We start from the raw sequence: 40748 nt of genomic DNA, 5'->3' as shown, positions 1-40748 counted from the left end.
CCCGGCCAGCACCAGGCTGTCCGGGCCGCTCTTTATCAGGATGCCGTCCCGCTTCAGGGAGTCCCAGTCAAAATCCGGGACCTGTTTTTTGGTCCATTCCGTCTGCCCCACGTAGATGTTGGCCAGAGCCTCCGAGGGCTCCCCCACTATCTCCAGCCGGGCGCCGGATATCTGCTCTATGTAGGACTGCAGCTCCAGAGCCGCGTTTTTCTCCGGCTCGGCGGCGTCGGCGCCCAGAACTATAACGGCGGCGGGCCGGCCGTCTTTCACCAGCACGCAGGCCCCGCAGGGCAGGGCAAACAGGGCGAACGCCGCAAGCAGGACAAACAGCAGAGTCTTTCTCATGATCTTCTCACTTCTCGAATATCATATACACCTTGTCCACCCAGACGCCCCCTTCCACGGCCTTGTTTTCCAGAGGCACGATGCACAGGTTCACGTCCCGGGCGTCCCACAGGTCCATATAGCCGCAGTCCACGTCGGTGTATTTGTCCCCCGAAAGCAGGTCCGCGGAAACGGCGCGTATGTATTTGGCTCCCAGATTGAAGTCCCAGAAATACAGCTGAAAGGCGTCGGCGCCGGGCTTCTTTTCTCCCCCGGCCCGGGCGGAAACGAACATATGGGCCTTTTTGTAGCCGGCCTTATACGCCCCTCTGATCACCCGGCTCACCTTCCGCTGCAGGCCCCATTCGGAGGTATCGGTGTATTGCACGCCCGCCTTGCCCTCCACGGAAAGGGGGTCCTCCGCCATTGCGCAGGCGACTCCGTCCAAATACAGGGTAAAGTCGGCTCCGGGCATACAGAAATACTCCCCGGGATCCATGTCCTTCAGCGCCTCCGGCAGGACCGACGGCTGCAGGTGCTCCCCTTCCAGGACAGCATCGCTGCCGGTGTAGGCCGCCCCCTCCCGGGAACAGCCGTTGCCGGTCCCGGTCTGGAACGCCAGCAGAAACTTTTCGAACCGGGACACGTCCTTGTAGGGCGAGTGGTCGCAGGCAAGCCATTCCTGCTGCTCCGTCTCGTCCAGCCTGACCGCGGCATATTCAAAGCACAGCAGCTGCTCAAGCACCCTTTCCCGCTTTACCGCATCCCCGCCGACGAAGCTCAGGGCCTCGGCAAAAAGCTTCAGACACTCGTCATAGCGTTCCCGGGTGAGCCAGAAGCAGGAACGGCCGAAGCAGCGCAGAGGCTTGTCTTCCAGGCTTTGCCACTCTTCGTTTTTGCGTATTATCTCATACAGCAGAGGCCCGGCTTCCTCGCCGTAATAGCCGTCGAGAAACTCCTTCATGAGGGCGTCGTCGTCCTCCTCGGGGTCCCACATGAGCCGGGCCGCCATGTAGGCCTTCAGCAGGGTAAAGGCGCAGTCCGAGTTGTAGGCGTCCCCCTGCTCAAACACAGCCTTTGCCCCCTTGTCCCGAAAGGTCTGAAGGTCCGGCTTCAGGCAGAAGAAATTGGGGTGCATCAGGTAGGAGGCGCTGAAATTCACCGTATAATTCCACACGAACAGGTTGTCCGTCAGACTGTGCCAGTCCCCGATGGCCTTCAGGTAGTTCAGATTGTTTTTGACCCGGTCGGGCCGGGGGCTCGAGGGACAGTCCGCAAGGGGAGTGCCGAAATCGTCGTCTATGTTGCACAGCCGTATAAGGACGTTGGGCTCCGGCTTTATCCCCCGGGGGGCGTCCACGGAATACTGATAGGCAAAGGTCTCCACCTGCACGTCCGGGAATTCTTTTGCCACGGCCCGGGCCACACGGTTCACCGCCTGGAGTATGACTCCCGACTGGGCGCCGTATTTTTCCGCCAGGGCGGAGCACTTTTCACACCGGCAGTAGTTTTGGTTGTCGTTCTGGGTCACGCTGATCATGCGGGGCTCGGGATACTTGCGCAATTCGGCCAGCACCTTTTGAGTCAGCATCTCCACGCACTCGTCGTTGCTGAGGCACAGCTGTCCGTAGCCGGAAAACCGCTTGCCGTTGATCAGGGGATACCATTCCGGATGGTCGGCGAAATACTCGTCGGGGTTCATGAACAGCCAGAAGGTATGGCCGCCCCCTATGAGGTCGTAGCAGCCGCCCCATTCGGGGCTGATAGGGGTGGTGGCCAGATTGGTGCGGCCGTTGAGCTTGCGCTTGGCCTTGAACTGCTCGTCGTGCATATACAGCTTGAAGAAATCCTCTCTCAGATAAAAGGGAGGAACGTACACCCTGTCGGCCGACGCTGTGATATCCTTCTTCGAGGGCACGTATTCTTCTCCCGGGGCCCAGAAGCGGACCCCCAGCTCCTTTTCCAGAAAGTCATACACGGCGTAGAGGGTCCCCGCCGGCCGGTCGCCGGCCAGGATCAGAGTCTTTTTGCCGCTCCTCGTGAGGATGCCGTCCCGCTTCAGGGAGTCCCAGTCAAAGCCGGGGACCTGTTTTTTGGTCCATTCCGTCTGCCCCACGTAGATGTTGGCCAGAGCCTCCGAGGGCTCAGCCACTATCTCCAGCCGGGCGCCGGATATCTGTTCTATGTAGGACTGCAGCTCCAGAGCCGCGTTTTTCTCCGGCTCCGTGGCATCGCTGCCGAGAACTATGGCCGCAGCCGGCCGGCCGCCCTTCACCAGGACGCAGGCAAAGGCCCCCGCCGAGCAGAAAGCCAGAATGATACAGAAGAGCAACAGTCTCATTTATTCCTCCGGTTCAAATTCTCCGAAGAGGGGATACACTCCCCCTTCGCCGCTGACCCACACGCACTGCTCGCCGTAATACCGGACCCCGTAATGCTTGTGATAGATGAACTCCCCCTTTTCGGTCATCAGGGGAGCAAAGCGGACTGTGATCTCCTCGCCCTTCTTCGCGCCGACAAGGGCGTAATTCTGCACCGCGGTATATTTTCTTTCGCCCTCCGGGCCGTATATCCTGAAGGAGCCCTGACGGATGTTTTCGGGGATGCGCACCAGCAGGCTGTCCGTCAGCTTCGGGTATATCTTTATCTGCCCCTTGACGGGCAGGCTGCTCTCCACCCGGGCGTATTCGCAGTCCCGGTCAAAGAGCAGGTTCACCCTGACGCCCAGGTCGTCCCGGGTGACGATGCGCCGGGCAAATTCGCATATAGCCTGCACGGCCCCTTCGGTGATATCTATGGTGTTGATGGCGCTCCACTCCTGCTGCAGGTGGGCCCGGGGAGTGGCAAAGCCGAAGCCCCCTATGATCCGCCGGGGCATATCCCTCTGGTAGTCCCCCTTTGGCTCCGGGTTGTCCCGGACAAAGCTGTTGTCTATGACCTGCTGAGGGAGCAGCGCCGAGCGCATATACCTTTCCGCCTCTGCGTAAAAGGCGGGGTCCTTGTGCGCAGCAAAGAGCAGCAGCATCTCGATCACGTCCCCCACCTGGTTGGATTCCCCCTGGTCCGTCTCCAGCCAGGCCTGCTCCTTGACCCAGCCGTAGGAGGACATAAACTCCCGGAGGCCGTTCTTATACACCCGCAGCGCCTTGTCCGCCATGGCGGTGTCGCCGGTCATATAGGCATAATCCAGAATGCCGGACAGAGAAGAAGTGATGGAGTGTATGTGGTTGGAGGCGTCGTCCGTCAGGCGCCCGTCCTCCGTAAAGCTATGCTCCATGACCCCCCGGGCATAGCCTCCCGCCAGCCGCAGGGCCAGAGGGTTTTTGGTCACTCTGTAATAGGCGACCAGAGCCCCCACCAGCCTGCCGGAGGTGGTGGTCTGCATGGTGTCGGAAATGCCCAGGAAGACCCCCTCCCTGCCCATGCTCTTTATCCTGTCATAGGAAAACATGCCTTCGGGGCCGTTCATCCTGTCCAGAGTGAGCAGCATGCCGTCCGCCAGGCGGCGGGCCTTTTCGCTGCTGCGGTTCTGGACCAGACGGGTGAGCCCGAAGAGGGCCTCCCGCAGGTTGTGGCACTCCACCTTTTGCTTGTCGCCGTCGCCTGTGTCCGTGTAGTAGGGCATATGGTCCGGGTTGTCCATACAGGAAAACAGATACCGGGTGTAGGCCTGCTCCGCTTCCTTCGGAGCAGGCTTTCCCGTGAGCATCTCCGTCTGAAACAGGGCCTCCAGGGCTCTGCCCGTCACGTGGGGGATGCCTATGGACACGGCGTGGTTGGCAAAGGCTGTCCCGGAGTCCGGATCCCTGTGTATGGAGAAAAAGGGCTCCAGGTCCTTGTCCCTGTCCAGCATGCCGGACAGATAGTCGTTGGTCAGGGCCAGCCTGGCCTCTATATCGGCAGAATACCATTTCATAGGCGCTGTTTCCTCCCCGCCTGCGCACCATGCCCCCCGGCACAGCGCAAGCAATACTATCGCTGCGGCGATCCCGATGGTCTTCAGGTCACACATTTCTAATACACGCGCTTGCCCAGGACGGGGATGCCTTGCTCGTCCTCGCTGATCTCGTATATCCGGGCCCTTTCCTGTCCGCCGGGGCTGTTGGGACAGTGGAACACGCACAGCAGCCTGCCTTTGAGGTCGCGGAATATCATGGAGTGTCCTCCGTGTTCGGTGAACAGAGGCTTGGACAGCTGGCGCCAGGGGCCCTGCACCTTGTCGGAGACCGCCAGGCCGATATTGTATTTGCCTTCGGAGTCGAAGGAGGACCACAGCATCACCAGAAAGCCCTTGGAGGATTCGTAAATGAAGGGGCCGTCCGTCACCAGCCCTCCGGAGCTGCCGAAGCCGGCGGCCCAGGGGGCCTCCGAAGCCCTGAACAGCAATATGGGCTCGCCCGCGGGCCTCGCCAGATCCTCCGTCAGACGGACCGCGCACACCTCGCCGTCCCGGACCTGCACCCATTCGTGGCAGAACACCATCCAGGGGGCGCCGTCCTTATCCACGTACAGGGTGCCGTCCAGACTCATCCATTCCCCGGGAGTCTGAGGCTTGCTCCCCAACGGGATAAAGGGGCCCAGAGGGCTCCTGGCCACGAATATCTGGGTACCCCTGTTTACCCCCTCGGCAAAAGCGCTGCCGAACAAATACCAGTGGTGCCGGTATTCGTGCAGCTCCGGAGCCCAGAAATTGGTGGTCCCCCAAAAGCCCTTGCGGGCCGCGAAGACCGTATGGGGCTCCGACCAGTGCTCCAGATCCGGGCTTTCCCACACCGAAAAGGCGTCGCCCCGGTGGGTCCCCGACATATAATATTTGCCGCCGCTTACGGCGATAAAGGGATCCCTGATGCGGATATCCTTTGTGTTCAGGGGATAGTTGTCATCGGCCATAGCGGCGCCTCCCATAAGCAATATGACAAACAGAGCAAATAACGTCTTATTCATTGCAAGCCTCCAGAAAAGCCCGTATATTTTCCATAGGCACGTCGGGCTCCAGCACGTGCGTCGGCGACAGTATCAGCGCCCCGTCGGGGCACAGGCTTCTCAGGCGCCGGACCTCCTTTTTGATATCCTCCGGAGTCCCAAAGGGCATCAGGCTCTGGGTGCCTATGCAGCCGTCCGGCACCAGGTCCCGGCCGAACTCCCTGATGATCTCGTCCACGTCGAGACATTCCGGCTGAATGGGGTTCAGCACGTCCACGCCTATCTCTATAAGCTCGGGGATGATATCCTTTATATTTCCGTCGGAATGATACCATATGCGTATATCCGGCTTGAGTTTGCGGACCTCGGATATAAAGAGGCTCCAGCGGGGCTTCATAAAGCGGCGCCACATTCCGGGGCTGAACATCATGCTCCGCTGGTTGGCCACGTCGTCGCCGATCTTCAGCATATCCGCGCCGGCCCGGGCGGCAGCCCTGCCCGCAACAAGGTCGTTGGCCAAAATGCGGTCCAAAAGCCATTCGCATATCTCCGGATGCTCGGTCATATCCGTGAGAAACTGCGCGTAGCCTCTGATCTGCCAGGCCTCCTCATACATATGTCCCACCCAGCAGACAGCCGCTTTGCCCTTTCCGTGAGCCTGCCGGACAGCCTCCGCCATATGGGCGGCGTCTCCGGAGGAAAAATCGGCTATAGGGATATCCCTGATCTCTTCCAGAGTCGTCATATGGCGCCCGGGACTGATATACCGGGTGAAGTGGTAGGTGTCGCAGGGGACCTCCATGACCCCCCAGCAGTTGATCCAGGCCCCCGCGGGACGGGGGATATCGGCAAAGAAGGGCTCAAACAGGGCCGGCTCCGGATATCCGACGCCGGAAAGGCCGACATACACGGGACAAAAGGCGCGGTATTTTTGGCCGACGCCCTCGGCGTCACAGCCTTCGTATTTGCAAAAGCGCTCCAGCACGGAGGGGACAAACTCGGCGTACCAGAGGCCCTGCCCTCCTCCGCGGCTCATGGCGCGGCGAAAAGCCTGCAGCTCTGTCAATCCTCTCTCCTGGTGATCACCCGTCCGGCGTCAAAAGCCTCCAGCCTGAGGGCGTCTCTCACGATGGCGGCGCTGATGTCCTCGGACACCACTCCGATCAGCTCGGAATTTCTGACTCCCGAGCCCAGCTCTTCCGCCCTTTGCCTGATGTAGTCATACACGGGAAACACCCCGGTTTTGTCGGGACGGGTGATGTTGGTGGACACCTGTACCACCCCGGCGCTGCGCAGATACAGCCCCAGCGCCTTGACCCCCTCCATGCGCCGGTCCTTCTTTTTGCGGAGAGCCCTGATCTCCCGGGCTATGACTTCGGCTATGGTCTTGTCCTCGGTCTCCAGATTCACGTTGAAGGCGATGAGGGGGCCTCTGGCACCTACGGCGCAGGCTCCCGCCGTGGGGTGCAGCCTGTCCCCCAGATCGGGAGGCCTCTCGTCCGTGTGCTCCCTCAGCCACTCGTAGCCGCCCCGGCGGATCTCCTCCAGAAAACGGTAGCCCTTGCTGCGGGCGGATTCCTCATAAAAATACACGGGGATGCCCAGGGCGCTGATGGCTTCGCCTATGTTGTAGCTCAGCTCCACGGCGCTGTCCATGGAGGTGTCAAAGAGAGGCACCACCGGCACCACGTCCAGAGCCCCTATCCGCGGGTGGGCGCCCCTGTGCTCGTTGATGTCTATGTGCTCCAGCGCCATCCGGGCCAGCTGCACCATGGCGGGCAGCAGCTCCTCGGAGGAGCCGGTCATGGTGATCACGCTCCTGTTGTGGTCAGTGTCGCAGGAATAGTCCATGACTCTGACGTATTCGCCGACGGCGTCCACCATGTCCTCCAGCACGGCCCGGGACGAAATGCTGATATTGGGCACGCATTGAAAAACGTCCATCACAGGGCTTCCTTCATCTCAAAGATCGCTTCGTATTCGGAGCGGTGCAGCTTGGGCACGTCGATGATGTCTATCAGACACAGGGCGGCCCAGTCGCTGCAGATGGTCCCCACCAGCGCTTCCGCCGCAGCCAGAGACCCGCCCGTGGCCACGATGTCGTCCACTATCAGCACCTTGTCTCCGGGAACAAGGGCCCCCTTTTGCAGCTCGATGGCGGCCACGCTGTATTCGGTGGCGTATTCGCCCCTGATGCACTCTCCGGGCAGCTTGCCGGCCTTGCGGGCCATCACAAAGCCGCAGCCCAGGCGCAGCGCCAGAGGCGCGCTGAAAACAAAGCCCCGGGCCTCAAGGCCTACGATCTTGGTGTAGCCCTTGTCCTTCACCCTGTCGGCCATCAGCTCTATGACGGCTCCGAAGGCTTCCCTGTCCGCCAGCAAAGGGCATATATCCAGAAAGCCTATCCCCTTTTTGGGAAAGTCGGGGATAATGCGGATCTTCTTTAAGATCAAATCCTTTTTGTTCAAGAAAACATCTCCTTTTGTTTTTTCAGGTGTGAGGCAAAAGAGGCGTATTCGGCGGCGCCGAGAGTCTTTTTTGCCCCTATCAGCAAATGGCCCATGATCTGGGGCCCCCGGTTTTCGGCTATGCGGAAGCCCGGAAGAGCCCTGTTCAGCTCTTCTTCAAAGGCCTTTCTTACCAGAGGCGAATGGATCACCGAGCCCGTGCACACCACGGGCAAAGGTTCCTCCCAGGGCGCAACGTTTACCGCCAGACACCGCAGGGTCTCGCACAGCAGGCAGCCGGCCTCTCTCAGAATAGCGGCGCTGACGGCGTCGCCCTCTGCGGCGCACCGGGCAACCAGAGCCGCCGCCGAAGCGATGACCGACCTGTCGGGCATTTCCAGCAAAAAGGGCACAAAGGCCTTGCCCAGAGGATTGTCGTCCTGCCCCAGAAAATGCCTGCTCAGATGCAGGGCAAGAGAGGTGCGGTAGGCGGGATCCCAGTCCGAACGGGCCGCCGCCTCTATGGCCCTTTTGCCTATCCAGAAGCCCCCGCCGAAGTCGCCCAGGTGGGGCCCAAGGCCGTCCAGCAGCACCGGCTCTCTGCCGGGGCGGAAGGCCATGGAGCCGGCCCCGGTGCCGGCCAGGCACACGTAGCCGTATTCCAGTCCGGCGGCGGCCAGCGCCGCCGCGTATTCGCTGTTGCGGAGCATTTCCGCCGGTCCTCCCGTGATAGAGGAGACAAAGTTCTCCTCCCCCTCGCAGCGGGAGGTCGTGCAGCAAACGGTGTTGGTCCCCGGCGCCGGCGCCAGGGCCTCCCGGACCGCCTGCCTGAAGGACTCTTCGCTGCGCCCTGCTCCGAAACGGCAGGCGTTGGCAGAACTCTGACACTGACCCCTGCCGATGATATTGCCACTGCTGTCCGCAAGGACGGCGCGGCAGCGGCTGCCTCCCGCATCCACCGCCAGAAACTGATATTCCAAAACGACCTCCACGCCCTGCTTATTCGTATTTATTATAGCATATCGGAGCCCCCGGGCTGCAACTCTCGTACAAAATATTTTGCCGATACCGTCTTCCCGGCGGCAAAATGACGTGTGATCGAACGGGACAAAAGGGTGTGTGTCGGCAGGGCAAGGTCCTGCCGACACACATTATTTAATTATGCCTTTGGCGGCAACCGCCGCCAAAGGCCACTTTCCAACGGGAGAATGCATCCTCGCCGGAGAACGGAGCCTGCACCATGAGGAGAAGGACCCGGCGGTCAAAGGGCTTTATACACCTACGACGCTGGCCGGATGTCGGCGGACACTTTTTGCCGGGGGCGGGGCCCCGGTTTTGTGATTCCTGCCGTCTCATGTTATAATATAATCGGAAGTTGTAATACGGAGGAGCCCCCGTGAAAAGCGACATTGTCGTAAACGTGCAAAACAGAGAGACCAGAGTGGCCATAGTTGAGGACAACAGGCTGGCAGAGGTGTATGTGGAACGCTCCGGCGGAGTGGTGGGCAATATATACAAATGCAAGGTGAAAAACGTCCTCAGCGGCATGGACGCCGCCTTTGTGGATATAGGGATGGAAAAGAACGCGTTTCTGTATTCGGGGGACATCCTGCCCTATCTGGCCGGCTCCAAGCCCCGCAAGCCCCTCCGGGCCCATTCCATCACGGGTATGATCCGGGAAGGCCAGGAGTTCCTGGTCCAGGTGGTCAAGGCTCCCAGAGCAGCCAAGGGCGCGAGAGTATCCACCAAGATCACCCTGCCCGGCAGATATATAGTCCTGATGCCCGAATCCGACTCCATCGGCATCAGCAAACGGATAGGCCCCGCCGAGCACGACCGGCTGAAGGCCCTGCTGGAAGCCATACGCCCCCCCGGGTTCGGCATCATCGCCAGGACAGAGGCGGAGGGCAGGACCGAGGAAGAGATCAGCCATGACATAGACACCATGGTCAGGATATGGAGCTCCATCAGCGAGAACGCCCGGGCAGTCCAGGCGCCGGCGGTGGTGTATCAGGAGCTGTCGCTGATCTACAAGGTCATACGGGACAACCTGACTCAGGACGTGAGCTGCATGTATATAGACTCGGAAGCCAAGTACAAAAAGGCAAAGGAGCTGGCCGGCGCCCTGGCGCCCCAGCTCACGGGCAGGATCAGGCATTACAACGACAAGCTGCCCATATTCGAACGCTTTGGCCTGGAGAGGGACTATCAGCAGATGTTCAAACGCAAGATATGGCTCCAGAACGGAGGCTATATCTGCATAGACATAGCGGAAGCCCTGACGGTGATCGACGTCAACACAGGCAAATTCGTGGGCAACAAGTCCCTCACGGAGACGGTGCTGACCACCAATCTGCAGGCCGCCGCCGAGATAGCCCGCCAGATACGCCTGAGGGATCTGGGAGGCATCATCGTCGTGGACTTTATAGATATGGTGAGCCAGAGCGACAGAGACAAGCTCATCAGGGCTCTCGCCGCCGCTCTCAGCAAGGAGCGCACCAAGACCAGCATATCCCGCATATCGGACCTGGGGCTCATAGAGCTGAACCGCAAAAGGGTGTCCGAGACCGTGGGCGAAGCCATGACCGAGGTGTGCCCCTACTGCAACGGCAGAGGCAGGGTGGAAAGCAGCGAGACGGTGAGCCTGAGGATCGAAAGAGACATACGCAGCTTTCTCCACAAGACCGAACGGGACTACGGGCTGTATATCAAGGCCAACCCGCGGACGGCGCTCTTTCTCATAGGAGACGGCGGCGCCAACATCCGGGAGCTGGAGGAGCTGTACGGGCTGCCCATATACGTCAGAGGCGACAGCCTGATGCACATAGAGGACTACTCGCTGGCCAATTGCTCCCGGGCCAAGGCCGAAGAGCTGCAAAAGCAGCTGACCCCGGGCGACGTGTTCAGCGTGCGCCTGGAAAGGAACCTGTGCGCGCGGGAAGACAAGGCTGTCTGCTGGATCGGCAGACATCTGGTCGAGATACCGCACGGCAGCAAATATATAGGCAAGACAGTCAATATCAAGATAAAGGAAGTGTTCGGAAGTCACGCTGCGGCGCGAATAAGAACCGGAAGAGGCACATATGTTTAAGAAGCTACACCACATCATTATCGCGGCGCTGCTGCTGGGGCTGCTGCTTCAATGCGGCTGCGGCGCCGGAGACGCCGCCCTGACAGTGCTGTTTACCAACGACGTCCACGGCATGCTGCTCCCTCATGAGAGCTACACGGAGCCCGACGCCGCCGCCCTGGGCGTCACCGAAGACGTGGGGGGCGTATGCAGAAGAGCCTCCTATATCAAATCGGTGCGCAAATACACGCAGCACACGGTGCTGCTGCTGGACGCCGGCGACATCTTTACCCGGGGCCCCGCCCGCAGACTGGAGGGCAAGCCCGACATAGAGCTGATGAACCTGATGAAATACGATGCGGCGGCCATAGGCAACAACGAATTCAAGGGGGACGAATACAAGGGCAAGCCGACTCCCGCGTCCATGGACATACTGGCCGAGAGGCAAAAGGAAGCCCGTTTTCCTTTTTTGTGCGCCAACGTCTATAAGGACGGCAAGAGAGCCTTTACCCCCTATATCATCAAGGAAGCGGAGGGGCTGCGGATAGGCATATTCTCAGTGACAGCGCCCTCCAGCGCGTCTTACAAGTCCACGGAGGGCTACGAGTTCACTGACGCCGTGGACGAAGCGGCAAAGGTGGTGGAAGAGCTGAAGAGCCGGACCGACCTGATCATCTGCCTGTCCCACGCCGGCATCATAGACGATATGGTCATGGCCAACCGCTGCAAGGACATCGACCTGATCGTGGGCGGACACACCCACACTTGGCTGCCGACGCCTCTCTTTTCCGCCGCGGGCAGGCCTGTCCGGGACAAGAACGTGAACGGAGTAATAGTCTGCTCGGCAGGCGAATACGGAGTGGCCACAGGCCGCATAGACCTGAAGATATGCAAGCAGCAGGACGGCTCCTGGGCCGTGGGCAAATACACGGCAAAGCTGGTGCCCATGACCTCCGAATACCCGGACGACCCGGAAGCAAAGGCCATTCTCGAAAAATACTGGAAGCCCCTGGGGCTCATCAAATAACAAAACGCGGGAAACAGAGTGTGTCCGCAGGCGCTTTGCGCCTGCGGACACACATTTTTTTGCCATTCGTAGGCGCGTAAGCGCCCGCGAAGGGCGTTTCTTGTCCCGCTCTGGCTTGTCCGTGGCCGAAGGCCGACGGCTCTGTTGAAGGGGATCCCGTCCCCGGGGTGTCGTCCTCGCTGATCCGGCGGTCGGGGACCCCGTCATTTCGGCGCCTGTGCCGCAGGGCACAGGCGGTAAGAAATCTCGATCAAACTGTCGGCGAACCCCGGGAACGACACAGGCCCACCGCCGGGGGAAGTTAGTCAAAAAGGGTCTTTCCTTTTGTCCCGCTCTGGCCTGTCGGAAACGAAGGCCGGCATTTCTATCGTTCGGGATATCTTACCGCCAAGCCTATCGGCTTGTCGCCGATATGACGTTAAAATGAACGGGACAAAAAATAGCAGGTCTCGCACGAGACCTGCTCTATTCATATTTCGGCAGTCTTACGCCAACAGCCCGCGGGCTTATTTGGCCGCTTCGTAGCCCTTGCGCAGGGCTTCCATGTTGACGGGAATGGCCTTTTTGGCCTTTTCGGGGAAATGGTTTTCCATGGCCCACTGCACGGAATCAGGCTTCACTATGCCCGTGATGCGGGTGTAGGCCCCCACCATGGCCATATTCTGGCTCCTCATATTGCCCGCCTCCATGGCGATGGAGTTGGCGGGGATGGGGCAGCTGGTCACGTCCTGTCTGTCCGGCGCCTTGGCCAGATCGCTGTTGTAGATCACGATGCCGCCCTGCTTCACCTTGTCTATGTAGCCGTCCAGCATGGTCTGGTTGAAGGCCACCAGTATCTCGGGATGGGTGGCGATGGGGGCGCCGATCTGCTCGTCGGATATTATCAGGGTGCAGGTCGCCGTGCCGCCTCTGGTCTCGGGGCCGTAGGCGGGATACCACACCACGTTTCTGTTTTCATGCACGCCGGCGTGGGCCAGGATCTGAGCGGCCAGCAGGGCCCCCTGTCCTCCCATTCCGGCAAAAATCGCTTCTGCATACATTAGTCTCGCTCCTTCTTGACGCCCAGAGGATAGACCTCCATGACGTGTTCCTTCACCCATGTCAGCGAATCCACGGGAGTCATCCCCCACTGGGTAGGGCAGTTGGACAGCACTTCAATGAGCGAAAAGCCCTTGCCGTCCAGCTGTTTCTGAAAAGCCTTTTTGATGGCGGCCTTGGTCTTGCGGACGCCGGCGGGATCTATGGGAGACACTCTTTCTATGTAGCAGGGCAGGTCCAGAGTGGCCAGCATTTCCGCCATGTGTATGGGCATGCCGTGGGTGCTGGGATCCCTGCCTGCCTGGCAGGTGGTGGCCTTTTGTCCCACCAGAGTGGTAGGGGCCATCTGGCCGCCTGTCATGCCGTAGATGCCGTTGTTGATAAAGATCACGGTGAAGTTCTCGCCGCGGTTGGCAGCGTGGACTATCTCGGCCATGCCGATACTGGCCAGGTCGCCGTCGCCCTGATAGGTGAACACCAGGTGGTCGGGATGGGTGCGCTTGACTCCGGTAGCCACTGCGGGCGCCCGGCCGTGAGCGGCCTCTATCATGTCGCAGTTGATAAAGTCATACATGAACACGGCGCAGCCCACGGGACACACGCCTATGGCGCTATCCAGCAGCCCCATCTCCTCCAGGTTTTCCGCCACCAGACGGTGGACCACCGAATGAAGACAGCCGCCGCAATACGAAAACTCTTTGTCCTTGAGGCCCTTGGTCCTCGAAAAAACTTTTTCCATTACAGTTCCCAACTCCTTTGACAGGGATCGGCAGGCGACGCCATGACCTGCTTTGCCTTGTCCAGCACCTCATCCGGCGTCATCACAAATCCGCCCGTTCTGCCGTAAAAGTCCACTGAGGTCCTGCCGCAGGCGGCCAGCATCACGTCTTCCACCATCTGGCCGGTGCTCATCTCCAGCACCAGGAACCGCTTGCCCGCCTCGGTCATCTCTGCCAGGCGGCCGTAAGGGAACGGAAACAGGGTGACGGGGCGGAACATGCCTATCTTCAGGCCTTCCCGGCGGGCGTTGTCCACCACGGTCTTGGCCACCCGGGCAGAAGTGCCGTAGCCCACCAGGACCAGCTCGGCGTCCTCAGTCATGTATTCTTCATACCTGGTCTCGGCGGCGGCGCAGGCCCTGTATTTGGCTTTGATACGCTCGTTCAGGTCTTCCAGCACCTGAGGCTCCACCCACAGGCTGTTGATCACAGCCTTTTCAGCCTTGGGGGTCCCGTCGGCTGCCCAGGGCTTGTCGTATCTGCGGATCTCCACGGGATGCAGGTCTATGGCTTCCTGCATCTGGCCTACCACGCCGTCCAGCAGCATGCACACGGGATTGCGGTATTTGTCCGCCAGGTCAAAGGCCAGGGCCATGAAGTCGTAGCACTCCTGCACGGACCAGGGAGCCAGGGTGATCAGCCTGTAATCGCCGTGGCCTCCTCCCTTTACCGCCTGAAAATAATCGCCCTGACCGGCCAGGATGCCTCCCAGACCGGGGCCCGCCCTCTGCACGTTGCAGACCACCGCGGGCAACTCGGCGGCGGCTATGTAGCTGAGCCCTTCCTGCTTCAGGGACACCCCCGGAGAGGAAGAGCTGGTCATGGCTCTCATACCCGACGCGGCAGCGCCGTACACCATGTTGATGGCGGCCACCTCGGACTCGGCCTGCACGAAGACTCTGCCCTTTTCGGGCATCATCCAGGACATATACTCGGGCACTTCGTTCTGGGGTGTAATGGGATATCCGAAAAAGGCGTCGCAGCCCGCCGCTATGGCTCCGTAGCACAGGGCGGAATTGCCTTTCATCAGCTTTTTGCTCATTTGTACACCTCTATACACACGTCGGGACACATGGTGGCGCAGATGGCGCAGCCTACGCAGGCGTCCTCCTTGGCAAAGGCCGCGGGCTTGTATCCCTTCTGATTGATCTCGTCAGCTATCACTATACATTTCTTAGGACAAAAATGCGCGCACAGGCCGCAGCCCTTGCAGCGCTCCTTGTCTATGATGATTTTTCCCATAGGATCTCCTCCGGCAACAGATTGTCACCATATAATATTATACTACTTCGCTGCTGCTATGTAAAGAAAGGCCCATGGGTCTATCGCCAGAGCCCCGCGAGTCATCCCGCCGCTCACTCCGCCGTCATCCCAGCGGTGGCGGGACCTTCGCCACCGTTGGAGATCTACGGGGGCACCGACGGCTGAAAGCCGTTGGGGGGGCCGTACAAAGGCGGAGAGAAGGTTTGCGTGAGGCGACAGGTGGAAGGGGCCGTATAAGCGGGGCAAAAAGCAGTTGTATTGCCGTCGCGCCCCGCGTGTCATCTCTGCGCAAACGGCAACATATCAAACGCGACAGCGTAAAGCCGTTTGCGCTTTGAGATCCAGGTCGGGTCCGCCGGCATAGCTCACGGCGTCATCTCGGCGGAAAATGTATACCGATGAAACGCGAATGCGTTTCAGGCATTTTCCGGTAAGAGACCTTCGGGGGCACCATCCGCCTTTCTTCCTTATAAGCAGACGAAGTCTGCGCAAAAGGCGGATGGGGGAGCCGTACAAAAGGCCGTGAGCGGTGGCTATAGGAGAGGGCCGGCGGGAGGACCCGGACAAAGGTACAGACGGGAAGAACGCAGCGCAAGAAGTTAGGCATCAGACCCACCGCCGGAAGAGTATCGCACCGCGGTCAGTCGTCCGCGGCAAACATGGCCAACAGCTTTTTGAACGTGTCCTGCCCGTCGAGGCAGGTGTCCGTGAGCCAGCCCTTTTCCCGGTCCCATTCGGACAGTCCGCGGTAGTAATAGGCCTTCTTGCTGTCCTCAATGAGAAAGGGGACGATGCCGTGCCGCAGGCATTCCTTCAGCGCAATGAGCCGGCCCACTCTGCCGTTGCCGTCCTGAAATGGGTGGATCTTCTCGAACTCCGCATGGAAAGCGATGACGTCGTGGATCGTGACCTCGGGCCTCGCGTTGTAAACGTCCAGCAGGGCTTTCATCCGGGCGGGAACGTCCTTCGGCTTCACCGTTTCAAGCCCGCCCACTACGTTGGGCCGCCGTTTATAATCCCCCACCGCAAACCAGTCGAGAGAGGCGTCCTTCGTGTCGCGCAAAAGGATCCCGTGCAGCGTCCTGATGATCTCTTCGGTCAGCTCGTCTTCCGCACAGTCGATCACGTAGTCAACGGCGCGGAAGTGGTGCACCGTTTCCAGAATATCGTCCACCGGCACTCCGCCCGACGTGTCGAGGGTGCGCGTCTCAAATATCAGGCGAGTCTGCCGCTCCGTCAGCCGGCTGCCCTCGATGTGGTTCGAGTTGTAGGTCATGCGCACCTGCAGCTCATGGTACAGCCCGCCGGAGATCCCCGCCTCCTTTTCATCGCGGAGAGTCTGCAGGATCGGATTGTCCGACACCCGGCGGCACAGGTCGCCGGCTTCACAGGCAAAGTAGGCGCACAGCTTCTCCATCACCGCCCTGGACAGCTTTTCCCCGCGGCCGATCCTGGCGATCGTCCGGGAGGATATACCCGGTTCTTTTGTCAGATGGGAGCGCGTGATGCCCCGTTCCTTCAGTTTGGCTTCCAGCCCTTTGTAGGAAATCATATCAAGCCCTCGCTTTTCTTTACTTATTATACGCCCCCGACAGGAAAAAGTAAAGACATTTTCGGCAGGATCAACGGGAAAAGTAAAGATCCAAGAGCCCAGGAACCACTTGGGATTTGTCCTGTTGGGCTTGGCCGTTGCCGGGGCTCGCGGTTCCATTGAAGGGGGTTCCGGCCCCAAGCCCGCAGGGCTTGGGGCCGGGATGACACCGTTTTCCCCGCCGCCGATCCCCATTTTTCTCCGGTCATCCCAGCGGCGGCGTTGTACTGACAACCCAATGTCATCTCGGCTCAATTATAAGCCCCGGCAGGTGCACAGCGCCTGCCGGGGCTTATAATGTAGATTAATGTTTACTATAAAAAACCGAAATAGTGTCTTGATAGAGAGGACAGGTGCACTCTCATTTTGGAATAACCCACTTCACCCCCTTAGATAATAGAACTATGTAACCAACAAGATCTGCGAGCCACCCTATATAAAATAAGCCGGCGGTACAAGCATATAAAATCCCCATGCCGGTTTTGCCTTCAACAAACTTATGTACTCCAAGAAAACCAAAAAATAGACAAAACAGAAAAAGACTTAGTGTGTCGAGTTCTGAGATTCGAAATGGATCATTTTTCTCAAGATCTATCTTGTTCCCATGGATGGTGAGCTCGGTCAGATGATAACAGCCTACAAATGCATGGTGATCAATTTCGTTCTCCCTGCAGGGGATGGTGACCTTGGTCAAAGATTTACAGTTTTCAAAAGCCCAGAATCCTATTGCGGTCACACTTTTGGGGATGGTGACCTTGGTCAAAGATTTACAGTTTTTAAAAGCACAGCGATCTATTGCGGTCACACTATCGGGGATGATTACAGTATTGATGCTGCATTCCTCAAACGCATACTCACCGATTTGCGTTACCCCGTCCGGGATCTTTACATCTTTGTCTAATCCTATGTATTTCTTTAAGATACCTTCTTCGTCTATAATAAATGGGTTTTCTTTTCGGAATTCAAGTGCTTGCGCACGCTCCTCAGCGATCTCCTTAGACATGTTATCGAGAGCAATGAAGTGCATGGTTGAAGTATATTCCAATCCGCAGTGATAACATCTTTTGGCGTTGTAAGCGATCTGATGGTGGCAATTCGGACAGCGTAATACGGCCATTTTACTTATCTCCCATTATATAAGACAATAATCGTTCTGCGTTTTCGGGGCTTACCTTGCAAAGCCTCGGATAAGGGCCTTTGGAATTCAATGTATATTCGAGATTTTTGCAGATTCTCTCCGCTTTCTTCAGCCCGACAGGGCGAATGAGCTTGAATATATATTCAACGTACATATACTGGGCGTCCTCCGATTTCACTCTTCCGATCCCGACAAAGCTCTTCTGAGCCTACTCCCGATTCATACAAAAACAGCATGTCGTTGGGCCGGCAGGCCTCGAATGAGTCTTTGTTTCGCATGGAGTTGTCGTTTGCGTCCAGCTTTTCGAATCTAATTTCATCAGCTTTTTCCTGGTCGGCCCATTTCCACATTTCGCCTTTTCCCTGATCCGGGCTGGCCATCCAGTACCAGTTTCGTTCTTTACACATTTTTCACCTCTCTATAATAACCAGTGATTAATCAGTTATCATTATACAGTAGAAAAAAAAAAACGCAAACTTCTGTCTAAACTTTTATTGGACATATCGGGGCTTTGGTTAGACCAGAGGCCGAATATTTGTATGATATGCGTAGGGAATAGGGTTTTCAGTGCGTGGTTTTGTAGGATCGTCGCACGGGAGTAGGGGAAAACCGCCGCAGATCGGCGGGCATGAGGCGGAAGTTTTTTATGAAGATTTTTGTTCGGGGGTTTTACTGTCCTCCGCCGAATGGCCCCCTTCCGCTATCAGCAAACGCACTTCCCGCATGGACATGAGCCAGGGTCCTCCCACCGGCCCTCTCCGTCTCCGACGGAGCAAGGAACGGGCCGGAGGGCCCCTCCTGGGATCTCTTGCCGCGGCCGGCCTGAAGATCCTATTGCCGGCCGCGCCGAGATGACGAAAAAGTTTTCTCTCTGCAAAGCCTGCGGCTTTGCAGAGAGAAAACAAAAGCCCTCGATCGAAGAACGATCGCCGGGATGAGGTTGGAGAGGGCTGTCGGGTTGACGGGAAGAGCGGGGCTTTTGTCCTGTTGGGCTTGGCCGTTGCCGGGGCTCGCGGCTCTGTTGAAGGGGGTTCCGGCCCCAAGCCCGCAGGGCTTGGGGCCGGGATGACAAAAAAGGTTTCTCTTGCAAGTTCTCCGATCTTGCAAGAGAAACCGCAGCGCCCGCGAAAGACACCTCTCTGCCGGGCGTCAGCTCTTGACTCCGGCCACGGCAAAGAGGCTCCGCAGCCGTATCTTCACCGCGCCGAGGTTGGTGATCTCGTCTATCTTGATCTGGGTGTAGAGCTTGCCGCGGCTTTCCAGTATGGCCCTCACCTCGTCGCTGGTCACGGCGTCCACGCCGCAGCCAAAGCTCACCAGCTGCACCAGGTTCACCCTGTCGCTCTGGCGGGCGGTCCATTCCGCCGCGGTATAGAGCCGGGAATGATAGGTCCATTGATCGAGGACCGTGGTCTCCACGGGGCCTGCCAGATCCGCCACCGAATCCTCGGTGACTATCACTCCTCCCAGCTGGGTGATAAGGGTGTTGATGCCGTGGTTGACTTCCGGGTCCACGTGATAGGGCCTGCCCGCCAGCACGATGACCGGCCGGCCGTCCTTTTCCGCTTCACGCAAATATTCTGCCGCCTGCTCTCTGACCCTGCGCATATAGCCGTCGTATTCCGCAAAGGCTGCCCTGGCGGCCGCCTTTACGTCGCCGGGCGCAAGAACAAAGCCTTCTTCCTTCATGAGCTGCCGGAATCTGGCGGGGAAGCCCTTCCTGTCAGCCAGGCCGATGAATCTGTCTATATAGCGGACGCCTTCGGGTATCCGGACGTTGGCGCCTATGAGCCGCGGATAATAGGCCACCACCGGGCAGTTGTAATGGTTGCGGCCCCGTTTTTCATCCACGTTGTAGCTCATGCCCGGATAGAAGATGATCTCCGGCTTCATGGCTATGAGGCGCTCCATATGGCCGTGGAGCAGCTTGGCCGGATAGCACACCGTGTCCGAAGGGATGGTGTGCTGGCCGCTGACATACAGCCCGTAGTCGGACCTGCCGCTGACCACCGGATTGAAGCCCAGCTCGCTGAACAGGGTGTGCCAGAAGGGCAGCAGCTCATACATATTGAGCCCCATGGGCAGGCCCACGTTGGTCTTGCCGGGAACGATCTCCCCCTGCATATATCCTTCCAACAGGGAATACTTGTAGCGATACAGGTCCAGAGGCTTCAGGGAGCTGGAGAGCTGCAGGGGCTTTTCGCACCGGTTGCCGGCGATGAACCTCCGGCCGCCGGAAAAGGTGTTCACCGTCAGCCCGCAGTGATTGGAGCAGCCCTGACAGGTCACGGCCCGGGTCTTGTGTTCAAAGTTTCTGAGCTCTTCCGGGCCGCAGAGGGAGCTTTTGGCTGGCCGGCGCTCCATAGCGTAGAGGGCGGCGCCGTAGGCGCCCATCAGCCCGGACACGGAGGGCCTGAGGACCTGCTTGCCCGTCTCCTGCTCAAAAGCCCTCAGCACCGCGTCGTTGAGAAAGGTGCCGCCCTGCACCACTATATGCTCTCCCAGCCGGGAGGGGTCGGCGCAGCGGATCACCTTGTAAAGGGCGTTCTTCACCACGCTGACCGCCAGCCCGGCGGATATGTTTTCCAGGGACGCCCCGTCCTTCTGGGCCTGCTTGACCGAGCTGTTCATAAACACGGTGCAGCGGCTGCCCAGGTCCACGGGCCTGTCGGCAAACAGGGCCTTTTGGGCAAATTCAGACGGGCCGAAGCCCAGCACCGCGGCAAAGGTCTGCAAAAAGGAGCCGCACCCGGAGGAGCAGGCTTCGTTGAGAAAGATGCTGTCTATGGCCCTGTTGCGGATGTGAAAGCACTTGATGTCCTGTCCGCCTATGTCTATAATAAAATCCACGTCGGGACAAAAACGGGAGGCGGCGGTAAAGTGGGCTATGGTCTCCACCACGCCCATATCCGCGGAAAAGGCGTTTTGGATGATCTGCTCGCCGTAGCCGGTGACGGCGGAGCCGCCTATCCGGACGTCGGGCCATTTGTCATAGAGCTCCAGGAGATACTTCCTGATGCAGCCCACCGGATCTCCGCTGCCCTGGGTGTACATGGGGAAAAAGATGTTGCCCTCGCTGTCCGTGAGCAGGGCCTTCACCGTGGTGGAGCCCGCGTCTATGCCCAGGAACATGGTGCCCCGGGGCCGGTCCAGAAAGGTCAGGCCGGCGGAGTCGGCCTCGTGCCTGGCCGCAAACCTGTCGTATTCCTCTCTGTCGGCGAACAGGGGCGGGCAGTGGGGCCAGCCTTCTTCGGAAAAGTCGGCGGCGTCCGCCGGGACTCCGGGAAACATGGGTTTTGCGGCGGGAGAAAAGGCGGCTCCCATGGCGGCGTAAAACAGGGAGTCCGGGGGACATACTCCCCTGAGGCCCAGGGTCTTGTCAAAGGCTTCGCGGAGATAGGGGAAAAAGGTCAGGGGCCCTCCCAGATACAGCACGTTGCCGGAGATCTCCCGGCTCTGTGCCAGCCCTGCGATGGTCTGGTTGACCACGGCGTAAAAGATGCTGCCCGCCACGTCCTCCTTGCGGACCCCCTGGTTCAGCAGGGGCTGTATGTCCGACTTGGCAAACACTCCGCAGCGGGAAGCTATGGTGTATATCTTCTCACACTTTTCAGCCGCCTGCTCCATCTCGGCGGGCGTCAGGGACAACAGCTCGGTCATCTGGTCGATAAAGGCTCCCGTGCCGCCGGCGCAGGTGCCGTTCATACGCACCTCGGTGTCCCTGAGAAACAGGATCTTTGCGTCCTCGCCTCCCAGCTCTATGACCGTGTCCGTCCCGGGCATGAGCCTTTTTACAGCCAGCCGGGCGGCATACACCTCCTGCACGAAGGGCAGCCCCAGCCTGCGGCATACGCCCATTCCCGCAGAGCCCGTGACGGCGGCCGCCATTTCCTCGCCGGGAAAGGCTTTTGCCGCCTTGTCCAGCAGGGCTGTCAGCTTTTCGCCTATTCGGGCCATGTGCCTGTCATAGTCGGAAAAGAGCAGCCGGCCCTCCTCATCCACCACCACGCATTTCATGGTGGTGGAGCCTATGTCTATCCCCAGGCGTTTCATTGCTGTTCCTCTGCCATGGCCAGCATGAGCCTTATGCGGTTTTCCTGATTCACCCCGGAGGCGCCGGAGTCGTAGTCGATGGGGCATATATTGGCATGGGGATACAGCTTCTTGAGGGTGCGCATGGTGCCCTTGCCCACTATGTGGTTGGGCAGGCAGCCGAAGGGCTGGACGCAGATGATGTTGTTGTAGCCGTTTTCTATCAGCTCCGCCGCCTCGGCGGGCAGCAGCCAGCCTTCTCCCATCTTCACCTCTCTGCCGATCACGGCGCTCCCCAGCTCCCTGATGCGCTCAAAGGGCGCCGGGGCGGTGAAGCGGGGGAACTCCCGGAGCACGTCGGTAAAGGTCTTCTCTATGCGCCGGGCCACCAGGCCTCCCAGAGCGGCCACGCAGGCTCCCGCCCGGCTGCCGCCATAGAGCTTCTGGTCGGTGAGCCGGTTGTCAAACATGAACTGAAAGAAGCCCAGCACGCCGGGCACCATATATTCGCAGTTCAGGCTGTCCAGCAGCTCCTCCAAGCCGTTGTTGCCCAGGGGAGAATACTTCACGTATATCTCGCCCACTATGCCCACCTTGGTCTTTTTGACGTCTGTGGTGGGTATCGAGTCAAAGTCTCCGGCTATGGCCCGCAGGTTGTTTTTGAAGGCTCTGCCGAAGAGGCCCTTGTTTTTGCGGAATTCGTCCGTGAGCCGTTCGGACCATTTTTTCAGTGTCCGCTCGGTCTCCCCCTTCACCTTTTCGTAGGGGCGGACCTGGTTGCGGAGCAGCATCAGCAGATCGCCGTAGATGATGGCTACCATGGTCTTGACCAGCATCATGGGATACACCCTGAAGCCCCCGGACCTTTCCATGCGGTTCAGGCTCAGGCTGATCACGGGCACCTGCTCCATGCCCATGCTCCTGAGCGCCTTTCGGAGCAGCCAGATATAGTTGGAGGCGCGGCACCCGCCGCCGGTCTGAAACATGATGAGGGCGCTCTTGTCCGGGTCGTATTCCCCCGAGGCCAGAGCGCTGAGCTGCTGGCCCGCGATGCATATCAGGGGATAGCACATGTCGTTGTGTATGTGCTCGAGGCCCTTTTCTATGATCTGCTTGCCCCGGGACCGGAGTATCTCTATGTTGTAGCCGTAGGATCTGAAGATACGCCGGATGAGGTCCATGTGGATGGGAAATATATCCGGCGCGAGAATGCTGTAGGTCTTGCGCATCTCCCGGGTGAACTCGGGGTTGGTGAAGCCGTGTCCCGCAGGCTCTTGTGTTCGCTTGTCCATGGCAGTACCGGCTAACAGGCCCTCCGGGCCCGGGCGTCCTTCGGCGCTGCGCCGCGCCGCCCGCCGACAGCCTGAGCCCTCGCGGCAGAGGCGTCTGCAAATGCATATATCTTTTTCACGGTCACACGTCCTTTTTGTCCGGATCTTCTGTGTTTGCCAAACGCCCCAGCCAGTGGAGCCCGTTGTTGTCCACGGCCGTGACGTAGGCCGGCTCTTTGGTGACTTCGGCCACGTAGCGGGCCGCGTCTGTGAGCACGTTTCTGTTGCTGACGTAGCACAGGCGTATAAACCGCAGCATCAGCCTGGGAGCTATCTCCATCAGCTGCTCCTTGTCCATGAGCACTATGCCTTCGGCAGCCTTCAGCATGGCCTCGTCCCTCACGTTCATAAAGGCGGTCATCTTGATGATATGCTCCACCACCGCCGGCTCCAGAGCCTCGGCGGGAATGGCGGAGAGCACCCCCTTGAAGTTGACCAGGTTGATCCTGACGAATATCAGCACTATGACCACGGGGGACGCCAGCCCCATGACCAGCTTCAGCAGGTCGGGACCGCCGTGGAGAAAAAACACGTATCTGTAGGAATACAGCACGGCGCCCAATGCCGCCGCTTCGAAAAAGTATTCCCACAAAAACAGCCTTTTCAGGTGCAGGTCATAGTTAGTCGTCTTCTTCAAGGCAGCCGTCCCTCCATACGACAGATGCGGCGGATATGCCGGGGACAAACAGCGCGGCAGTCTGCTCAAAGCTGTCCCTGTCTCCGGTGGTGTAGCAGGTCAGGGAGCCGGACCCCCGGGACTCCTCGCGGGACAGGGACTCTGCCACGCTGACGGCGGGATCGGCTATCCGGCAGCCGGGCAGACAGTCCCGCAGCCGGCGCCCCATCAGGGGATAGTGGGTGCAGCCGAGAATGACCGTGTCCGTATGGCTTACCCGGGAGCAATGCCTTTCGCAGGCCTCCCTGCATTCGGGAGTGTCCAGCAGAGAGCCCTCTACCAGCGGGACAAACTCGGGGCAGGCTTCCTGCACCACTTCTCCGCCAAAGCCCATGGCCCTCAAAGCGGCGGGATAAGCGCCGCTCTTCACAGTGCCCTCGGTGGCCAGGATCCCGACGCTGCGGCCCTCCAGGGCCGCCCGGGCGCCGTGCTCGATCATGGACACCACCGGCACGCCGGGATATCTGTTTCGCAGGTCTCCGCAGGCCACGGCAGAGGAGACGTTGCAGGCTATGATCAGCAGGTCTATACCCCGTGACATGAGAAAGGCGCCTATGCCAGCCGAAAAAGCCTTTATGTCCGAAAAGGGCCTGCCTCCGTAAGGCACGTGGCAGGTGTCGGCCACATATATCATATCCGCGCGGGGCAGCGCCCTGCGCACCTCTCTGGCCACGGACAGGCCGCCCACGCCCGAGTCATACAAGCCTATTCTGTGTATCATCCCCGCTCCCTATTGCAGATCGGGACCGAAGGGCTCGGAGAGATCCAGATGCCCGCCCAGGGTCTCTACTTTGGAGCCGCACACCAGTATGCGTATCTTCTGCACTCCCTCGCCGTTGGCCACGGCGGTAGAGGCCAGGCTGTTGGCCAGCTGGGCTTCTTCGAGAGTGCTGCCGGAAAATCCCCTTATCTCTTCGGAAAAATCGACGGAGGCCACGGAGTTCCTGACGCGCACCTTGCCCACCAGCCTGGTGTCGGGGGGGAGAATGCCGTCCCGGACCAGCCTTTTTACCAAAAGCACCATGCTCTGAGTAAGCTTGTCTCCGGCCGGATCGTCCGGCAAGCCCCCGGGCACAGACCTGACAGCCGCCTCGCCCTGCTTTTCATCGGGGATATAGAGGGTGATCTTCCCCCGTGAAAGAGGCACGCCCGCAGCCTTGTCGGGGACCGAAGGCTGTACGGACTCCATGACCCGAGGCTTGTCGGCGGAGATCTCCGCCGAATACTTTCTGCCAAAGGCGTTGCCCGCAAAATAGGCGCCTACCACGAGACCGGCGCCTATCACAAAGAGTATCAGGCACCCCAGGAATCTGTTTTTCATAATGTCAACCGTAAAGAATAGAGGATCGTTCACTATTATTATAGCACCTTTTGAGGTTTTCTTAAAGAGCGCCCGGTCCCGGGGCGGCCGGGCCAAAAAAATGGTATAATGTATTTGACACGCGGCCCGACAGAGCCGCCCGACGGAGACAGACTATGACTAAAAAAGAGCTGAACCTGGCGATATTTGAACACAAGACCGACAAGGTCCTTTGGCAGCCGAGGCTGGAAGAATGGTATTTCAAAAACAAAGAGCAGGGCACTCTTCCCGACAAATACCGCTCCTGCGGACATCTGGAGCTGTATGACGCCCTGGACTGCTCGGTACGCTATGCGGCCAGCGTGGGGGTGGAGTATTATCACGACCCAGACGCCGGCATACAGGGCCGTGACGAGATAAAGGGCAGCCAAAGGTTCGTCACCATAGACACCCCCGCGGGGAGCCTGACCACGGTGTATCATCTGGTGTTTGACGACGAGGGCAAAGTGACGAACCAGAGGATAGAGGACTTTCCGGTCAAGACTCCCGAACAGCTGAAGGTGGTCACCTACCTCACGGAGCATACCCTCGTCCGGGCCAACAAAGAGGTGTTCGGCCACTACGCCGGGCTGATGGGAGACAGAGGCGAGCCCGCCATCATCCTGGGCTCCGCCGGCTATACGGAGCTCATCAAAAACTGGGCGGGCCTGATAGACGCGTCCTACCTCACCTATGACTATCCGGAGGCGGTGGAGGAATATCTGGAGGCCTGCGACCGCCGGGACGACAGGATGCTGGACGCCGCCCTGGAGCTGGACTGCAAAATATTCAATCTGGGCGACCACGCCACCGACGAATTCACTCCGCCTCCCATCCTGAAAAAGTATATGCTCCCCCGCTGGCAGAGGCTGTCGGAACGCTTTCACAAGGCCGGCCGCTTTGTCCACAGCCACTGGGACGGCAACTCCCACACCATGCTGCCCTATCTGCAGGACAGCGGCCTGGACTCGGTGGAGGCCCTCACCTTTGCCCCCATGGGCAACATCACTCCCGAGGAAGTAAAGGAGGCGGTGGGCGACGAGATAGTCTGCCTGGACCTCATCCCCGCCATATATTTTCTCAGGGACTACCCTCTGAAGGATCTGCTGGAGTTCACCCGCAGGATCATCGGCATGTTTGCTCCCCGCCTGGTGCTGGGAGTCTCCGACGAAATTTCCTCGGTGGGCGAGATAGACAAGATCGCCGCCATCACAGAGCTGGTCAACGAGATCAACGGAGACTGACCGCCGGCGGAAGCGTCCATGCCTGCAACCCCGCGTCATCCCGCCCAAAACGGCTATGTAATAAAAAGCGAATGCTTTTTGCCGTTTTGGGTCAGGGATCCACGGTGGGGCCCGCCGGCCCTTTCCTTTCTCCGGCAAAGCCGGAGAGGGCCGGTGGGAGGGGCCGTATAAGCGGGGCAATGAAACGCTTCCGGGAGCGCCGAGATGACGAAAGACATTTGTGGGCCGTAAAAGGCGGAGAAGAGCCGGCGGTCAGAACATTGAACGGGACAGAAGAGACGCCTTGGCTCGCGTTCCTATCGAAGGGGATCCCGTCCCCAAGCCCTGCGGGCTTGGGGACGGGATGACATATAAGATTTCTCTTGCAGGATCGAAGATCCTGCAAGAGAAATCACTGCCACAGATCTGGGAGCTGACCAATACGGCTGCTCCCCAGACGCCTGGATGACGCATTATTGAACGGGACAAAAGGCGCAGAGATCAGGGGACGAACAGGTTTTCGGGCAGCGCGTCCACGGTCAGAGGGCAGCCTCCGGCTTCAAAATATGCCTTCGCCGGTTCCCGTATGTCCTTGTCCGCCCATATGACCCCGTCCCGGAACCGCACCCCCTCCGGCAGATATACAGCCTTGAGAGCCATACCCACGGGCAGCGCAGGCCGGGTCTTTTCGCCGGCCTGCAGGGTAAAGTCAAAATGGGCGTCCAGCCGGCGGGCGCAGAGGCCCGTCAGGTCCCTGCCCGTGACAAACACAGGCTGTCCGGCCTGCAGAAACACCGGAGCCGGCAGGGGCTCGCCGTATATGTCCGTCACGGCGCAGCCGCCGGGGCAGTCCGTGAGATACCAGCCCTGTTGCTCCGGCCAAAGGCACACGGCCTGGGACTCTCCCTTCCACAGGCGGGCGGTGATCCCCTCACCGGCAAAGGGCGAGGCGGCGTATCGTTTGTCTCCCACAGCCAGGGCCATGGTCCGATAGGCCAAAAAGGCGGGCTTGAGACGCCGGTCTCTGTGAACTATGCCGAAATTGTGCTCCATCTCCCCGGTATCGTCCCCGTCGTCTATGAAGTCGTACCAGGTCACGTTTTCCACACCCGGCACGGAAAGGGCGTCCATATAGGCCCGCACCAAATATTCCGCCTGTCTCCGCTCCGGCTGTCCGCCGCCGAGGTGAGTGGGCCAGCCCATTTCCGTCAGCCAGACTCTGCCGGGATTGCCCCCTTCGGCGGCCGCCGACACGGTGTCGGCCAGCTGCCCGGTCAGCAGAGGGTCCACCAGGGCCGTGCGGTAGGGATGGGAGGAGGCTATGTCAAAGCGGCAGCCGGCAGCCGCCGCCCGTCTGATGAAGTCCGGGTCTCCGGCGGCGGACGAGCAGCCTATGACCTGCAGGGAGGGATCCGCTTTTTTGATGGCCTCGCTGCAGCGCCTGTGGAGATCAAAATAGCGGTCCATATCCCAGGGATAAAAGCCGCCGTTGGGCTCGTTCCAGATCTCCCAGTATCTGACGTCGTTTTTATACCTTGCCGCCAGCTGCCCCGCAAAACGGCAAAACTCATCGTTGGCTTCCTCCGAGGCGGGAGCCGCCCAGTCGGCGTAATAGCAGATGAGGCCGCAGATATTCAGGCCTGCCGCCCGGGCCTCCCTGACCAGCCTGTCATAAAAAGCAAAGTCCGGCCTGCCCTTTTCTTTTTCTATGGCGGGCCAGGTAAATTCTTCCCTGATCCACCGCACTCCCGCCGCCGCGGCCAGGGCGGCCGTCCGGCGAAGGTCCTCATGATCGCCGGCCGGGTCCCGGCGCCTGCAGAGATAGACCCCCATGCCCAGGGCCGTTCCCGACACGCCGGAAGCAGGGACGGCGCCGGAGGGAGGCTTTACCGCGCACACGGAGCGGCGCTCTTCCGCCGGGCCCGGCTCCGTTGCCGAGGCGAATATCCAAGGGGCAGCGTCGGTGTAAAAGGTCCCCTCCAGCATCAGCTCCACAGGCCTGACAAAGGTCTCGGAGACCGTCCCGCCTTCGGGGATAGTCACCCGGCGGGTCTCAAGGCCCGCGAGCCGGCCCCGGGAGTCCCGGAACTCGGCGAAAAGGACGGCGGGGCCGGCGTCGCCGGACAGAGCCACCTCAAATACCGCCTTGCCCTCCCGCAGGGTCCAGTCCGGGGTCACGGCTATATGCCTTTGCGGCTCAGCGGGAGGCAGGCTCACGAACCGCAGATCCCTGAAGGCAAAGACGCCCTTGCTGCCGGCGCTCATGCCTTTGGTGACCGCAAAGCCTATGGCGGAGGGCGGGCCGTCAAAGACACCGTTTTGGTCCCCGCCCCAGTGCTCGGGATAGCCGTCGAGAGCCACGGTGATCTGCTGCCAGTCCGCACAGGCGGGAACGCCCACAGGCTTTTGGAAGCATTCGCCGTATTGGTCCCACACTCTCAGGTTGAGGCCGTGGTCCGCGGGCTTTTTTATACAGAGCTCCAGGGCCTCCGCCTTTGCCGGCGCCTCCACCCTCTTTTGGCATATGGCGTAGGAGCCGTCGTTGGAGCCGAAGTCATACACCAGCTCCGCCCCGTCCCCGGTCTCTCTCACCAGGGCGCTGCAGCGAAAACACTCGGTCTGCCACTCTGCCCCCAGGGCTGAGGACGCGCAGACACACACCATCAGGGCCCACCACCAGCCTCTCATGGAGTCCTCCCAAAAAGGGGCGCCTGAGCGCCCCGGTAATGAGTAATGAACATACGTCTATTTTTCTCTGTTGAAGTTGAAGAAGGGAGCGCCTTTTTTGCTCTCCAGCTTTATCTGCATCACGCCCACGCCCAGCTCTCTGGGGTCGGTGGAGCCCTCTTCCTGCTCCATGGGCACCCAGCCCTTGACCCTGATATCCAGCGTCAGGGTCTTCTGTCCCTTGCCGGTCTTGACCTTGCCGGAAAGGGTCTTGACCTGCTCCTTGTCCAGCTTTATGACGCAGTCGTCTCCGCAGTAAATGCCGGAGGTCTCAGACAGGGCGTATCCGGGCACGTGGAGATACATGGACAGGGTATATTCCGTGTCGGGCAGCGCCGGCAGGGTCACCGAGGATTCGGCGTGAGACCAGCGCATGCCGCCGAAGCGGCTTTCCGCCCCCTCGAAGCCTTTTATCATAGACGCTTCCGCGTCACCCTGAAAGTCCAGGGTATAGTTGACCAGATCAGCCGGAGAGGGGACAAAGGGTTCGGGCATATTGCCCTCGATCTTCGCCTTTCTGCCTATGGCGTTGTTGACCGCAAAGTCGTTGTCGGCCAGATTGTCCGTGATGACGGCAGACTTCACGTTTTTCTGCACGTCCACGTGGAGAGTGTTGGCTGCGAAGGTGTTGCCTGTGATCACCGCCTTGCCTTCCCTCAGGCTGATGGCCGGCGAATCGTCGCTGTTGATGTTCCAGCTCACGAAATTGCAGCCGCTTACGGACAGCACCCCCTTGGGCGCCGCGCTTCTGATGCAGGTGTCGATGGGACCCCAGAAGGTGCAGTTGGAGAGGCCCACCTTGCCGTCGGCCTCCGGCTTGATATCCACGGTGCAGGAATCGGTGCTGGACCACCGGCCCACAAATTCGCCGTTGGTGATGGCCAGCCCCATCCTCTGCAGCTTTTCCACCGAGACCGCGTTCACGCAGCTGTCGGCGCCTATGCACAAAAAGCTGCCGTTGCAGCCGCCGTGGCCCAGATCCACGAACCTGTAGCCCGCATTGTAGCCGAAGCAGAAGGTGTTGGTGCAATACTGCCAGTCCGTGCGGGCAAACTCAAAGGCGGTGCCATTTTGATTGATCCATTTGCAGTAGGGGTCGTCGGCCCTGTAGATCACGTTGTAGGGCCAGAAATGTATGTTTTCGATGCGGCAGATGTCGTAGCACTCGTCGATGGATATGCCCGTCTTGATGGGATAGCCCTGCACGCCGGAAATGTGCATCCTGTGGGAAGAGTGAAATTTGATCCCCACGTAGGGGTTCAGCAGATTGCAGTTCACCACCGACTGGTTGTTGCCGTCGGAGCCGAAGATACAGGGAGAATAGGGGATGGGCGGCACGGTCTCCTGGAGCCATTCGGGATAGTAGATGATGAGCCCCTGCACTCCCGCGTTGTCGCCCGAGAGCCGGATAAAGGGCTCGCCCTCGGGGTCGTCCTTGCCCGCGTAGGCCATGAGCACGCTGCCCTTCATATCCACGTCCTGATGGGTCCTGTTGCCGGGCCCGTTGGTGGGAGGGGCCTCGTAGGTGCCCTTCAGGATCACGCCGTCCCTGACAACTATGCGCCCCTTCAGGCAGTAATAGCCCGTGGGCACGCTGACCACGCCTCCCTTGCTGTCATGGCAGGCGTCTATAGCCGCCTGAAAGGCGGCGGTGCAGTCCGTAGTCCTGTCCGCCACGGCGCCGAAGTCGGTGACGTCGGTACTCATAGCCAGGGCTGCGCAGGCCAAAAAACAAAGAATTGCAGCCAACAGTAACTGTTTCATCATAGTCCTCCAGATAGGTCTTATGCTTTTATTATACCACATCCGGAGGGCTCAGACGAAAAAAAAAGGCAGGGATAACTAAGTCCCTGCCCCGCAACCATAAGAGATCGACTAATGAAACATATACTACGAAATACATATATACAGACGCAGGGTTCCCGGGGAGAGTTCCGCGAAAAATTAAAAAAATATAGATTTTTTCCTAAAAAAAACCGAGCCTGCAAAATAGCCTGCAAACCGCACAAAACAGGGGCCCTTGCGGGCCCTGATTTGCTAAAATGCTCCGATTTTACAATATTGAGGGGGGCGCGGCTCTTTTTTGCACGTATTTCAGAGTACCTATAAGATTGGAATCCACGTAAACCTTCAGGACTATATTCCTGTCCTCGTCGGCGATCTTTACCCGCTGGGTATATACCCGTTCCCTGCCGGTGGCGGGAGACTCCACGGGATCGTCGGCGTTCACTATGATCCCCTTGGCCGAGCCGCCGTTGACGGTCCACTTGTAGGTGACGGCCTTGTCCTTGTTGGCGGCGGACAGCTTGACCCTGACCTTTATGACCTGCCCCATGGGATCGAGAGTCTCGTCCTCGGGGGTGATCTTGGTCACGGACTGAGTGGAGGGGGTCACGGTCACGGCGCATTTGGCGGTATAGCCGCCGTCGGCGGTGGTGACGGTGATATTGGCGGTGCCCTCGGCCACAGCCTTTACCACTCCCTTGCTCGTCACGGCAGCCACGGCCTTGTCGTCGCTCTTCCAGCTCACGGTCTTGTAATAGGCGTTGGCGGGCTTCACGGCGGCGGTCAGCTCTGCCGTGTCCCCGACCTCCAGAGACAGGGAAGAGGGGCTCACAGAGACTCCGGTGACGCCTATCTTCTTTACGGTGATCTTGCACTTGGCGGTAAAGCCCCCGTCCACGGTCTTGGCCCGCACGGTGGTGGCGCCTTCGGCGACGCCCTTTACCACGCCGGCGGAACTGACGGTGGCGATGGTCTCGTCATAGCTTATCCAGGTCACGGTCTTGTCCGTGGCGTTGGAGGGAGAGACCGTGGCTTTGAGAGCCAGAGTCTGGCCCGGCCCCACCACGGCGGAGGACTTGTCCAGAGTCAAGCCTGTGACGGCCACCTTGGGGTCCTTTACAGTCACCTTGCACTTGGCGGTGAAGCCCCCGTCCCTGGTCTTGGCCCGCACGGTGGTGGAGCCTGCCTTGACGCCCTTTACCACGCCGGCGGAACTGACGGTGGCGATGGTCTCGTCATAGCTTATCCAGGTCACGGTCTTGTCCGAGGCGGAGGAAGGGGAGACCTTGGCGGTGATGCTTTTGGTCTTGCCCGTTTCCACGGTCAGGGAGGTGGGAGTCACACTGAGGCCCGTCACGGGGATGACCACCTTCACCTTGCACTTGGCGGTGAAGCCCCCGTCCTTGGTCTTGGCCCGCACGGTGGTGGTGCCGGGAGCCTTGCCCTTCACCACGCCGGCGGAACTGACGGTGGCGACGGTCTCGTCATAGCTCACCCAGGTCACGGTCTTGTCCGTGGCGGAGGAAGGGGAGACCTTGGCGAGGATGGCGGCGGTCTGGCCCTTTATCACGGTCAGGGAAGAGGGAGTCACGCTGAGGCCCGTCACGGGAATGACCACCTTCACCTTGCATTTGGCGGTGAAGCCGCCGTCGCGGGTCTTCACCCGCACGGTGGTGGCGCCGGGAGCCACGGCCTTCACCTTGCCGGAGGAACTGACGGTGGCGACGGTCTCGTCATAGCTCACCCAGGTCACGGTCTTGTCCGAAGCCCCGGAGGGCAGCACCGTGGCCGTCAGGGTCTCGGAGGCACCCTTCGTCAGGGTCAGGCTCGTCTTATTGAGAGTCACGCCGGTGACAGCCGCCCTCTTGACGCCCGTCTCATTGAAGAAATCGCCGGCGGCCCACAAAGCCCCCGCCAGAATAAAAACGCTAATGGTAATAAGGATCTTTTTCATGTGTCGCATCCTCTTTTCACGTCCGGCCGCAAGAGCTGAAGCGGCCCTTTTTTTTTATGGTATATATAGTATATACTGTTTTTTCGAAAAAAGCAAGCCGGATCAAGGCGGCCGGGACCGCCGGATAAGCCGGTTTTTTCAGATACTTGTTGACACCGCCACAATACAAAAACGGCTATGCTCTTGTAAACGCTGAATTCATCAAATGAGCCTTACAGGCGCAGAACAAATAAAAAAGCGGCGCAATGCCGCTTTTTTTACACTTACTGCCGGTTTTGCCGGCAGCTGCCGTATATCACACAAGAGATCCCTTTTTATTTCACGGTCACCTTGCATTTGGCGGTAAAGCCTCCGTCCTTGGTCTTGACCCGGATGGTGGTGGTGCCGGGAGCCACTCCCGTCACCTTGCCGGAGCTGTCCACCGTGGCTATGCTCGTATCGTAGCTCGACCAGGTCACCTTCTTGTTGGCGGCGTCGGAGGGCGCCACCGTGGCCTTCAGGGTCAGGGTCCCGCCCGTGGTCACCGTGGCGGAGGTCTTATTGAGAGCCACGCCCGTTACGGCTATGGCAGACTCCTTCACCGTCACCTTGCATTTGGCTGTAAAGCCCCCGTCCTTGGTCTTGACCCGGATGGTGGTGGTGCCGGGAGCCACTCCCGTCACCTTGCCCGCAGAGTCCACCGTGGCTATGGCCTTGTCATAGCTGGTCCAGCTCACGGTCTTATTGGTGGCGTTGGAAGGCGCCACCGCGGCCGTAAGCGTCACGGTCTTCCCCACTGCTACGGAAGCGGAAGTCTTATCCAGCGTCACTCCCGTTACGGCCACCGTGGGTTCCTTTACCGTCACCTTGCATTTGGCGGTAAAGCCCCCGTCCCTGGTCTTCACTCTTATGGTAGTAGTGCCGGGAGCCACTCCCGTCACCTTGCCCGCAGAGTCCACCGTGGCTATGGCCTTGTCATAGCTTGACCAGGTCACCTTCTTGTCGGTGGCGTTGGAAGGAGATACCGTGGCGGCGAGAGTGACGGTCTTCCCCTTGTCCACGGTCACCTTGGTCTTATCCAGGGCCACGCCCGTCACGGGGATCACCGGGTCCTTCACCGTCACCTTGCATTTGGCAGTAAAGCCCCCGTCCTTGGTCTTGGCCCTTATGGTGGTAGTGCCGGCGCCCACGGCCCTCACCTTGCCGTTCTTGTCCACCGTGGCTATGGCGGTATCGTAGCTCTGCCAGATCACTTCCTTGTTGGCTGCGAAGGAAGGAGCCACGGTGGCCTCGAGGGTCACGGTCTCGCCTGTTTTCAGGGTAACGGAGGTCTTGTTCAGGGTGACGCCGGTCACGTGGGCGGCGGGGTCAAAGGGGACTCCGTCTATGTAAAGGGTATGGCCGTTGAGGTTGATGTTGTAGCTGCCCCTGATATCCAGCTCGCTGATATAGCTGTCATCGGTGAGCTCCCAGGTGCTCAGGCTGTTCACGGTCACCTTCACATAGCCCTCCTGGCCGTATTTGTTGATGCTGCCGGAAAACAGGGACTGCCCGTCCAGGAGCATATTCAGGGAAGATATGCCGTCCACGAATATATCGCCGCCGCCCTGCTGGTAATACATATTCAGCTCCACGTCGGCGCCGTTGTGTCCGTCGGTCCCGTATTCCGAAGCCCCGGCTGCCAGGAAGGTGGTCCCGTCAAGAGGCATGAGATTCGTGTTTTCCAGGAATATCTGAGCCTTGGCGTTGGTCACGTAAAACAGGTCGGAACCTTTAACGTATCCGTCTTTCATGCTGAATAAGGACGCCGTGCCGTCATATTCCGCCGTCTCGTTGTATATCTTCACGGCAAAGGGAGGGTTCTCGCTCTCCGGCTCCACCAGAAGAGGACAGCCGGACAGATATACCTCGCTCCCGGCCTCCTGGACTATGGCGGGGCCTTCGTGGGACTTGACGCAGGAATCCCGCACGCTTACCTGGCCGATGCCGCAGTATATTGCGGGAGCAGCGGAGAGGCCCTCTGCCGTCCCTTCACAGAAGTCAATGGCGCTGCCGCCCTCCGCCGCCAGGGCTCCGCAGTAGCTCAAAGGCGATTTGGAGGTGACCTTGCTGGAGGTCAAATAGATACAGGACATCACCTCCGCGGCAACGCCCCGGTCCTTGTCCGAAGAAATGGTGTAATGGTCCAGCCACGCATCGGCGTAGTAGCACAGGATGCCGGCAGCATGGGCGCCGGTGGCTGTTATGGTACCCTTGTTGAACTCCACGGAGCATTTTTTTTCATAGCCGTTGCACACCACGGCGGAATTGATGCCGTAATAGCGGCACAGCTCCGCCTGCAGGGAGCCGTAGCTCTTGTTGATGGTGGCGTTGTTGATGGTCACGTCCCCGGCGTTGCTTATGAGCAGGGCGTTCTGATCCCGGGTATTGGAGAAATAGGTCTTGCCCGACTGGGTAGTGGGGCCGGTGATCTCCGTGGCCCCGTTCCAGGTCACGGCCGGGGCAGCCGCGCACAACACGAACGCGGCGCAGACCGCCAGTAATAATTGCATTGTTTTTCTCATAATGATCTCGCTTATTGCAGAGGCTGCGGCCTGTCCGGCCGCGGCCGTTATGGTCTCAGTTGACCGTCACCTTGCACTTGTCGGTGAAGCCGCCGTCCTTGGTCTTGACGCGTATTGTCGTTGTGCCGGGAGAGATACCTCGCACCCTGCCGCGCTGGTCCACGTCGGCTATGCCGGCGTCGTAGCTCATCCAGGTCACTTCCTTGTTGGCGGCGTCGGGGGGCAGCACCGTGGCCGTCAGGACTGCGGTGGTTTCTTCCTCGCTGCCCAGGTACTTCAGGGTCAGGGAGGTCCGGTCCAGCCGCACACCTTCAACCTTGGCGCCGGGAGCCACCGGGTCCGTCACCGTCACCTTGCACTTGGCGGTAAAGCCCCCGTCCTCGGTCTTCACGCGTATGGTGGTGGCGCCGGGAAACAAGCCCGTCACCACGCCGTCGGAATCCACATAGGCTATGGATTCGTCATAGCTCTGCCAGGTCACCTTCCGGTTGGTGGCGTCGTAAGGGTATACGGTAGCCGTAAGGGTCGCGCAGTCTCCCCCCGCAATGGTCAGTGAGCTCTGGTCCAGAGCCACTCCCGTCACATGCACTTCGGGCACGATCACGGTCACCTTGCATTTGGCGGTGAAGCCCCCGTCCTTGGTCTTCACGCGTATGGTGGTGGCGCCGGGAGAGACGGCCGTCACCTTGCCCGAGCTGTCCACCGTGGCTATGCCCGCATCGTAGCTGCTCCACGTCACCTTCTTGTTGGCGGCGTCCGAGGGGGATACCGTAGCCTTCAGGGTCACGGTCTCCCACATTACCAGAGTCACCTTGGTCTTGTTGAGGGTCACTCCCGTTACGGGCACCAAGGGCTCATTCACAGTCACCTTGCATTTGGCGGTAAAGCCCCCGTCCTTGGTTTTGACGCGTATGGTGGTGGCGCCGGGCGCTATGCCCGTCACCTTGCCGTTTGCGTCCACCGTGGCGACGGTCTTGTCATAGCTCTGCCAGGTCACGCTCTTGTCCGTGGCGTCGGAAGGCGTTACCGTGGCCTTCAGGGTCACCGTGGCCCCCGCGTCCAGAGTCGCCTTGGTCTTGTTGAGGACCACCCCCGTTACGGCTATGGCAGACTCCTTCACCGTCACCTTGCATTTGGCTGTAAAGCCCCCGTCCTTGGTCTTCACTCTTATGGTAGTAGTGCCGGGAGCCACTCCCGTCACCTTGCCCGCAGAGTCCACCGTGGCTATGCTTTTGTCATAGCTTGACCAGGTCACCTTCTTGTCGGTGGCGTTGGAAGGTGCCACCGCGGCCGTAAGCGTCACGGTCTTCCCCACTGCTACGGAAGCGGAAGTCTTATCCAGCGTCACTCCCGTTACGGCCACCGTGGGTTCCTTCACCGTCACCTTGCATTTGGCGGTGAAGCCCCCCTCCTTGGTCTTGACCCTTATGGTGGTGGTGCCGGGGGCTACGCCCTTCACCTTGCCGTTCTGGTCCACGGTGGCCACGGTCTTGTCATAGCTCTGCCAGGTCACGGCCTTGTCGGCTGCCCAGGAAGGGGTCACGGAAGCCACAAGAGTAATGGTCCCGCCCACGGTAATGGAAGCGGAGGTCTTGTTGAGGACCACCCCCGTCACGCCGTAAGGGTCAAAGGGGACCCCGTTGACGTAAAGGGTATAGCCGTTAAGTCTTATGTTCCGGCTGTCCTCTGTATCCAGCTCGCTGATATAGCTGTCGGCAGTGAGGTCCCATCTGCAATGGTCCGTCATGGTCACCTTCACATAGCCCTCCTGGCCGTTGCTGTTGATGCAGCCCTCGAAGGCGGACTGCCCATCCATGCGCATGTCCAGGGTGGATATGTCGTCCACGAATATGTTCCCCGCGAACTCCTGGTCATACATATTCAGCTCCACGTCGCCGCCGTTCAGACCGGGAGTCCCGTATTCCGACTTACCGGCAGACAGGAAGGTGTCGGTCTGGCCAAAGGGGAAAGAGACGTCGTTCAGATATATCTGAGCCCTGGAGTTGCTCACGTAAAAGCAATCGCGGGAGGTCAGATAGCCGCCCGACATGGTGAACAGGGCTTTGCTCTCCAGCGGCTTGTCCTCGATATTGTATATCTTGACGGCGCAGGGAGGGTTCTCGCTCTCGGGCTCCATCCGGAAATTGCAGTCGGCCATATTTACAGAGCTTTCCAGCTCCATGACCACGCCGGGGCCTTCGTGGGCCTTAACGATGGAATTATCGACATTTACCACGCCGTTATTGCAGTATATTGCGGCAGCTCCTGAGAGGCCCTCCGCCGTCCCGCTGTAAAACTCTATGGCGCTGCTGTCTTCCGCAGCCAGGGCTGCGCAGTAGTCCAGGGGAGAGCCGGACTTCACCGTGCTGTTGGTCAGGACCATATAGGAAAGGTATTCCGCGGCGCAGCCGCGTTCCTTGTCCGAGGATATCTCGTATTGGTCGATATAGGCGTCGGCATAGTAGCAGAATATGCCAGCTGCCCCGGCGCCCGTGGCGGTGACCTTGCCCTGATTAAAGTTCACGGAGCAGTTCTTTTCATCCCCGGCGCACACCACGGCGGCGTTGATGCCGTAATAACGGCACAGCTCCGCCTGCAGGGAGCCGTAGCTCTTGTTGACGGTGGCGTTGTTGATGGTCACCTCCCCGGCGTTGCTTATGAGCAGGGCGTTCTGATCCCGGGTATTGGAGGAATAGGTCTTGCCCGACTGGGTAGTGGGGCCGGTGATCTCCGTGGCCCCGTTCCATTCCCATGCGCCGGCGGCTATTGCCGGCAGGGCAATAGCCAGGATCGCCAGGAATAATAACATTGTTTTTTTCATAATGACCTCGTTTATTGCAGAAGGCTGCGGCCAGAGGCCGCGGCCTTAATGATCTCAGTTTACCGTCACCTTGCACTTGGCGCGATAGTCGCCGTCTTTGGTCTGGACCCGGATGGTGGTGGTCCCCTTGGCCACGCCCTTCACCCTGCCGTTGGCGTCAACGGTGGCGATGGAGGTGTCGTAGGACTTCCATTTCAGATCCTTCTTGGTGGCGTCCGAAGGCGCTACCGTGGCGGTGAGAGCAGCGGAGGACCCCTTGCTAATGGTCAGAGAGGTCTTGTCAAGGGTGACGCCCGTGACGGGGACCTTCACCCTGATCCAGCAGTAGGCGGTAAAGCCCCCGTCTTTGGTCTTCACCCGCACCTTGGTCTTGCCGCCGCCCACGGCGGTCACCGTGCCGTCGGCAGATATGGTCGCCACGCTCTCGTCATAGGACTTCCAGCTCACGTTTGTGTTGGTGGCGTCCGAGGGCGCTATGGTCGCCGTCAGAGTTTCGGAGGCGCCCTTTGTGAGAGTCAGATCCTTTTTGTTCAGAGTGACCCCTGTGACGGGCACGGTCACCCTTACCTTGCATTTGGCCGTGAAGCCCCCGTCCCTGGTCTTCACCCGCACTTTGACGGTGCCGGCGCCCACGGCGGTCACCACTCCATCGGAAGAAACGGTGGCTACGGAGGCGTCGTCCGAAGACCAGGTCACGTTCTTGTCGGTGGCGTCCGAGGGGGACACAGTCGCAGTGAGAGTCGCGGACTCGCCCTTTTTCAGCTTGATATCGGCGTCCGACAGGGTCACGCCCGTCACGGGTACGGAGGCCGCTTTTACCGTCACCTTGCATTTGGCCGTGAAGCCCCCGTCCACGGTCTTGACGGTGATATAGCAGGTCCCTGCGCTCACCGCCGTGATCTTGCCGGCGGAGGATACTTTGGCCACGGTCTTGTCGCTCGAAGACCAGGTCACGCTCTGATCCGTTGCGCCCGAAGGGGTCACGGCCGCTGTCAGGCGGTAAGTGTCCCCGACAGAGAGCTTGACAGACGTTTTGTTCAGGCTCACCCCAGTGACTGCCACCGAGGGCGGCTCATAGGGCTTGCCGTTGACGTACAGGCTGTAGCCGTTCAGGTCGATAAGGGCGTCATCGTCTTTGGAAAGGCTTGATATATAGCTGTCGCCTGCCAACTTCCAGATGGTATCCTCATCCATGACCACCTTTACCGTTCCCTGCTTCCCGGAGGTATTGATCATGCCGGAAAAGCTGGTGTCGCCCGTCATAGTCATAGTCAGGCTCGAAATGCTGTCCACCCTGATCTCGCCTTCCAGATTCTGGTCTGTGGCGTTCAGCGTCACGGCGCCGCCGTTTTTGCCCGAGGTGCCCCAGGCGTCCGCCGAAACGTCCAGCAGCACGTTGTCGGAGCTGTTGACAAGGCTGACCTCCTGCAGGTCGATGACCGCGTCTGTGTTGGTCACGTGGAACATATTGCCCTTGCGGCAGATCATGGAGCCGCCGTACATGTTGAAGACAGCTGTTCCCGAAGCGGCGTCCCCGCTCATGGACTGATACAGCTTCACGTTGTCATAGGTGGTGGACTGGCCGTTGAGGCGGGAGTTGTTGCCGTCAACGTAACACTCCGAAAGATAGACCGAGTTGGCTCCCTCTATGACCACGGCCTCCGAACCGGAGGTGGCAAGATTCGCGTTTTCAACGCTCACCGCAGCGGTGCTGTATATAGCGGGAGAACCGGCACCGGTGGATTCGTAGGTCCCGCCGCGCACGGTCACAGTCCCCCCGCCCCTGTCGGTGCGGATCGGAGCCGACGAAGTTCCCGAGGTGCTGATATACAGATCATAAGCCTCGGTAATGCCTCCGCCGGTAGTCATGATCCCGCCGGACGAGTCGCCCGTAGTTGTGATCACGGTATCGGTGACGATCACGGTGGTCCCGTCCCCGGCCGCTCCGTTCATACCGCTGTTGCCGCCGTAGCTGAAGATGCCGTTGGCGCCGGTGGCGCCGGTGGTGACAGAGCCGCCGTTGATATAGGTGACGCCGCCGCCCTTGCACATAATACCGGAATTGATGCCGTAAAAGTTGCAGTCGTCCCCGGAGGATGAATCGCCGGTCTTGTCCGTGATGGTATCATTAAGCGTCACGGTGCCGGCTGTGCTTATGAGCAGGGAGTTCTGGTTGGCCTTCGACGAAGTATAATATTCGTCTTCCCTGGTCTGGGACGAAAATATGGTAGTGGCGCCGTTCCAGGTGACAGCCCAGGCCGCTATAGCCAAAAGAGCCAGAGCCGCAGCGGCAAAAGCTCCGAGTTTGAATTTGCTCATGATTTAGTCTCCCTTGCTTATTTGACGGTGACCTTGCACTTGGCGGTAAAGCCGCCGTCCTTGGTCTTCACCCGGATAGTGGTGGCGCCGGGAGCTACGGCCTTTACCTTGCCGTTGGCGTCCACGGTGGCTATGCTTGTATCATAGCTGGTCCAAGTCACCGCCTTGTTGGTGGCGCCTTCGGGGGCTACGGTGGCCTTCAGGGTCACGGAGGCGCCCTTGTCCAGAGTCACCTTGGTCTTGTTCAGGGTCACGCCCTCCACACTGACCGCGGGCTCCTGCACCGTCACCTTGCATTTGGCGGTAAAGCCGCCGTCCTTGGTCTTCACCCGGATAGTGGTGGCGCCGGGGGCTACGGCCTTGACCTTGCCGTTCTGGTCCACGGTGGCTATAGCCGT

The 40748-nt window shown here is 59.6% G+C and carries 29 protein-coding genes; 3 read left to right on the top strand and 26 right to left on the bottom strand.

Annotated features, from left to right (window positions below):
• The 8 genes from IK083_04755 to IK083_04720 all read right to left on the bottom strand — a co-directional run.
• Positions 1-345: hypothetical protein (locus IK083_04755; GenBank protein MBR4748866.1), on the bottom strand; the 345-nt coding region annotated here is incomplete at its 3' end.
• Between the two features lie 7 nt (positions 346-352).
• Complete coding sequence (locus IK083_04750; protein MBR4748865.1) at positions 353-2665, bottom strand: DUF4838 domain-containing protein; 2313 nt, start codon at positions 2663-2665, stop codon at positions 353-355.
• On the bottom strand, positions 2666-4240 hold the full coding sequence (locus tag IK083_04745; protein ID MBR4748864.1) for a hypothetical protein: 1575 nt from the start codon (positions 4238-4240) through the stop codon (positions 2666-2668).
• Between the two features lie 98 nt (positions 4241-4338).
• A complete protein-coding gene (locus IK083_04740; protein ID MBR4748863.1) occupies positions 4339-5229 on the bottom strand; it encodes a family 43 glycosylhydrolase in 891 nt (296 codons plus the stop codon).
• Between the two features lie 31 nt (positions 5230-5260).
• Positions 5261-6313, bottom strand: a complete 1053-nt coding sequence (locus tag IK083_04735) for a hypothetical protein (protein ID MBR4748862.1) — start codon at positions 6311-6313, stop codon at positions 5261-5263.
• The gene (ftcD, locus tag IK083_04730; protein ID MBR4748861.1) at positions 6310-7191 is read right to left on the bottom strand and encodes a glutamate formimidoyltransferase; all 882 of its coding nucleotides are present in this window, start codon (positions 7189-7191) and stop codon (positions 6310-6312) included. The genes IK083_04735 and ftcD overlap by 4 nt, the downstream gene beginning before the upstream one ends.
• Complete coding sequence (locus IK083_04725) at positions 7191-7700, bottom strand: adenine phosphoribosyltransferase (protein ID MBR4748860.1); 510 nt, start codon at positions 7698-7700, stop codon at positions 7191-7193. Before IK083_04725 ends, ftcD begins: the two co-directional genes overlap by 1 nt.
• A gap of 11 nt (positions 7701-7711) precedes the next feature.
• Complete coding sequence (locus tag IK083_04720) at positions 7712-8674, bottom strand: hypothetical protein (protein ID MBR4748859.1); 963 nt, start codon at positions 8672-8674, stop codon at positions 7712-7714.
• A gap of 416 nt (positions 8675-9090) precedes the next feature.
• Here IK083_04720 and IK083_04715 point away from each other — a divergent pair, with 416 nt between their 5' ends.
• On the top strand, positions 9091-10785 hold the full coding sequence (locus IK083_04715; protein MBR4748858.1) for an Rne/Rng family ribonuclease: 1695 nt from the start codon (positions 9091-9093) through the stop codon (positions 10783-10785).
• Entirely contained in the window at positions 10778-11791 is a 1014-nt protein-coding gene (locus tag IK083_04710; protein ID MBR4748857.1) for a bifunctional metallophosphatase/5'-nucleotidase, read from the top strand. Before IK083_04715 ends, IK083_04710 begins: the two co-directional genes overlap by 8 nt.
• 506 nt (positions 11792-12297) lie before the next feature.
• Here the strand turns inward: IK083_04710 and IK083_04705 are convergent.
• The 11 genes from IK083_04705 to IK083_04655 all read right to left on the bottom strand — a co-directional run bounded on the left by IK083_04705 (position 12298) and on the right by IK083_04655 (position 24960).
• Positions 12298-12831, bottom strand: a complete 534-nt coding sequence (locus tag IK083_04705; GenBank protein MBR4748856.1) for a 2-oxoacid:acceptor oxidoreductase family protein — start codon at positions 12829-12831, stop codon at positions 12298-12300.
• A complete protein-coding gene (locus tag IK083_04700) occupies positions 12831-13568 on the bottom strand; it encodes a 2-oxoglutarate oxidoreductase (GenBank protein MBR4748855.1) in 738 nt (245 codons plus the stop codon). The genes IK083_04705 and IK083_04700 overlap by 1 nt, the downstream gene beginning before the upstream one ends.
• Positions 13568-14650 carry a 3-methyl-2-oxobutanoate dehydrogenase subunit VorB gene (locus tag IK083_04695; protein ID MBR4748854.1) on the bottom strand — a complete coding sequence of 361 codons (1083 nt, stop codon included), beginning with the start codon at positions 14648-14650 and terminating at the stop codon, positions 13568-13570. Before IK083_04695 ends, IK083_04700 begins: the two co-directional genes overlap by 1 nt.
• Positions 14647-14850, bottom strand: coding sequence for a 4Fe-4S binding protein (locus tag IK083_04690; GenBank protein MBR4748853.1), 204 nt, complete (start codon positions 14848-14850; stop codon positions 14647-14649). The genes IK083_04695 and IK083_04690 overlap by 4 nt, the downstream gene beginning before the upstream one ends.
• A 661-nt stretch (positions 14851-15511) precedes the next feature.
• Positions 15512-16423 (bottom strand): Fic family protein, encoded by a 912-nt coding sequence (locus IK083_04685; protein MBR4748852.1) that lies wholly within the window; start codon positions 16421-16423, stop codon positions 15512-15514.
• A 400-nt stretch (positions 16424-16823) separates the two neighbouring features.
• Entirely contained in the window at positions 16824-17579 is a 756-nt protein-coding gene (locus tag IK083_04680; GenBank protein ID MBR4748851.1) for a leucine-rich repeat protein, read from the bottom strand.
• A gap of 1170 nt (positions 17580-18749) precedes the next feature.
• Positions 18750-21653: a 2-hydroxyacyl-CoA dehydratase gene (locus IK083_04675; GenBank protein MBR4748850.1), complete on the bottom strand. Its 2904-nt coding sequence runs from the start codon at positions 21651-21653 to the stop codon at positions 18750-18752.
• Positions 21650-22924 (bottom strand): 2-hydroxyacyl-CoA dehydratase, encoded by a 1275-nt coding sequence (locus IK083_04670; protein ID MBR4748849.1) that lies wholly within the window; start codon positions 22922-22924, stop codon positions 21650-21652. Before IK083_04670 ends, IK083_04675 begins: the two co-directional genes overlap by 4 nt.
• Positions 22925-23045: 121 nt before the next feature.
• Positions 23046-23600 (bottom strand): hypothetical protein, encoded by a 555-nt coding sequence (locus IK083_04665; GenBank protein ID MBR4748848.1) that lies wholly within the window; start codon positions 23598-23600, stop codon positions 23046-23048.
• Positions 23584-24360 (bottom strand): glutamate racemase, encoded by a 777-nt coding sequence (gene murI, locus IK083_04660; GenBank protein ID MBR4748847.1) that lies wholly within the window; start codon positions 24358-24360, stop codon positions 23584-23586. The genes IK083_04665 and murI overlap by 17 nt, the downstream gene beginning before the upstream one ends.
• Positions 24361-24369: 9 nt before the next feature.
• Positions 24370-24960, bottom strand: a complete 591-nt coding sequence (locus tag IK083_04655; protein ID MBR4748846.1) for a GerMN domain-containing protein — start codon at positions 24958-24960, stop codon at positions 24370-24372.
• Between the two features lie 155 nt (positions 24961-25115).
• Here IK083_04655 and IK083_04650 point away from each other — a divergent pair, with 155 nt between their 5' ends.
• On the top strand, positions 25116-26222 hold the full coding sequence (locus tag IK083_04650) for a hypothetical protein (GenBank protein ID MBR4748845.1): 1107 nt from the start codon (positions 25116-25118) through the stop codon (positions 26220-26222).
• A gap of 480 nt (positions 26223-26702) precedes the next feature.
• On the opposite strand, the gene IK083_04645 is transcribed toward IK083_04650, so the two are convergent.
• From IK083_04645 to IK083_04615, 7 genes are all read right to left on the bottom strand, one after another.
• Entirely contained in the window at positions 26703-28889 is a 2187-nt protein-coding gene (locus tag IK083_04645) for a cellulase family glycosylhydrolase (GenBank protein ID MBR4748844.1), read from the bottom strand.
• Between the two features lie 57 nt (positions 28890-28946).
• Positions 28947-30692, bottom strand: coding sequence for a hypothetical protein (locus IK083_04640; GenBank protein ID MBR4748843.1), 1746 nt, complete (start codon positions 30690-30692; stop codon positions 28947-28949).
• 289 nt (positions 30693-30981) lie between these two features.
• Positions 30982-32667 carry an Ig domain-containing protein gene (locus tag IK083_04635; GenBank protein ID MBR4748842.1) on the bottom strand — a complete coding sequence of 562 codons (1686 nt, stop codon included), beginning with the start codon at positions 32665-32667 and terminating at the stop codon, positions 30982-30984.
• Positions 32668-32981: 314 nt separating this feature from the next.
• Positions 32982-35198 (bottom strand): Ig domain-containing protein, encoded by a 2217-nt coding sequence (locus tag IK083_04630; protein MBR4748841.1) that lies wholly within the window; start codon positions 35196-35198, stop codon positions 32982-32984.
• Positions 35199-35265: 67 nt separating this feature from the next.
• Positions 35266-38031: an Ig domain-containing protein gene (locus IK083_04625; GenBank protein MBR4748840.1), complete on the bottom strand. Its 2766-nt coding sequence runs from the start codon at positions 38029-38031 to the stop codon at positions 35266-35268.
• Positions 38032-38085: 54 nt separating this feature from the next.
• On the bottom strand, positions 38086-40350 hold the full coding sequence (locus tag IK083_04620; GenBank protein MBR4748839.1) for an Ig domain-containing protein: 2265 nt from the start codon (positions 40348-40350) through the stop codon (positions 38086-38088).
• Positions 40351-40367: 17 nt separating this feature from the next.
• Positions 40368-40748: Ig domain-containing protein (locus IK083_04615; protein MBR4748838.1), on the bottom strand; the 381-nt coding region annotated here is incomplete at its 5' end.

Source organism: Abditibacteriota bacterium, from assembly GCA_017552965.1.
Lineage (GTDB): Bacteria > Armatimonadota > UBA5829 > UBA5829 > UBA5829 > RGIG7931.
The sequence above is the reverse complement of the archived record's forward strand: the minus strand, read 5'-3'. Positions and strand labels throughout refer to the sequence as shown.

What these genes read in the sequence shown, in the direction of transcription:
- IK083_04750 (MBR4748865.1), bottom strand. Translation starts at nt 2,665, where the DNA reads ATGAGACTGTTGCTCTTCTGTATCATTCTGGCTTTCTGCTCGGCGGGG.
- IK083_04745 (MBR4748864.1), bottom strand. Translation starts at nt 4,240, where the DNA reads ATGAAATGGTATTCTGCCGATATAGAGGCCAGGCTGGCCCTGACCAAC.
- IK083_04740 (MBR4748863.1), bottom strand. Translation starts at nt 5,229, where the DNA reads ATGGGAGGCGCCGCTATGGCCGATGACAACTATCCCCTGAACACAAAG.
- ftcD (MBR4748861.1), bottom strand. Translation starts at nt 7,191, where the DNA reads ATGGACGTTTTTCAATGCGTGCCCAATATCAGCATTTCGTCCCGGGCC.
- IK083_04710 (MBR4748857.1), top strand. Translation starts at nt 10,778, where the DNA reads ATGTTTAAGAAGCTACACCACATCATTATCGCGGCGCTGCTGCTGGGG.
- IK083_04705 (MBR4748856.1), bottom strand. Translation starts at nt 12,831, where the DNA reads ATGTATGCAGAAGCGATTTTTGCCGGAATGGGAGGACAGGGGGCCCTG.
- IK083_04700 (MBR4748855.1), bottom strand. Translation starts at nt 13,568, where the DNA reads ATGGAAAAAGTTTTTTCGAGGACCAAGGGCCTCAAGGACAAAGAGTTT.
- IK083_04695 (MBR4748854.1), bottom strand. Translation starts at nt 14,650, where the DNA reads ATGAGCAAAAAGCTGATGAAAGGCAATTCCGCCCTGTGCTACGGAGCC.
- IK083_04690 (MBR4748853.1), bottom strand. Translation starts at nt 14,850, where the DNA reads ATGGGAAAAATCATCATAGACAAGGAGCGCTGCAAGGGCTGCGGCCTG.
- IK083_04685 (MBR4748852.1), bottom strand. Translation starts at nt 16,423, where the DNA reads ATGATTTCCTACAAAGGGCTGGAAGCCAAACTGAAGGAACGGGGCATC.
- IK083_04680 (MBR4748851.1), bottom strand. Translation starts at nt 17,579, where the DNA reads ATGGCCGTATTACGCTGTCCGAATTGCCACCATCAGATCGCTTACAAC.
- IK083_04675 (MBR4748850.1), bottom strand. Translation starts at nt 21,653, where the DNA reads ATGAAACGCCTGGGGATAGACATAGGCTCCACCACCATGAAATGCGTG.
- IK083_04670 (MBR4748849.1), bottom strand. Translation starts at nt 22,924, where the DNA reads ATGGACAAGCGAACACAAGAGCCTGCGGGACACGGCTTCACCAACCCC.
- murI (MBR4748847.1), bottom strand. Translation starts at nt 24,360, where the DNA reads ATGATACACAGAATAGGCTTGTATGACTCGGGCGTGGGCGGCCTGTCC.
- IK083_04655 (MBR4748846.1), bottom strand. Translation starts at nt 24,960, where the DNA reads ATGAAAAACAGATTCCTGGGGTGCCTGATACTCTTTGTGATAGGCGCC.
- IK083_04650 (MBR4748845.1), top strand. Translation starts at nt 25,116, where the DNA reads ATGACTAAAAAAGAGCTGAACCTGGCGATATTTGAACACAAGACCGAC.
- IK083_04645 (MBR4748844.1), bottom strand. Translation starts at nt 28,889, where the DNA reads ATGAGAGGCTGGTGGTGGGCCCTGATGGTGTGTGTCTGCGCGTCCTCA.
- IK083_04640 (MBR4748843.1), bottom strand. Translation starts at nt 30,692, where the DNA reads ATGAAACAGTTACTGTTGGCTGCAATTCTTTGTTTTTTGGCCTGCGCA.
- IK083_04635 (MBR4748842.1), bottom strand. Translation starts at nt 32,667, where the DNA reads ATGAAAAAGATCCTTATTACCATTAGCGTTTTTATTCTGGCGGGGGCT.
- IK083_04630 (MBR4748841.1), bottom strand. Translation starts at nt 35,198, where the DNA reads ATGCAATTATTACTGGCGGTCTGCGCCGCGTTCGTGTTGTGCGCGGCT.
- IK083_04625 (MBR4748840.1), bottom strand. Translation starts at nt 38,031, where the DNA reads ATGAAAAAAACAATGTTATTATTCCTGGCGATCCTGGCTATTGCCCTG.
- IK083_04620 (MBR4748839.1), bottom strand. Translation starts at nt 40,350, where the DNA reads ATGAGCAAATTCAAACTCGGAGCTTTTGCCGCTGCGGCTCTGGCTCTT.